The following is a 46,098-nucleotide window of genomic DNA, read 5'->3' on the forward strand; positions in this document are numbered from 1 at the left end:
CCGCCAACCACTGCGACCGGCTTGTTGCGGTAGAAGAAACCATCGCAGGTGGCGCAGGCCGATACGCCCTTGCCCATGAACGCTTCTTCCGACGGCAGGCCCAGGTAGCGAGCACTGGCGCCAGTGGCCACGATCAGGGCGTCGCAGGTGTAGGTGCCGCTGTCGCCGGTCAGGGTGAACGGCTTGTTGGCCAGGTCCACGGCGTTGATGTGATCGAAGACGATTTCAGTCTCGAAACGCTCGGCGTGCTCTTGCATGCGTTGCATCAGTGCCGGGCCGGTCAGGCCGTGCGGGTCGCCTGGCCAGTTGTCGACTTCGGTGGTGGTGGTCAATTGGCCACCGGCCTGCATGCCAGTGATCAGCAGCGGCTTGAGGTTGGCACGGGCCGCATAGACCGCTGCGCTGTAACCGGCAGGGCCGGAGCCCAGAATGATGACGCGCGAATGACGTGCTTCGGACATGTCGAACTCCTGTCGAGCGGGCTGAAAAGGCCAGCTGTGCAAATGAAGTAGGGCCTGCACCACGGGCAGGCCGGTGACGCTGGAATATGAGCGCACTGTAGCGAGGTGGCAAAGAGTAAGGAAATATCCTTAGACAATCCACCTCATAGCCATCGTCTATGCGCGTCGTTGCGTTGGCAGGGTCCGATCATTGGCTTTTGTTACCACCGGTTTCACCCAGATGGTGCAGCTTCCGCATCCCCCTGAAACTCGGTAATGTCTGCCAACCACCTTTTCTGCGGAGTGATACATGCAAGCCCCCGTTCTTTCCGGGCCGCAGTACCTGCGCGAAGGCCTGAAGCTGATCCTGAGCCCTGGCCTGCGCTTGTTCGTGCTGCTGCCGCTGACCATCAACCTGCTGCTGTTCGGTGGCCTCATCTATTTTGCCGGCCACCAGTTCAGCCAGTGGCTGGACGCGCTGGTGCCCACCCTGCCAAGCTGGCTCAGCTTTCTGACCTATATCCTCTGGCCCCTGTTCGTGGTGTTGCTGGTGCTGATGGTGTTCTTCACCTTTACCCTGGTGGCCAACATCATCGCCGCGCCGTTCAATGGCTTTCTGGCTGAAAAGGTGGAAGTGGTGGTGCGCGGCGACGATCACTTCCCGGCCTTCAGCTGGGCCGAGCTGCTGGCGATGATCCCCCGCACACTGGGCCGCGAAATGCGCAAGCTCGGCTACTTCCTGCCGCGCGCCACCGGCTTGTTCATCCTGTCGTTGATCCCGGTGGTCAACGTGGTCGCCGCGCCGCTTTGGCTGATTTTCGGCGTGTGGATGATGGCCATCCAATACATCGACTACCCGGCCGACAACAACAAGATGAGCTGGCAGGACATGCTCGCCTGGCTGCGGGAAAAACGCTGGCAGTCCCTGGGCTTTGGCGGGGTGACCTACCTGGCGTTGCTGATCCCGGGGGTGAACGTGGTGATGATGCCGGCGGCGGTGGCTGGGGCTACCTTGTTCTGGGTGCGCGAGAATGGCAATGCACGGGCCGTGAACACACCTGCGCATCGAGCCTGAGCCTGTCCCAGGCGTTACCCTACCTCATCTACAGGAGCAGACCATGAACCGCTTCAGTCCCGCCAAACTCAAGCTGTCGAAATGGACCGCGACGCAGCCGGTGAACCGTGAAAAGCACTTCCTGGTCATCGACCTGGAGCACGACGAAGCGGGCGTGCTGCTGCGTGTGGAACTGCAGGCGGTGCACAGCGGGCGCAGCGAGTGGCTGGATTGGCGGGTGCTGCGCGACGCCCAGGTATGGGCGATGGGTTGGCGATGAGCGAGTGACTGACCGAACCGGCCGCGTGCCCGTCAGGCAGCGGCCGATCTTAGGCGCGTCCAACGGGAGCGCCGCCGCGTCGCCTCACCATGGAACACAACCGGCCTGCACAACTGCCCAGCATCACTGCCCCAGGCGGCTGGAAAACTGCCCCACCACATCCACCACCCGCCTGGCCCCTTCCTGGATTTCCTCAATCACGTTTCCGGTCTGGTCCGCCAGCGCGCGGCCTTCTTCGGCCTGGCGCTTGCTGGTGTCGATGATCGACACTGCAGCCTGGGCCAACTGCTCGTTTTGCTGTACCACACGGGCTATTTCCTCGGTAGCCGTGCTGGTGCGCGAGGCCAGCTGACGCACCTCATCGGCCACCACCGCAAAGCCCCGCCCCTGCTCGCCAGCACGGGCGGCTTCGATGGCGGCGTTGAGCGCCAGCAAGTTGGTCTGCCCGGCGATATCGCTGATGGTCTTGATGATCGAACCGATGACCCGCGACTGGGTGTCCAGCGCCTGGATGCCTTCGGCAGCCTGAAGCATCGAGGCTTCGAGCCCACGCATGACGCTGACGCTCTGCCCGACCACCTCTGTGGCCCGACGGGCGCTGGTGTCCGTTTCCCGGGAGGTGTTGTAGGCGACGTCCGCCGCCTGGGCCACCGCTTGCTCCTGGTTCACCTGATCGGTGATGACCGTGGCGAACTTGACCACTTTGTACAGCTCATCGTGGGCGTTGAAGATCGGGTTGTAGGAAGCTTCCAGCCAGATCACCCGGCCATGGGCATCGATCCGACGGAAGCGTTCGGCAATGTACTCACCGCGGCGAAGCTTGTCCCAGAACGCTTGGTAGCCGGGTGAATTGACCTCGGCCGGTTCGCAGAACATGCGGTGGTGCTTGCCACGGATCTGATCCAGCCGGTACCCCACTGCCGACAAGAAGCGTTCGTTGGCGGTCAGGATCATGCCATCGAGATCGAACTCGATAACCGCCGTCGAGCGCATCAGCGCCTTGATCAGGCTCTCGTGCTCGCGGGAGGTGACGATGGTACGGGTCAGGTCGCTCGAATGCAGGGTGAAATACTTGATGCGCCCGTCGCTACCCTTCACAGGTTGCAGGATCGAACGTAGCCAAGCTTCCTGGCCGTCCCCGCGCAGCAGGCGAAACGCGCCATTGAAATGCTCGCCCCGGCTGATGGCATTTTTCATGCGCTGGTGAAAATCCAGTGACTTGACGTGGGCAGGCACAATGTCGTCGATGTTGCGCCCAAGCAATTGGTCAGCCCGATACAGCATCTCGGTTTCGAAATTGCCATTGACCAGTTCGATCCGACCGGCAGGGTCGAGTTGCAGCACCAGCATCTCGCTGTCCAGGCTGCTCTTGATCTGGTCGATGATCATCAGTTCTTCACGCAACTGCCGGATTTCTTGCTTGAGCTTGTTGTTGAACATCACCGCTCTCCTGGAGCGTGGGGGCGAATGCAACTGCATCGGCGGGCAACTGCGCCTCTTGAGTGCAGCCTTGATGAATATTCGTGCGCGTTACAGGCGTCATGCCCCCTCTGCATCATGCCGACGTCACTTCGCCGTCATGCCCCGGCAATGCAGCAGGTGGATAGTCAGTTCATGAATACACCTGCTCTGCACATCTGCCTCGTCAGCGATACCTTCGCCCCGCACGTCAACGGCGTGGCCTGCACACTGTTGAACCTGAGCGAAGGGCTGCGCCAGCGTGGCCATCACGTCAGGATCGTGCGCCCCAGACAGCCAGGGGAGCAGGCTTCGGGGCACAACCCTGGCGTGCGACTGTGGCGCGACTGGCCACTGCCCGGCTATCTGGGTTTGCAACGGGACAAGGTCTCCCTGCGCACGCTGGCAAGGCACTGGCGCCGGCGACGGCCTGACGTCATTTACATCGCCACTGAAGGCCCCCTGGGGCTGAGCGCATTACGCACTGCTCGGCGATTAGGAATCGCCGTTGTTAGCGGATTGCATACCCACGTTGCGCATCTTTCAGGGCAACACGGCATGGGCGTAGTGGGACGCCTGCTAAGCCTTTACCTGCGCTGGTTTCATCGCCGGGCCGTCTTGACGCTCGTGCCCAGCTTGAGCCAACGGCGTTGGCTGGAGCGCCGCGGCTTCGAGCGGCTGGTGCACATGCCGCACGGTGTGGACGCGGAGCTGTTCAACCCGGCCCGTCGCAGCCAGGCGCTGCGCGAACACTGGGGTCTGGGCCACGATGATATCGCCGTCCTGCATGTGGGACGGTTGGCACCGGAGAAAAACCTGGGGCTTTTGCAAAGCTGTTTCGAGGCTTTGCAACGGGCTTTGCCACAGCGAAGGGTACGCCTGATTCTGGTGGGGGACGGGCCACTGCGGGGGAAGCTACAGCAGCAGGTTCCTGGGGCTGTGCTATGCGGCGTCCAGCGAGGCGAACAACTGGCCGAGCACTATGCCAGCAGTGACCTGTTTCTGTTCCCCAGCCTGATCGAGACGTTTGGCCGTGTGGTGCTCGAAGCCATGGCGTCAGGGTTGGCGGTGGTCGCTTATGACCAGGCAACGGCTGCGCAGCACATCGGCCATGGCCACAATGGGGCGCTGGCCATGCCAAGGGATGCGGCAGCCTTCATCGATGCCGCTTGCTGGCTGTTGCAAGACAGCGAGACCCTGCGGCGGGTGAGGCTCAACGCTCGGCAGCATGCCAGCCATCAGGGGTGGTCGGAAATCGTCGACCAGTTCGAAGCGCACTTGCTCAGCGCTTCACTGAGCGCTCATGCGCGCCAAGCGAAGTCGATGCAGCCCATGCCGCCGCTGTGAAGCCGTCGCTGCGGCCAAGGCGAATACCCGGTACGTGATCAGCCCAGGGCTTTCTCGATGGCCTGGACCACCCCAGGATCATCCGGCGCCGTGCGCGGGGAGAAGCGCGCCAATACACGCCCGTCCTTGCCCACCAGGAATTTCTCGAAATTCCAGGTAATGTCACCAGGAAACTCCGCGCCCTCGCCCGCCAGAAGACGATACATCGAATGGCGCCGGGGCCCGTTCACATCGAGCTTGGCGCCGAGCGGAAAGCTCACGCCGTAGTTCATGCTGCAGAATTCCTGGATCTGCGCTTCGCTCCCCGGCTCCTGCCCTGCGAATTGATTGCAGGGTAGGCCAAGGACCGTGAAGCCTTTGTCCTTGTACGTCTGGTAGAGCTGCTCAAGCGCCGCGTACTGAGGTGTCAGGCCGCACTTGGAGGCCACGTTGACCACCAGCACTACCTGCCCCTTGTACGGTTTCAAGGACAGATCGCCACCGTCAAGCGCGTTCAACTTCAGGTCGTGAAATGCACTCATGCTGTAATCCCCTTTTCAGGTCGCCGACGGCACCTGGGCAAATTGCGCCCACTAAAAAGGCGTTCGTTCAAGCCGTCGCCTTCCTTGGGAAGGCAGGGCGGCTTGCCCGAACGCCTGGCGACTTTCTGAGCTTAGCGCAGAAAGATCAGTGGTGATGGCCACCTTCACCGTGGATGTGACGGTGAGCGATTTCTTCTTCGCTGGCGTCACGTACGTCAACGACCTTGACCTGGAAGTTCAGGCGCTGGCCGGCCAGTGGGTGGTTGCCATCGACGGTCACGTCGTCGCCGTCCACGTCACGGATGGTGACGATCTGCATCTGGCCATCGGGGGCCGAGGCGTGGAACTGCATGCCCACTTCCAGCTCGTCGACGCCTTCGAACAGGCTGCGGTTCAGGGTGCTGACCAGCTCGGCCAGGTATTCGCCGTAGGCCTCTTCAGGCTCGATGGAAACGGTCAGCTCGTCGCCGGCCTGTTTGCCTTCCAGGGCTTTTTCCAGGCCTGGGATGATGTTGCCGGCACCTTGCAGGTAAACCAGCGGCGCGCCACCGGCGGAGCTGTCGATGGTCTCCCCGGCGTCGTTAGTCAGGGTATAGTCGATGGAGACAGCCTTGTTGGCGGCGATCAGCATGGGGCAAGACCTTTTGCAAAAGAATGTAGAACGCACAAGTGTAACCAAGCCATCGCCCGATTGCGAACCTCGCCTGGATCCGCCCATGCCCATCAGTCGGATCATCGCTTTTTCCCAGGATGCCGAAGGCCACTGGGTCGCCCAGTTGAGCTGTGGCCACACCCAGCACCTGCGCCACGTGCCGCCCTGGCAGCTGCGCCCATGGGTGCTCGACCCCGAACAGCGAGCGCAGCGCATTGGCCAGGCGTTCCCGTGCGGTTGGTGCGCACAGGGTGCCGATAGCGCTACCCTTGATCGCTGATCCCTTGCACCGCTTATTTCGAGAAGCACGCATGCAGACTTTTTTCATCGCACCAACCGACTTTGGCGTCGGCCTTACGTCCATCAGCCTGGGCCTTGTGCGCACGCTGGAGCGCGCCGGCCTGAAAGTGGGCTTCTTCAAGCCTGTTGCCCAGCCCCACCCGGGCGACACCGGCCCGGAGCGCTCCACCGAGCTGATCGCTCGTACCCACGGCATCATGCCGCCGACGCCGCTGAGCCTGGCCCAGGTCGAACGGATGCTGGGCGATGGTCAGCTGGACGAGCTGCTCGAGTCGATCGTTCGCCTGTACCAGCAGGCTTGTGTCGGCAACGACGTGGTAGTGGTCGAGGGCATGGTCCCTACCCGTCACGCCAGCTACGCAGCCCGCGTGAACCTGCACCTTGCCAAGAGCCTGGATGCCGAAGTGATCCTGGTATCGGCCGCCGAACAGGAAGTGCTCAGTGAACTGTCCGGCAGGGTCGAGCTGCAGGCCCAGCTGTTCGGAGGCCCGCGCGACCCCAAGGTGCTGGGTGTGATCCTGAACAAGGTGCGCACCGACCAGAGCATGGAGCAATTCTCGACGCGTCTGCGTGAGCACTCGCCGCTGCTGCGCGGCAATGATTTCCGCCTGATCGGCTGCATTCCCTATCAGCCGGAGCTCAATGCCCCGCGCACGCGGGATGTGGCAGAGCTGCTCGGGGCCCAGGTCCTCAATGCCGGTGACTTTGAGCAGCGCCGCATGACCAAGATCATCATCTGCGCCCGCACGGTGGCCAATACCGTGCCGCTGCTGACATCTGGAACGTTGGTGGTGACGCCCGGCGATCGCGACGACATCATCCTCGCCGTGAGCCTGGCAGCGATCAACGGCGTGCCGTTGGCAGGCCTGCTGCTGACCAGCGACAGCAAGCCCGATGCGCGGATCCTGGGGCTATGCCGCGGAGCGCTGCAGGCAGGGTTGCCGATCCTGTCGGTCAGCACAGGGTCATATGACACCGCCAACCAGCTCAATGCCCTGAACAGGGAAATTCCGGTCGATGACCGCGAGCGCGCCGAGTTCATCACCGACTTCGTGGCCAGCCACCTTGACGGCGCCTGGTTGAGCCAGCGCTGCGGCGCTCCGCGCGAGATGCGCCTGTCACCTGCGGTATTTCGCTATCAACTGATCCAGCGCGCGCAGCAGGCCAACAAACGTATCGTCCTGCCCGAAGGGGCCGAGCCGCTGCTGGTGCAGGCGGCGGCCATCTGCCAGGCACGCGGCATTGCCCGCTGCGTGCTGCTCGCAAAGCCTGAAGCGGTCGATGCCGTGGCCCGAGCCCAGGGCATCACACTGCCCGAAGGGCTGGAGGTGTTGGACCCGGACCTGATCCGCGAGCGCTATGTCGAGCCCATGGTGGCGCTGCGCAAGAGCAAGAACCTCAACGCACCGATGGCCGAACAACAGCTTGAAGACCCGGTGGTCATCGGCACCATGATGCTGGCCCTGGACGAAGTCGATGGCCTGGTCTCGGGTCTGGTGCATTCGACGGCCAATACCATCCGTCCTGCATTACAGCTGATCAAGACCGCACCGGGCGCCAGCCTGGTCTCTTCGGTCTTCTTCATGCTGTTTCCGGACCAGGTGCTGGTCTACGGCGACTGCGTGATGAACCCTCACCCCAATGCCGCCGAACTCGCCGAGATCGCGCGCCAGAGTGCTGCATCGGCGCATACCTTCGGCATCACGCCACGGGTCGCGATGATCAGTTATTCAAGCGATTCGGCAAGCGACGAGGAGGTGGAAAAAGTGCGAGAGGCCACACGCATGGCCAGGGAGGGCGCCGAACAGCTGTTGATCGATGGGCCGCTGCAATACGATGCGGCTGTCAACCCGGCCGTTGCACGCGACCTGGCGCCGGGCAGTCAGGTGGCCGGTCGCGCCACGGTGTTCGTGTTCCCGGACCTGAACACCGGCAATACCACACACAAGGCCGTGCAGCGCAGTACCGACGGCGTGAGCCTCGGGCCCATGCTGCAGGGGCTGCGCAAACCGGTGAACGATCTACCGCGCGGGGCGCAGGTCGACGACATTGTGCACACCATTGCCCTGACCGCCATTCAGGCAAGCGAGGTGCGCTGAATGCGGGGGCCATCAAGTGGCCCCCACCTTTGGGTCAGGGATACTGCTGAACCTGGCCCTGCTGCTGGTCGTACTGCTGGCCAGGGATCGGCTTGAGGTTCACTTCCACGCGGCGGTTCTGCGCGCGGCCATTGGCATCGGCGTTGCTGGCGATCGGTTGATCCGGGCCCATGCCGCGCACGGTGACCCGCGAGGCATCCACACCCTGGGAAGTCAGGTAGCTGCTGACGGCCTGGGCACGACGCTGGGACAGGTCCATGTTGTGCTGACGGCTACCGGTGCTGTCAGTGAAACCCACCACTTCGATGTTGTTCTGGTTGAACTGCTTGAACGAGCCGGCCAGGTTGTTCAGCGGTGCGTAGAAGCTTGGCGAGATGTTGGCCGAATCGGTGGCGAAGGTGATGTTGCCGGGCATGATCAGTTTGATCTGGTCGCCCTGGCGCTGAACCTCGACCCCGGTGTTGGCCATTTTCGCGCGCAGTTCGGCTTCCTGCTTGTCGGCGTAGTAGCCGTAGCCGGCCGCCGCGGCGCCAATGGCCGCAGCGCCGATCAGTGCACCCTTGCCACGGTGATTGTGATCGATCGCGGCGCCGGCCACGGCACCGGCCAGGGCACCCAGGCCACCGTACTTGGCGGTCTTGCTCATGCCGCCGGCCTCTTGCCCCTGGTTCTCATAGGGGTTTTGCCCCGCACAGCCGGTCATCAGGGCAGCAGTGGTTGCGACGATAATCAGGCGACGCATGGTGAACATGGGCAAGCTCCTCGTGTTGGTCATGTATGCCGTAGGTCTGGAACGGCTCTATGTCAGGCTTGGAGTGTCTTGCCCGGTGAAAATTCCGCGCCCGCCTGCGCATTTGTGCACCGCTCTGTTCACCCTTCAGGGCAAATACAACCGGAACAGGCCGCCCCCGAGCGCGCCCCCGTTGGAGATATCAATGCGGCCCTGCACGCCGCCGCTTTCATGCAAGGCCGCAATGCGCGCAGCGAAATACAAGCCAAGGCCCGTGCTGCCACTGGTGGAGTCGATGCCCTGGATGTATTCCTGTTGCCGTTCGATCATGCGCGCCGGGTAGCCGGGCCCGTCATCGTTAATGCAGATGACCAGTTGGTTGTCGGCCTCCTCGATGGTGATCAACAGGGCCTTTTCGGCGAACCGCGTGGCATTGGTAATGACGTTGGTCACAACCGATGCCACCAGCTCGCGATCGAAAAAGCCCAGGGGATTATCGGTATCGATGCGCCACTTCGCCTCGATGGCATTGTGCTGCAAGACTTCTTCGTGGGCTGCCAACTGCGCCTCGATGAAGTCGTCGAGTTCGTGGTAGTCCGGGCATACCGGCAGTTGATTCACACCGAGCTTGTACAAGCCCAGCAACTGCACCAGCATGCCATTGAGGTGCCGGAACTCATGCTCCATCACCCCCTGTTCCGCGCCACCGCGCAGCTCTTCGGGCAAGCGCTGGACCCACTGGCCGTGGGATTGGATCAGTGCCGAGAGCGAATTCTTCAGGTCGTGCACGGTGGAGGCGATCACCGTGGAAAAATCCAGCCCCTGATTATCAAGATTCATGCGCCGAACACCCGGGTATGCAGTTTGCGGTAGCGGTCATAGCGGTTATCGCTGGCGGGGATACCGGCCACGCTGGTCAAGGCGTCGCGGCATTCCTGCATGATCGCAGGCTGAGGATTCTCTCCGCCAATGCGCAGCAGCGCCTGGGCGGTATTGAGGGCGATACTGATGTTCCTGGGCTGCAGGCCCAACGCTTTACGGAACAGCTGCAACGCCTCGCCGAGCTGACCTCCCTGGTAACTGCGCACGCCCTGACGATTGAGCGTAACGGCTTCGGTGATGGCGTTCAGCACACTGGGGTCATCCGTCAGCTGGCCTACTCTTTCCATGACCTTGGGGTCGTCGCCATAACTCTCCACACAACTTCTGAGCACGCCGATGGCCGCGGCATCCTGCCCCGACGCCTGCAATTGCCGGGCAACGGTCAGGGCCGCATCGACCGAGAAGAACTGGTTCATCTTTTCCAGGCGCTGGACGGCCTGGTCGGTCAGCTTGGCCGCGGTCTCCGGATCGCCGGCCTGCTGCAGGCTGGCGGCTTTCATCATGCGGGCACGCACCTGAAGGCCTTGGTCTTCCGGGTTTTCCTTGGCCACCTCGCTGAGCGTGGTGTTGATCTCGACCCGGGTGCGAGCGTCCAGACCGAAGCCTGCATTACGGCTCATCAAGGCCTGCACCAGGCCCAGGTTGTTCTCGGCATCCTTGTAGCGTGAGCTCTGCCCCTGATTCACGGCGTGCCGGAACGCCTTGGACGCGCTGTCGAAGTCTTCGTTGGCCAACGCCAGCTTGCCCAGCTTCGATTGGCGCCGAACCGATAACGGCGAAAGCCGCACGGCCTCCTCCAATAGCCCTTGGGCGCGCTTGGTTTCGCCTTGCGCCTCCAGCACATCGGCCATGCCATCGTAGAGACTGGGCATGATCGGGAAGGCCTTGAGCGCCTGCTCGTAGACGGCCTGGGCCTGGGCATGCTGGCCGCGCTTGTGCATCAGGCTGCCCAATGCCGCATAGACCCAGGGCTGCGGGCGGCTGGCGAGAATGGCCTTGAGAAACTTCTCGAGCTCTTCGAAGCGGTTGAGGTTGCGCAGCGCATCGGCCCGGTAGCGCAGGCACAGCGGCGCCAGGCGCGGGTCGCGCTTGCACAGCTCGGCACAGGCTGCCAGCACTTCGCCTGGGCGGTTGCGGTCCAGTGCCTGGAGAATCGGTTTCAACAGCGCCTTGCGCTGGTAGAGCTTTTCCACGCGCTGGGCAAGGCCTACCCGGTTAAAGGGCTTGGTCAGGTAGGCGTCGGGCTCGTGCTCGATGGCGCTCAGTACAATGGCCTGGCTGCTTTCGGCAGTGACCATGATGAACACGCATTCGTGGCTGATGTGCTTGTCGATGATCAGGTCTTCGAGCACCTGCTGGCCGTTTTTCTTGCCATCGCCCAAGTGAAAGTCTTGCAGGATGCAGTCATAACGCTTCTGGGCGCACATGCGTAGCGCCTGCTCGCCACTGTCGGCGGTGTCCACGTCGCGAACACCCAGCTCGCGCAGCATGGAGCGGGTCGACGTGCGAAAGTCGGTGAAGTCGTCAACGATCAGAAAACTCTTTTGCCCGAACTGCAGCATCAACACGACCTGCCCTGGAAGAAATGGAAAGATGGCACGAGGCGAACCACCGAACGCTGTATCGGCAGGCGGTCGGAAAAGATAAGCGTGGCGTACGCGCCACTTCAAAGGTGGCATCAGGCCAGCATTTTAGCCACCCGCCGCACCCCCTGCCAGTGTCACTCCAGCAAGCCAAGTGCCTTGGCCTTGGCTACGGCCTGGGTGCGGCGCTCGACCCCCAGCTTGCTGTTGATGTGGCTGGCGTGCGTCTTGACCGTGTGCAGCGAGATGAACAGCCGCTCGCTGATTTGCTGGTTCGACCAACCCTGGGCGATCAGCTCAAGCACAGCCCGTTCGCGGCTACTGAGTGCATCAGCACTGGCGGTAGTGCATGGCAAGCAGGGCAACCGTTCGAGCAGCTGGGCCCGAACCGAACTGTTGTCGCTGCCCTGGACCTGCTCGCGCAGCCACTGCGGGTAGCGTTGCAACAGCTCCTGGAACGGCTGCAGAACACCGCCACTGGCCGCCTGCAGCAGCGCCGGCAGCAACCGTGCTGCCTGTGCCTGATGCCCCTGGTCAAGGTGCAAGGCGATCAACGGGCACATAGCGCTCACTGTCAGCATCATGCCCCCACAGCCCTGGCCGCGCTCGGCAAGCTGTTCAAGGTTGCGTGCCGCCTGCGCCTCACGCCCCTGAATGCGGTCAAGTGCGGCTTGCTGCAACGCGACATGGCAGGGCAACAACGGGTGGAATTCGGGCGCCAGGGCCGCCTGCGCGCCGCCGTAAGTCTGCCCCAGGCGCGACAGCCAGGATTCGGCAAGGTCCATGCGCCCTTGCGCGAGCCAGAGCTCGCATTTGACCAAGGTGATCATCGCCAGGTAGTACACAGGTGGCACGTCCCAGATGTGCATCAGGCGCTCGGCTTCGGCGAGTTCAGTGAACGCTTCGGCGAAGCGCCCTTCCCGTCCGTCGAGCATGGCAATCACGCAATGACCGATAAGCACACTGATGTCACGGCAGGCACGTGCCTCGCCCAGGCCACCACGCAGCCGAGCCAGGCCCTGCTCCGGACACAGGCGCGCGACCAGCAGATAGCCTTCGTACAAGGTCAGCCGCGCCCGGATTGCATACAACCGCTGTGCAGACAACCCGTGCAAACGCTGTAGCCCTTCACGCACTTCGCCCAGTGCACGCACGACCTCGCCTCGGGCGTGCAATACCCGGGCCCTGTCGTAGTGGGCCAGGGCCTCGAACAGGGGGTTGCCGACGCGCTGCGCCAGCTCCAGCGCTTCCCGGTTCCAGCCCCGCGCACGCCAGAAGTCGCCCTCGGCGATTGCCAGGTTCGACAACGTCGACAGGCACACCAGGCGCTGGCCATACCGTTTGCAGGGCAGGCTCTGCAGTGCTTCGGTGCAGCAGGTCAGGGTGCGTTCACGATCGCCCCGGCCCCTGGCGATCACGCCGCTCAGTGCCAGCCACTGGGCGAGCATGGACTTCTGGGCAGTGGCAGAAGGCGCCGGCAGAAAGCGCCCCAGATGGCTTGCCAGTTCCTCGGCAGCGTCGAGCTGACACGCCAGGCCAAGGGCCCAGCTGTACAACACGATCAGGCGCGGTGTGCTGACCAACAGGCTGTCGGGCAGGTCCATTTTCCAACGTAGCAGCATCGCGACGTTCTGCTCGGCCAGCAGTTGCTCTTCGGACAGGCTTTGCACGAGATTGGCCGCCGCGTTCAGGTCGCCCCCGCGCAACGCCTGCTCCACCGCCTCGTCCAGCAAGCCCTGGGACTGGAACCAGCAAGAGGCGCGCAGGTGCCGCTCGGTCAAAGCCTCGCGTGCCTGGCGGCTGCGAAGCAGGTCGGAGAACAGATGGTGGTAGCGAAACCACCGGCCGTGCTCATCCAGTGGCACCAGAAACACCTGGTGCGATTGTAGAAAATTCAGGATGCCGCCGCTGTCCTGTTGCAGCCGTACCGCATCGCACAGGGGCGCGCAGAAGCGTTCCAGGCATGCCGTCTCGTCGAGAAAGCGCTGCACAGGCGCCGGCAGTATGTCGATCACCTCTTCGAGCAGGTAATCGCGGATCAGGCCTTCGCCACCGTGCAACGCCTGGGGCAGAACGTTTTCATCGCTGGACTCGCTAGCGGCCAGCTGCCAGAAACGCAGCCCGGCCACCCAGCCATCGCTGCGCTGGATGAGGTTGTCCAGCGCCTGGCCACGCAGCCCAGTGGGCCTGCGCCCCAGCACCGCCAGCGACTCTTCGGCGGTCAGGCGCAGGTCCTGCTCGCTCAGCTCGGCCAATTGCCGGGACAGGCGAAGGCGTGCCAGGTGCCAGTCCGGGCGCTGACGGCTGGTTACCAGCAGCACGAGGCCTGCGGGCAAGTGATTGAGGAAGAATTGCAGGCAGTGGTCCAGGACGGGACCTTGGGCAAGGTGGTAGTCGTCCAGCACCACCAGCAAGGGCGACTCGTTGCGCAAGTGCAGCGCCAACGCGTCGAGCACCGTGCCAAGCCACGGCTCGAAAGCAAACGGCTGGTGGCGCTGGCGCATCTTCAACAACCCCATCGCCTGCTCTCCCATGGCTGAGCAGTGCTGCTGCAACCCGTCGAGCAGACGCTCCAGAAAGCGCCCGGGATCGGCATCTCGCTGGCTCAAGCCCAACCACAGCGTGCGCCAGTGGGCAGGCAGCGTCTCGCAGAACTCGATGGCCAGTGAACTCTTGCCGAAGCCTGCTGGCGCACTGATCAGCAGCAACCGCCCACCCAGCCCGGCTTGCAGGCGCTGGCACAGGCGCTGACGCGGGACATGGCCATCGGGCAAGGGCGGTCGAAAGAAATGCTCGTCCATCAGGCCCACGGCCTGGCTGGTGCATCCATGCGTACGGGACAGATCTGTCATGGCCGGCTCGTTCTGGGTGGACAAATACGGCGTAGGGGTGGTTGCGAGACTAGCGGTTAACGCCTTCCATTTGAAGTTGGCCGGGAGACTGCGCCGGAAAAAGACTACGACAAAAAGCAACAGCGCCGATCGACGCGCGCTGGAATGGGGGTTTTGGCGGGGTATTCAGACGGTTTATCGCAATGGCCCGGCGCTTCTGCCGGGGGCTGGCACCCCCTGCATTGGCGCGATGGGGCCACCGAGGGTGGCCCTGTCACTTACTTCTTCGGTATCAGCGGATGCCTGACTGACGCAGGGCCGCAGGCTGGAAGTCGGCCTTGCTGGCAGTGAAGCCGAAGTCGTAGGCACGTTTTTCTTCGTTCTTCATGCCCAGGGCCAGGTAGCGCCCCGATTGCAGATCATAGATGGCTTCAAGGGTGATCCATGGCACCTCGACGTTGTAGTACGGCTGCGCATGGGCTTCAGACACACGCCAGAGCTGGTTGCGCCCGTCATACTGGTCGATCACGGCGGCTTGCCAGGTGTCTTCGTCGATGTAGAAGTCACGCTTGGCATAGATGTGTCGCTGGCCGGGCTTGAGCGTGGCCACCACATGCCAGACGCGACGCAACTCGTAACGTGCCAGGTCCTGGTTGATGTGCCCTGCCTTGATGATGTCGGCGTACTTGAGTTTCGGGTCGTCGAGCTTGAAGGCGTTGGAGGCGATGTACAGTTCCTTCTTGCCTTCGAGCTTCCAGTCATAGCGGTCCGGGGCGCCGTTGAACATGTCGAGGTTATCGGAGGTTCGCAGGCCGTCTGCAGCGGTCCCCGGGCCGTCGTACGACACCTGCGGCGCCTGGCGCACGCGGCGTTGACCGGCGTTGTAGATCCACGCCTTGCGCGGTTCCTTGACCTGGTCGAGGGTCTCGTGAACCAGCAGCACGGTGCCTGCAAGGCGAGCTGGCGCAGTCACTTCCTGCTTGAAGTAGAACAGGATGTTCCCTGGATTGTTGGGATCGTAGTCTTTCATTCGATCACGGAACACGAACTGATCGGAGAACGACACCGGGTTGAATGATCCATTCTGCTGCGGGGTCGCCTGGATGACCTGGCGGCTCACGCTGCCGCCACGGTAGCGGGTGATGTGGTTCCAGATCACTTCCAGACCGTTCTGCGGGATAGGGAACGGCACCGCCGTGCGGAAGTTGTTCAGGCCGTTACCCCCCTCCACCAGGGTGGCCTGAGTGGCGTTTTCCTTGATTGCAGCAAACACCTCGGCCGGTACCGTGGCCCCACGGTGCGTCTTGTAGACGGGAAGCTTATAGGTGTCCGGGTAGCGCTTGAGCATGGCCATCTGGCCTGGGGACAGCTTGTCCTTGTACTGCTCGGCGTTCTGCGCGGTGATGGTGAACAGCGGTTTCTCGGTACCGTAGGGGTCGGCGAGGAAACCTTTGCCATCGACGCTGCCGGCCGTCTTCGAGAGCGGCTGCCATGGCCCGATGGAGCCATCGGCATTACCGGCCTTTTCCGCGCCCATGGGGGTCAGGGTGGCACCCAACTTGGCTGCTTCGCCGGCCGGTACTGCTGCCATCACGCTGGTAGCCAGCAGGGACAGGCCCAGCACACCGGCTTGCAGCAGACTTCTGGTGTTGTTCATGTCGTGTCGTCCTGGATCCGTATGCTTAGAAGTTCACGCCGAAGCTGAGGGCGAGGAAGTCGCGGTCATCCACGGTGCTGTACTTGCCGTCGAAGAAATTGGTGTACGACAGGCTGGCGGTGTAGGTGTTCTGGTACTCGGCATCCAGCCCCAGGCTGACCGCCTTGCGTCCCTCCTCGAAGTTGCCGCCAGGGCCTGGCGAATAACCGGAGACGTCATGGGACCAAGCCACGCTCGGCTTGAGGTTGACGCCTGCGAACACATCGTTGTAGTCCCAGATGACCCGGGCGCGGTAGCCCCACGAAGTGCTGGTGGTATAGCCGTCGTTCTCGCACTTGCGGTTCAGGTTGGCTGTCGAGGCACCGGCGCCTGCGCCACCAATGGTGCTGGTGTTGAGCGCCTGGCAGGTATTGGCCCCACCGGTGGCGGGCAACGGGCCGGGGCCGAACACCGGGTCGCGGCCGTAGCGTGTGTCGTAGGCGCTTTCCAGGCCGCCGACATGGGTCACGCCCACCTCGCCCACCACGGTCATGCGGCTGGCACCCATCACCTGGTCGAAGAAGTGGGTCAGGGTGGTCTGGAACTGGGTGACTTCCTTGCGCCGGTAGCCATGCAGGTCCTGGCCAGGCACGCCATCGAGCAGCGAAGCGTTGCTCAAGGCGCCGCCCAGCGGGCGCACACCGGCGAACAGGATGTCGGTGGTGTTGAGCTGCACAGGTGCGTTGGGACGGTAGCTGATTTCACCGCTCCAGGCGGTGCCGGTGGGCAGTGTGGTGGAGAAGCTCAGGCCATACAGGCGGATGTCCTCGGGGTACTCGACGAAGTACTTGGAGTTGCCGGCCACGATCAACGGTGCCAATGCACGCAACTGCGCTGGAAGGGTCGGGATCGCGGCGAAGACCGAAGGCGAGGCGCCGGTTGCGCTGAAGATCGGCGCACGGCTGTGATAGTTCATGAAGTAGGCGCCAAACTCGGTGTCCAGCGGCTCGAACATGTAGCGCATGGCCACGCCGAACTGCCCGCTGTCACGGGCATCACGGTCGCCGCCACGGCGCACCATCACCCCTTCTTCGTTGAGGTTGACGCCGCGGGTGGCCAGGAACTGGCGAGCGGCGGCAGGCACGGTACGGCTGCTGTTGAGCACACGCAGGTTATCGGTGCAGCCGTCGGCAATGATGTCTGGTTGCGAGAAGAACGTGCCGCAGTTGTCGACGACGGTCTGGTCCCACTCGAGCTGGTAAAAGGCCTCGGCCGACAGGTTGTCGGTCAGGCTCTGGGAAACATAGAACATGTTGACCGGAATCAGGCCTTCCTTGATCTCGGCCCCTGGCCGGCGAAACGCCGACACGTCAATTGGGTTGACGGCATTGATGCCGCTGCCGATGAAGGTGCTCTCGCCCCAGCTGACCACTTGCTTGCCCAGGCGCACCGAGCCTGGCTGATCGCCGATGGAGTAGTTGTGGTAGACGAAGGCGTCGAGCAGCTCGGCACCCGAGGACTTGGCCCCTTCCTTGCGGTTGGAGTCGCTGATGTCCTTGAATTGACGGCCCTCGTCCTTGAGTTCGAAGTCGTACCAGTACTTGCCGCGCACGAAGATGCCGGTATCGCCGTACTTGAGCTCCAGGTCGTGGATGCCCTTGAAGATCTTGGAGAAGGTCTCGCCCTTCTTGAAGTTGAGGTGGCCATCGTCGGACGTTTGCGAAAGGCCCTTGCCGCCGTTGTTGACCCCGATCAGGTTGCGGTTGGGACTGGCTGTCGACCAACTGGCGCCGATGGAGAGCGACGAGTCGAACTGGCCTTCGATTTCACCGATGTTGAAACTGACCGCGAAAGCGGGACTGGCAAGGGTGGACGCCAGGCTTACAGCCATGGGCAACCTGGCCCTGCGCCAGAACGGGTTTGCAGATTTCATCGACGCTACTCCATGTTCTTTTTTGTTATGGCAGTGGTGCTTTCAGGAATGGCCCGAACGACCGGTGTGCAAGACAGCGCCTGCTCACCCTCCCCTCCCGAAAAGCCCCTGGCCCCGACTATAGCCACCAAGGCACAGGCGCTCGATCCCTCTAAAGTGTGATTTGCGCTCCGTGCCGCCTGGGCGGTGCTGTGTGCTCCGATTGCGCCCCGGCCGTGCTGAAGAATGGCGCATTTGCGCCATTTGGCAAGCACTGCTCCGCTCTGGCATGCGGGTTGGCCCAGGACAGATTGCCGCATGCCCGCTTTCACAGGGTGGACAGGAAGGCACTGTTACAGGCCTGCCACTCGATGATGTCCTGGCGGATGCGTTTCTTGTCGAGCTTGCCGACACTGGTCTTGGGAATTTCAGTAACAAGGGCGATCTGGCTGGGGATGGCCCACTTGTTGATGCGCCCCTGCTCTACGAACGGCTTGAGGTGTTCCTTGAGTGCCCTGGCGTCGATCACCTGGCCTTCGCGCACCACCACCAAGGCAAACGGGCGCTCGCCCCACTGGGGATCGGCCGCCCCTACCACAGCCACTTCCCGCACAGCCGGATGCCGGCTGATCATGTCTTCCAGGTCCAGCGAGGACAGCCACTCACCACCGGTCTTGATCACATCCTTGATGCGATCGCGGATGTCGATAAAACCCATGCTGTCGAGCGTGGCGACGTCGCCGGTGTGCAGCCAGCCGTTCTCCCACAGCGCCTGGCTCTTTTCCGGCTCCTTGAAATAGCCCTGCGTCAGCCACGGCGCACGTAGCACCAGTTCACCCTGGGTCTCACCGTCGGCGGGCAGGAAACGCCCTTCTGCATCGATGATGGCCGTTTCGACCAGCGGCACGGGTACACCGGCCTTGATGCGATAACTGATGCGCTCGTCTTCGGTGCCGGCCTGCAATTCGTCGTTGAGGTGCGCGGCACTGATTAATGGGCACGTCTCGGACATGCCGTAGGCCGCTGTCAGCTGAATGCCGCGGGCAAAGGCCGCATCGTAGAGCGAACGGTTCAGCGCACTGCCGCCGATGATGATTTTCCAGCCGGCGAAATCCACACCTGTGCCGTGGGGGCAGTTGAGCAGCATCTGCAGGATGGTCGGTACGCAGTGGGAGAAGGTGACCTGCTCTTCGCGCCACAGCTTGAGCAGCATCTCGGGCTCGTAGCGGCCCGGGTACACCTGCTTGATGCCCAACATGGTCGCAACGTACGGAATACCCCAGGCGTGCACGTGGAACATGGGGGTGATGGGCATGTACACGTCATTGCTGCCCAGCAGCCGCACGCTGTCGATGCTGCCCATGACCGAGGCTTCGGCCAGGGTATGCAGGACCAGTTGCCGATGGGTGAAATACACCCCCTTGGGGTTGCCCGTGGTGCCTGTGGTGTAGAAGGTGGTGGCGACCGAATGTTCGTCGAAGTCGGGGAAATCGTACTGCGTGCTCGCCCCAGCCAGCAGCTGCTCATACTCGCCGACCAGGTTGGGCAAGGCCGCATGGGTATCCACCCCGTCGGTCAACAGCACAGTGCGCTCGACAGTGGTCAACTGGCCGGCAATGGACTGGTACAGCTCGATGAAGTCACTGTTGACCAGCACCAGGCGGTCTTCGGCGTGATTCATGGTGTAGAGAATCTGGTCGGGCGAGAGGCGCACGTTGATGGTATGCACCACTGCACCGATCATCGGGATGGCGAACATGCACTCAAGATAGCGGTGGCTGTCCCAGTCCATCACTGCCACGGTGTCGCCGGCCTTCACGCCGGCTTCGCTCAGCACGTTGGCCAACTGCGCGATGCGCTGGCTCAACTGTGCATAGGTCAGTCGCACCTGGTCCCGGTAGACGATCTCACGGGTCTTTTCGTAGCGGCTGGCCGACATCAGCAGGCGCTTGATCAGCAGGGGGTAGGCGTAGGCGTCGTCGGCGGGCTTGAGGAGACGGGTCTGCAGCATAAATATCCCTTTTATTGAGGCGCGGGCTTGCAAGGCGTGGCGTCACTGTAGTGCGCGACTGCGCCGGTCAAATCAGCCGAAGGAATGATTTGGCCGGTGCAGCCTGCGGCGCCAGGCGTTGACGGGCGGCAAGCAAGGGCTGGACACTGATCCACAGGCGTCAACCAGACCTTCATCCCCTTTTGTTGAACCGGAGCCCCCTATGCCCAGCTCGCGCCACGCCGTTTTTCTCGACCACGACTCCCTGGACCTGGGCGACCTGGACCTGACGCCGCTGCACCGGTCGTTCGATTCACTGGCGCTGTTCGCCGCCACGACGCCCGAGCAGGTGGCCGAACGTCTTCAAGGCGCTGTTGCGGTGATCAGCAACAAGGTGGTGCTCGACGCCGCCTGCCTCCAAGCCAACCCACAGCTCAAGCTGATTCTGGTGGCTGCTACCGGCACCAACAACGTCGACCTGGCCGCCGCCCGGGCGCAAGGCATCACGGTCTGCAACTGTCAGGGCTACGGCACACCTTCGGTTGCCCAGCACACCTTGGGCCTGCTGCTGGCACTGGCCACGCGCCTGTGTGATTACAACAAGGCGGTGGCCGAGGGACGATGGGCCAAGGCCAGCCAGTTCTGCCTGCTGGACTATCCGATCGTCGAGCTGGAGGGCAAGACCCTCGGCCTGCTCGGCCATGGTGAACTGGGCGGTGCGGTGGCACGCTTGGCCGAAGCCTTCGGCATGCGCGTGCTGAGCGGGCAGATTCCAGGCCGGCCGAGCCGTGCCGACCGCCTGCCACTGGATGAACTGCTGCCACAGGTCGACGCCCTCACCCTGCATTGCCCCCTGAATGAGCACACTCGGCACATGATCGGCGAGCGCGAACTGGCCCTGCTCAAGCCCGGTGCACTGGTGGTCAATACCGCACGTGGCGGGTTGATCGACGAGCAGGCGCTGGCCGATGCATTGCGCAGTGGTCATTTGGGCGGGGCTGCAACCGACGTGTTGAGCGTCGAGCCTCCGGCAGACGGCAACCCCCTGCTCGAACCTGGCATCGAGCGCCTGATCATTACCCCTCACAGCGCTTGGGGGGCTGTCGAGGCGCGCCAGCGGATCGTGGGCCAACTGGCGGAAAACGCCCAGGCGTATTTTGCCGGGCAGGCACGCCGCGTGGTCGGCTGAGGCACAGTCGCGGCTCTGCTACACTGCGCGATTTTTCGGAGGCGTCGTCCATGGACCCGCGCAGTGAAGTGTTGCTCCGCCAGGCAGAGCTGTTCCAGGGCCCGCTCCTGATTGCCGGGGCCCCGCCCGATGGCCTGTTGGCCCAACTGCCCCAGGCCCATGCCTGGACCTGGCACGCAGGCGATCACGCCCTGCTCGAAAGCCGCTTTGTCGGCCGCTGCCACTGCGCGGTGGAGCCCCCGGCGGTGGACGTGCCCACTGCCGTGCTGTTTCTTCCCAAGTCGCGCGAGCTGGCGGCTTACCTGCTCACTACCCTGGCCGCACGCCTGCAAGGCGGCACGTTGTACGTGGTGGGTGAAAAACGCGGAGGGATCGAAAGCGTCGCGCGGCACCTCCAGGCTTTTGGCAAGCCGCGCAAACTCGACAGCGCCCGGCACTGCCAACTGTGGCAGGTCAGCGTTGAACAGGCGCCGCAGGCAGCCGCGCTGCACACACTGGCCAAGCAGTTCGAGCTGTCACTGCCAGACGGCCCCTTGCAGGTGGTGAGCTTGCCTGGCGTCTTCAGCCACGGCCGCCTTGACCGAGGTACGGCGGTGCTGCTGCGCCACCTGGAGGCGCTCCCAGAGGGCCACGTGCTGGACTTCGGCTGCGGCGCTGGCGTGCTGGGGGCGGCAGTGAAACGGCGCTACCCTGGCAGCCACGTGACGATGCTGGATGTGGATGCCTTCGCCGTGGCAGCCAGCCGCCTCACCCTGGCGGCCAACGGCCTGGAGGCCGAGGTCGTGCAAGGTGACGGTATCGATGCGGCCCCTTTGGACCTGGAGGTGATACTGAGCAACCCGCCATTTCACACCGGGGTCCATACCGATTACCAAGCATCGGAGAATCTTCTGCAAAAATCGGCTATTCACCTGCGAAAAGGCGGCCAAATACGCTTGGTAGCCAATACTTTCCTGCGCTACAAACCGATCATCGAAGCGGCGTTGGGCAACTGCCAGGTCCTGGAGGAAGCCGACGGGTTCAGGATCTACCAGGCAACACGCTGATAAAAACAGCGCTTGCCGAAACCGTTTCGCCTAGGCAGAATCCGCACCGTCCTAGGGGAGTAGTCTCCCGCGAGCGCCACGCTCGCCCGGTACGCGTCAACATACTTGGTCCACAGACCATGGCGCGTGCGACCCACCATGCAAACGTGCATGGCCAGGCCTGCGCAGACAGGTCCCGGGTTTGACAAGACCTATGACACGCACACCTTACCCGGGGCGGGGAGGTCGTACGTGTCATAGCCGTGTCGACCCGCCCCCGTAGGAATCCTGATGCTGGAATCTCTGCTGGTACCCACCGCAATCGTTGCCCTGGCCGAAATCGGCGACAAGACGCAGCTGCTCGCGCTCATCCTCGCTGCCCGCTTTCGCAAGCCCTGGCCCATCATTGCCGGTATCGTCGCCGCCACGCTGGCCAACCATGCCGCAGCAGGTGCCGTGGGCGCCTGGTTCGGCAGTTTCTTCAGCGACGCTGCGCTGCATTGGATCCTGGCCGCCAGCTTCACCGCCACGGCCCTGTGGACGCTGGTGCCGGACAAGATGGACGACGACGAAAACCCTGCGCGCCGCTTCGGACCGTTCCTGACCACGCTGATCGCCTTCTTCCTGGCCGAGATCGGAGACAAGACTCAGGTCGCCACGGTCATGCTGGCTGCGCAGTACCCTCACCTGATCATGGTCATCGTCGGGACCACGCTGGGCATGCTGATCGCCAACGTGCCCGTGGTGCTGGCGGGTAATTTCGCCGCGGACAAACTGCCGCTGACGCTGATTCGCCGCCTGGCGGCCGCCGCGTTCTTCGTGCTCGCGATCGTTGCGGTCTACACGGCCATGAAGGCCAGCGGCTGGGTGGGTTGAGGCACGGGCGGGCAGAGCGGAGCCTTCATGGCACTTGCTTGCCCGCCTGCAGCGGGCCTCAGGGCTTGGCCGCTGCCTGATACAGCGGCATGACTTTGGGGATGGCTGCCTGCAAGGCGGCAATACGGCTGGCCGAGGCCGGGTGCGTGCTCATGAACTCCGGTGGTGCCCCTTCTGAAGTTTTGCTCATCTTGTTCCACAGCGTGATGGCCGCGTTCGGGTCGTAGCCTGCACGCGCCGAGAGCTCGAGACCGATCAGGTCTGCTTCGTTCTCATTGGCCCGGCTGTTGGGCAAGGTCATGGCGTAGTTCACCACGGTGTCGGCCAGCGCCATGCTGTCCTGACCCAGGCCGAAGATGGCGCCTGCACCCTGGCGCGCCATTTCCACGCCGTAGGCTTTGGACATCGCTTCACGGCTGTGCTCGCGCAAGGCGTGAGCGATTTCGTGACCGACGACGGCCGCGATCTCGGCGTCGTTGAGCTTGAGCTGATCGATCAGGCCGGTGTAGACGATGATCTTGCCGCCTGGCCCGCAGTTGGCATTGAGCTCATCGCTCTTGATCACGTTGACTTCCCATTTCCACTGCGCAGCGTCCGGCCGGAACTGGGGCGCCTGGGCGATCAAACGGTTGGCGATGGCCTGTACGCGCCTGGCATCTGCACTGGATTTGTCGAGTAAGCCCTTGCTGGACGCTTCGCCCAGGGTCTGCTGGTACGACTGGGCGTACATGGTGTTGACCTCGTCGGGCGAGAGCATGCTGAACATGTACTGCTTGCGCTCAACGCCCACCGCACCGCCGCTGGTGGTGTTCACCCCTTGGCAGCCAGCGAGCAGGATGCCAGCGCTCATTAGGCTGATGACAAAAGACTTACGCATGGAAACACTCCTTTTTACATGCGCCGTATCCTAGGATGACTCATGGGTGGGCCGCCATAGCCGCAGGGAAGATTTTGCACACCCTCCCGCTGTGCGCGGCGAGCAACCGAGCATGCACTGGCACTCAGGCCGGGGTGAGGCACTCGGGCGCGTCCAGTTTCGGGTCGTTGACGAAAGGTGCCAGGGCCCGCTCGCGCAAGGGCACCGAGGGGCTTGCCAGCAATTCCTGCAAACGGATCAGCGGCGTCTGCGGGTCCAGCCAGGCAGCCTGCCCTGCTTCGTCCAGAATCAGGGGCCTACGTTGATTCATCGCCGCCTGGGTGACCACGGCGCAGCTGAGCCAGACTTGTTCCTGTACGGCATAAGCCTCCCACACAGCGGCGAAATACAGCGACGCCCCCTCGCCCGGTGTCAGCCAAAAGGGCCGTTTGCGCACGCTGCCTCGCCACTCATAGAAACCATTGGCCGGTATCAGGCAGCGTCGTTGGCCAAAGGCTTCGCGGAACATCGGCTGCTCGGCCAGCGTTTCGGCGCGGGCATGGGCGGGGGTGCGGGAAAGGTCGGTGAGCCACGGCGGCGTCAGGCCCCAGCGCGCCTTGGCCACTTGCAGCTGCCCGTCCAGCTGGCGCTGGATGAGGACGGTATTGCCGGGCGAAATATTCCACTGGGCGGGCTGCCCGGCGGGAAAGCCAGGCAGGCTGGCCAATGCTTGGGGCCAGCGGAACAGGGCGTAACGTCCACACATGAGGTAATTCTAAACCTAGCAGATCAAGGTACCGGGGAAGCTCTCCGGCTCGTCGCCAATCAGCGGCTGGGCGCCATTGTACGCATCGATCAACTGCCGTGCGTATTCGGCCTGTTCATCGGCCACCGACAAGCCCAGCAGCCCGTGCAGGGGCAATTCGCCGGTCGCCCCGACCAGGTCGCGGCCCACCAGGTGCGCCTGCACCCCTTCGCTGGCGAGCATACCGGCCAGCATTTCTGCTTCGAGCAGGCTTTCGGGTTCGTAGATACGCCTCATCACGCATCGTCCTCACGTCTGACATCGAGCATCCATTCGTCGTCATGCACCTGCAGCACGAACACGATCGGCTGACAGCACACCTGACAGTCTTCGGTGTACACCTGGTCGCCGCCAGACAGATCGACGGAGGTTTCCACCCGCTCGCCACAATAAGGGCAATCGTAGAACTCTGTTTCCAGCATCAGGGCCTCCACGACGAGTTATGCGTATAATTGCCGCTCTGTTTACAGGGCCACGTGCGTCCGAGCCGTTTTTCGGAGCCTGCCCGTACTTCATTATTACCCTAGCCGTTTCCAACAAGAGAGCATGATGGGCGAATTCGATGCCATCCGACCATACGACGACGCTGAGGTCCCTGGAGTTCTGGCACGCCTGCTCAGCGACCCGGCATTCCTCGATATCCTGACTCATTTTCGCTTCCCGCGTGCGGCCGGTGCCCTTGGCTGGCTGCTTAAACCGCTGATCGCCCGGCGCCTGCGCAAGGAGTTCGCTGGTGTGACCTGTGTATCGACCCTGCAGGACAAGGTCGAGCACTACGTTGATCGCACCATCGACCGCGCCACCGATGGCGTGACCTATTCGGGCGTGGAACAGCTCAAGGCCGGCACGGCTTATCTGTTCCTGGCCAACCACCGTGACATCGTCATGGACCCGGCATTCGTCAACTACGCGGTGTACCACGCCGGCCTGCCCACCCCGCGCATCGCCATTGGCGACAACCTGCTGCAAAAACCGTTTGTCAGCGACCTCATGCGGCTCAACAAGAGCTTCATCGTGCACCGCTCGATCGCCGGCCGCCGCGAGAAGCTGGCCGCCTACCAGCTGCTGTCGGCCTATATCAATCACTCCATCGTCAACGACGCGACCTCCATCTGGATCGCCCAGGCCGAAGGCCGCGCCAAGGATGGCGACGACCGGACCGATTCGGCCATCCTCAAGATGTTCCACATGAGTCGAAAGGACGAGGCGTTCGGCGCGGTCATCCAGAGCCTGAACCTGACGCCGGTATCGATCAGCTACGAATACGACCCCTGCGACCAGGCCAAGGCCCGTGAGTTGTACATCCGCGCCACCACGGGTACCTACCAGAAGGCACCTGGCGAGGACGACCACAGCATCGCCAAGGGCATCACCGGCTACAAAGGTCGCGTGCATATCAACTTTGCACCGCCAGTGACCCAGTATTACGAGGACACCAAGCAGCTGGCCGCGGAAATCGACCGGCAGATACTCGGCGGTTATCGACTGTTCCCGGTGCATTACCTGGCCTACGCCATGTGGGCCGAGCAGGATGACACGCTGCAGGTGCCAAGCGCCGAGCAGGTGTTCCCTGCCGACGAACTGGCCAAGGCCAAGGAAGAATGGCAGCGCCGGCTGGATGCCTGCCCCGAAGAGCAACGGCCTTACTTGGTGTTGCAGTACGCGACGCCGGTGCGCAATCAGTATCAGGTCAGGCAGCAGGCACCGCTTGCTTGAGCAGTGAGGGGGTGCTGTTGAACGCGAGCGTCCCGATCAGCATGAGCCCCGATTGTGCTCAGGCCCAGGTGCTGACCCACGACAGCACCAGCGCACTGGCCAGGCAGGCGAAGCCCAGGCCGTAGCGCTGCCTGGGCACCCACCCTGCGAATCGCGCATACGGCCTTTGCAGCTCTCCCGGCCCTGGCTGTGCATCGGCCGCGCTACGCCTGGCACTGTGCAACAGCAGCCCGCCCGGACACGTCAGCAGCAAGGCCAGCACATTGATGAGCTTGGTGGGATGGGCGGCAATCAGCCCCCAGAGCATGTGCATGGACATCGCGTCACCTCGGCGTAGACCAGAACAAAAGCCAGCATTCTACCCAACCCACCTGGCGCTGCCTGCACGGCAGCGACCGCGTGTCATTTAATTTCATCTGTCATCGGTTCGTCATCAGAACAGGCCACCCTGTCGTCCTTTCTCGAACCGGAGCTTGTCATGCTGCATGCCGAAAACCAGGACCGCCTCTACCTCGTTGCCCAGAGTGATGAGCAACAGGCGCTCGTCGATGGCCTGGCCATTAATGTGCAAGACCGTCAATGGCTGGTCTACTGCGCCCTGGGCGGGCATGCCCATGAGCACTGGCCCGAGGTGGATGTCCAGACCGGGATCAGCCTGCTGGACCTGCGTATAGCCACGGCCTGATGCCGGTACGCGGCATAAAAAAACCGCTGGCCGTCACCGGGCAGCGGTTCGGGTGAACCCTTGAGCGTTACTGCGCCAGCACCTGACCGATGCTCGGGTCCTTGAACAATCGGGTCAGCGCGTCGCTCAGCACATCGCTGACCAACTGGGTGTTGGTGTCCTGGTTCGGCGCCATGCCAAAGCGCTGGTCCAGCGAAGCGCCATAGCGACCGGTGTAGCGGCGACCATTGTTGGCGACGTCAGCACGGAAGGTGGCGCCGATGGTGGCTTCGGTCACGTACAGTTTGTCCTTGGGCGACTGGTACTTGAGCTCGGCCAGGGTAACGGTCAATTGGGGCGCGTTGCCTGCAGTGGTGGGCGTAAAGCCCAGCAAGCGCACGGCAGCCTCGGCCTGGGCCTGCAGCTTGGGCACCACCTGGTTGCCGCTGACACTGATGGTACTGGTTTCCGGGTACATGCCACCGCGAGTGCCCAGCGACGGTGAAGGCCTGCCGTCTACCACTCGCACCACCACCGGCTGCCCCTGCCCCACCGGGGTGAGTTGCGCCGTGAGCTTGGGCTGCGGATTGAGTTGTTGCGGGCTGTGGGCACAACCGACCAGGCTGAGGCTGGCTACGGTGATCAAACCGAACAACAGTCGTTGCAACATGCGCGATTCTCCAGAAAATGCGGCGATGGCGCACAGTATACCTAGCGGCAAGGGCCTGGCTACAAGCGGCGTGCACCGCTTGCACCCGGTACGTCCGAGGTTGTCACAAACGCTTAACCGGCAACGCTTAATGTGGCTGCACGCTCACCTGCACAGGACATCTGCCATGGTCTCGCTTTTGCACCTGCTGTTGCCTGCTCCTCGCCACACCGCCTACGCCCTGCTCGACATGAATGGCACGTGCCTGGCCTTCAAGCACTGCTCGCAAGTACCTGAGGGCGATGGCTGGGTGCAGATGCACGAGGTGCAGCTTGCCTGGCTGGGTCATGCACTGCCGGACGGTGCCCGGGTTTGCAAGCCGACAAGTCGCCGCTGGCATCAACGCAACCTGGCTGCCTGAAAAACCCTGCAATAAAACCGCGAAATGGCGACATTTCTGGCTGCGACCTCGCTATAATCTCCCCCCGATTATAAGGACGTCTCCTGATCGGGCCCCGCATCCGCCGTCTGAACACGGCAAATCTACCCGCCTCGCCCACAGAGAGCCTTCCACTCAGGTCTTGCATCGGCTGTCGTGCCTGCTTCCATGGCCGTCACACTGCATAGAACCTGCGGGTTGCCATCGCGCAGTCCCCTTTTGAGGTTCACGTCTCCAAAAGAGCGTGAAAAAACGGTTTTCACTACTTCACAAGAGTGTGGCGAGCAAATGAACAATCTGGCATGTGCAAAAGCGGCAGGTGTGTCCCCTTCAGCCCTGAACAGGCAGCAAATGGCCCCAACCTGGATGCGTGTCTGAGCGGCTTGCATAGCGTATCCGACGGTCGTTGACCATAAGTCGAATTGCCGCACCTGGGGCAAACAGGGTTCAATAGGCAAACCCAAAGACTGGTTGGCGGTGTCCGCGGACGTTGCATGAACTGCGAAAAGTCGGACATGGCGATCCTGGAGAACCCGGTGATCCTGTGCTGTCAATTAGGTAGCTGTAGATTGTGGAGACGCGTTAAATGGCGCAGAACGAATCGGTTGATGTAGTACTGGTAGGCGCAGGCATCATGAGTGCCACCCTGGCCGTACTGCTCAAGGAGCTCGACCCGACCCTGAAACTCGAAGTGGTCGAGGCGATGGACTCCGGGGCCGCAGAGAGTTCCAACCCCTGGAACAACGCAGGCACCGGCCACGCCGGCTTGTGCGAGCTGAACTACACGCCCCAGGCCGCTGATGGCAGCATCGACATCAAGAAGGCCGTGCACATCAATACCCAGTTCGAGGTGTCTCGCCAGTTCTGGGCCTACCTGAGCAAGAAAGGCAACTTCGGCCCGGCGCGGGCGTTCATCAACCCGGTACCGCACCTGAGCTACGTCGAGGGTGACAAGGGTATTGCCTTCCTCAAGAAGCGCTATGAACTGCTCAAGCAGCATCACGCCTTTGCCGAGATGGAGTACACCGAAGACAAGGCCGTGATGAACGAGTGGATGCCGCTGATGATGCCGGGCCGCCCGGCTGATCAGCACATTGCCGCCACTCGCGTGCTCAAGGGTACCGACGTCAATTTCGGGGCCCTGACCAACAAGCTGCTCAAGCTACTGGGCGAGGCGCCCGACGCGCAGGTCAAGTATTGCAAGAAGGTCGTGGGCCTGCGTCGCAACGGCGCCGGCTGGACGGTCAGCATCAAGGACGTCAACAGCGGCGGCAGCCGCGAAGTGGACGCCCGTTTCGTGTTCCTCGGCGCCGGTGGCGCTGCCCTGCCGCTGTTGCAGGCCTCCGGCATCCCCGAAAGCAAGGGCTTCGGTGGCTTCCCGGTCAGTGGCCAGTGGCTGCGTTGCGACAATCCGGAAATCGTCAGCCAGCATCAGGCCAAGGTCTACAGCCAGGCCGCCGTCGGCGCGCCGCCCATGTCCGTGCCGCACCTTGATACGCGCGTGGTCGACGGCAAGAAATCCTTGCTGTTCGGGCCGTACGCTGGCTTTACCACCAAGTTCCTCAAGCACGGTTCGCTGCTGGACCTGCCCCTGTCGGTACGCCTGGGCAACCTGGGCCCGATGCTGGCGGTGGCCCGTGACAACATGGACCTGACCAAGTACCTGGTCAGTGAGGTGATGCAGTCGATGGAGCAGCGCCTGGAATCGCTACGTCGCTTCTATCCCGAAGCCAAGGCCGAAGACTGGCGTCTGGAAGTGGCTGGCCAGCGTGTGCAGATCATCAAGAAAGACCCGAAAAAAGGCGGCGTTCTGCAGTTTGGTACCGAGTTGGTGTCTGCCCAGGACGGCAGCCTGGCGGCGCTGCTGGGCGCATCGCCCGGTGCTTCGGTGACGGTCTCGATCATGCTGGAGCTGATCGAGCGCTGCTTCCCGGAGCAGGCGAAAGGTGCCTGGGCAGCCAAGCTCAAGGAGATCTTCCCGGCACGCGAGAAGACCCTGGCCACCGACGCTGCGCTTTACAAGAAAATCAGCGCCGATAACGATGCGGCACTGGACCTGGTGCAAAGCAGCCCGGCAGCCAAGCATTACGCCTGAACCGCCCGGCCAGTGAAAAACGCCCCTCGGGGCGTTTTTTTATGCCCCTGAGCGGGCGTTTTCGATGATTTCGATGTACTCGTCGCCATTGCGCTGATCGGCAATCTGCTCGGCGAACGTCTTGCCATGCTCGTCCTTGCCATCGAGGTCGAAGCCTGCTTCGACGAAGAAGCCGACGAAACGCCGGAAGTCATCTACGCGCAAGCCGCGGTACGCCTTTACCAGTTTGTGCAGCGAGGGCGACGTGACCCCATCGGCGGGCTCGAACTGGAGAAACGCCTTGATGTAGTCGTCACTGATTTCGTCACCGATTACCTGTTTCTTGTCTTTACGCATTGCCGACTCCAACTGGACCATCACGATGTTCAAAGGGCGGCAGTGTACCTTCCGCCGCGCGCGAGCCTCAACGCGTACGTACGGTGCCAGTGTGCAGGTCCGCCCAGATGTGCCCGTTGGCATAGGTGAGAAACTGCACATACAGGGTCTCGTTGCGCAGCAGGTCCATGATGACCCGGTAATCACTGAGCGGATAATTCAAGTTCAGCGTGCGAGTCTTTTCGTCGTAGACCGGCTTTTTCAGGCTCTTGGCCGCTTCGCCGTCGAAGGTCAGCAGCACCTGGGTCATGGTGGCCGCCTTGCTCAAGGGCCTGCCTTTGAGGCGCACCTGCAAGGATGAGGTGATCGGAATGGGTTGCTGGTCCGACTGGCGCTGGGCGCCGACTACCACGGTGTAGTCGGTGACTTGAAGCAGTTGCTGAGCGGTGGGCGCTGCCTGACGCAGGGATTGGTCATCGGGCGGCAGGAATTGGCTGTGCATCGGCGCGGCAGCCAGGGGCAAGCTGACTGCCAGTAGGAACGGGATGAACGCACGCATGTGAGGCTCCTTGGCTTGAAGGAGCACTCTAGCATGCTGCACCTGAGCGGCAGGTAGGCTGCGCTCAGAGCCCCTTGACGGCGAAGATGCCGTTGGCGTTGCGCCAGTAGCCCTTGTAGTCCATGCCGTAGCCGAAGATGTAGCGATCGATGCACGGCAAGCCCACGTAGTTGGCCTTGAGGTCCGGGCTGGCCTTGCGGTCGTGGTCCTTGTCGATCAACACGGCCGTGTGCACGGCGCGGGCGCCGGCGTGCTTGCAGAAATCGATGATGGCGCTGAGGGTGTGGCCCTCGTCGAGAATGTCATCGACGATCAGCACATCGCGGTCGATGAACGAGACTTCCGGCTTGGCCTTCCAGAACAGCTCGCCGCCGCTGGTCTGGTTGCGGTAACGGGTGGCGTGCAGGTACGAGGCTTCCAGCGGGAACTGCAGGTGGGTCAACAGCTTGCCGGCGAAGATCAGGCCGCCGTTCATCACGCAGAACACCACGGGGTTCTTGTCGTGCAGTTCTTGGCAGATCTGCTCGCCGACCTTGGCGATGGCCGCTTCGACTTCGGCTTCGGTGTACAGGCAGTCTGCTTCACGCATGACTTGACGGATATGCTCGAGATCGGCGGACATGGCGCTCTCCAGGAGGTGCATTTTGGAAAAGCGGGCAAAGGTACGCATCCGCTCGTCACAGATCAAGCGTTTATGGACTAACGTGCAAAATGATCAGACGACAGCACAGGCTGAATAGATTAATCTAGCGCGGTTTTTTTGCCCGCCTTTCGGAGCCCCCCCCTATGCCCACTCGTGAGATCCGCCATCCGCTGATCCGCCACAAGCTCGGCCTGATGCGCCGTGCTGATATCAGCACCAAGAATTTTCGCGAACTCGCCCAGGAAGTCGGCGCCCTGTTGACGTATGAGGCCACCCAGGACCTGCCGCTGGAAACCTATGAAATCGACGGCTGGTGCGGCAAGGTTGCCGTGGAAAAGATCGCCGGCAAGAAGATCACCGTCGTGCCGATCCTGCGCGCAGGCATCGGCATGCTAGACGGCGTGCTCAGCCTGGTGCCGGGTGCCAAGGTCAGCGCGGTGGGCGTGGCCCGCAACGAAGAGACGCTTGAGGCCCACACCTACCTGGAAAAGCTCGCGCCGGACATCAATCAACGCCTGGCCCTGATCATCGACCCGATGCTGGCCACCGGCGCCTCGATGGTCGCCACCATCGACCTGCTGAAAAAGGCCGGTTGCCGGGAAATCCGCGCCATGGTCCTGGTAGCTGCCCCAGAGGGCATCGACGTGGTGCACAAGGCCCACCCGGATGTACAGATCTACACGGCCTCGATCGACCAGCGCCTGAACGAACATGGCTACATCGTTCCAGGCCTGGGTGATGCCGGCGACAAGATCTTCGGCACCAAGCAAAAGGACGCCTGACCATGCAGGACGGCTACAACGACCCGCTATGGCGTCAGGTCGTTTCAGGCGCGCAGATGCTCTTCGTGGCATTTGGCGCGCTGGTGCTGATGCCCCTGATTACCGGCCTGGACCCTAACGTCGCGCTGTTCACGGCCGGCCTTGGCACCTTGCTGTTTCAACTGGTCACCGGGCGTCAGGTGCCGGTTTTCCTGGCATCGAGCTTCGCCTTCATCACCCCGATCATTCTCGCCAAGGGTCAGTTCGGCCTGGCAGAAACCATGGGCGGTGTCATGGCTGCCGGGTTCGTCTACACCTTCATGGGCCTGATGGTGAAGATCAAGGGCACAGGCTTCATCGACCGCATGCTGCCCCCGGTGGTGATCGGCCCGGTGATCATCTCCATCGGCCTGGCCATGGCACCGATCGCGGCCAACATGGCGATGGGCAAGGCTGGCGATGGGAGCGTGCTGCTGCCCTACAGCACCGCCATGCTCATTTCCATGCCGGCCCTGCTGACGACGCTGATCGTGGCCGTGTTCGGCAAAGGCATCTTCCGCCTGGTGCCAATCATCGCCGGCGTGCTGGTGGGTTTTGCCCTGTCGTTCGCTTTCGGGGTGGTCGACACGGCAAAAATTGCAGCCGCCCCTTGGCTGGAATTGCCCAACTTCACCGCCCCTGCCTTCAACTGGCAGGCCATCCTGTTCATCGTGCCCGTGGCCTTGGCGCCGGCGATCGAGCATATCGGCGGGGTCATCGCGGTGGGCAGCGTGACGGGTCGGGACTACCTGAAAACCCCGGGCCTGCACCGCACGTTGCTGGGTGACGGCATCGCTACCACGGCAGCCGGCCTGTTCGGCGGGCCGCCCAACACCACCTATGCCGAGGTGACCGGCGCGGTCATGCTGACCAAGAACTACAACCCGAAGATCATGACCTGGGCTGCGGTGTTCGCCATCACCCTGGCCTTCATCGGCAAGTTCGGCGCCCTGCTGCAGAGCATTCCGGTGCCAGTGATGGGCGGCATCCTCTGCCTGCTGTTCGGCTCGATCGCAGCCGTGGGGCTCAACACCATGATCCGCCACAAGGTCGACCTCGCCGAAGCGCGGAACCTGGTGATCGTGTCGGTGACCCTGGTGTTCGGTATCGGCGGGGTGCTGGTCGGCAGCGGTGACGGCCCTGACGATTGGGGCCTCAAGGGCATCGCGCTGTGCGCCATCGTGGCGATCGCGCTCAACCTGATCCTGCCAGGCAACGATGCCTGGAAACACAAGCAACAGGATGACCCGTTGGCTTGACGCCTGAGCCGCCTGGCTTGACCCAGTCCTCGACGGGGTCAGACCAGGCGGGCCATTACGCGTTTTCGCAGAGCTTGGCCAACACCTTCACCCATTCGGGGTGTTCGTTCATGCAAGGCACCAGCACCAGCTCCTGACCACCGGCCTCGACGAATTGCTCGCTGCCGCGCATGCCGATTTCCTCGAGCGTCTCGATGCAGTCGGCCACGAAGGCCGGACACATCACCAGCAACTTCTTCACCCCGGCCTGGGCAAGCTCGTCCAGCCGCGTCTCCGTATAGGGTTCGATCCACTTGTCCCGCCCCAGCCGCGACTGGAACGACACCGACCATTTGCCCGCCGGTATGCCCAGCCTCGTCGCGAACGCCCTGGCCGTGGCCAGGCACTGCCCGCGGTAACACACGGCACGCACCTCGGCGCTGGCGCCTTCGCAGCATTCGGCTGCACGCAGGTCATGTTTCGTACCGCTGGGGAAGAGCTTCTTCAAATGGCGTTCGGGCAGGCCATGGAAGCTGAGCAGCAGGTGATCATAGTCCTGCTCCAGGTAGGGTCGGGCACTGGCGACCAACGCGTCGATGTAATCCGGATCATCGTAGAACGGTTGCAGCACGCGCATCTGCAGCGGCAGTTGCTGCTCGGTGATGGTCTGCCGGGCGAGTTCGACGACGGTGGTCACCGTGCTGTCGGCAAATTGCGGGTACAGGGGGGCCAAGGTGACCTTGCGTATGCCCTGCGCCGCGAGCCGCTCCAGTACCTGGGGCAAGGCTGGCTGACCGTAGCGCATGGCAATTTCAACCGGCCCATGGGGCCAGTGGTCGACCATGGCCGCTTGTAGGCGACGGGTAAGCACCACCAGCGGCGAGCCCTCGTCCCACCAGATCGAGGCATAGGCGTGGGCTGACTGCTCAGGGCGCTTGATCAGGATCAACGACACCAGCAGGCGCCGGATGGGCCAGGGCAAATCGACCACATAGGGGTCCATGAGAAACTGATTGAGGTAGCGGCGAACATCGGCTACCGACGTGGAGGCCGGTGAACCCAGGTTGACCAGCAGCAAAGCGTGATCGGTCATGCAGCATCCTATGTCAGAGGCGACTGGACAAATTGCCCAGCGCCGATTGCAGATCGTTGAAGCGGAACGTGAACCCGGCCGCCAGCAACCGCGCGGGGTAGGCACGCTGGCCACCGAGCAGCAGGTTAGACATCTCGCCCAGGCCGGCTTTTAGCAGCAACCCAGGCAGGGGTATCACGGCAGGCCGGTGCAGCGCCCTGCCCAGCTGCTTGGCAAATTCACGATTACGCACAGGTTCAGGTGCACAGGCATTGTAAGGGCCGCTGGCGTCGGTGCGCTGCAAGAGAAAATCAATCAGGGCGACCTGATCGTCTATATGGATCCAAGGCATCCACTGCCGACCGTTGCCTACCGGCCCTCCTAGTCCCAACTTGAAGGGCAAACGGAGCCGGGACAGGAAGCCGCCGTCGCTGGCCAGCACCAACCCTGTACGTACCAGCACCACCCGAATGCCCTGCGCTTGCGCACGACACGCCGTTTCTTCCCAGGCAATACACAGCTGGCTGGCGAAATCTTCGACCACGGGAGGCAGGTCTTCGGTCAACTCGCGTTCGCCGCCGTCACCATACCATCCCACGGCCGAACCTGAGATCAGCACCCCAGGACGCTGCTCACGCCTGCCCAGCCATGCCAGCAATTGCTCCGTAAGGGCGATGCGGCTTGACCAGAGCAGGTTGCGCCGAGACGCCGTCCAGGGTCGATCGGCAATAGGCGCACCGGCCAGGTTGACCACCGCATCGAGGTGGTCGACCGCCTCCAGCTCATCAAGCTCAGTAATGCCCCTGACGCCTTCGCCGCAAAGCATCGCCACTGCCTCTGGACGTCGACTCCACACGGTGAGCCGATGCCCTTGAGCAAGCCAGTGACGGCACAAGTGCCGGCCAATCAACCCGGTGCCGCCTGTCAGCAGGATGTGCATGGCAGTGTCCTCATGGAATAAGGCAGTGGTCTATTTTTAACATCAAGGCACTTTCTAGCGCCCGTGCTCTCCCATAAACATAGGCCAACCAATCATTACTTGCGGAATATACTTATACACATTCGAATGATTGTACAGGTTTGCCTGACAGCGTAGTCTGCGCATAGCAAGGTTTGAAGAGGCCATCATGACCATACCTATTGCCATCATCGGGGCAGGCATTGCCGGCCTCTCAGCCGCCCAGGCACTGCAGAGCGCCGGGCAGATCGTGCACCTTTTCGACAAGGGCCACGGCAGCGGCGGGCGCATGGCCAGCAAACGCAGCGAAGCCGGCGCCCTGGACCTGGGGGCGCAATATTTCACCGCCCGCGACCGCCGTTTCGTCGAAGAACTGCAGCACTGGGTAGCCGCCGGCTGGGCGGCGCAGTGGAAACCGCAGCTGTACCACTACCGTGACGGGGCGCTCACCCCCTCCCCCGACGAACAGACGCGCTGGGTGGGCGTACCACGCATGAGCGCCATCACCCGCGGCCTGCTCAAGGACATGACCGTGAACTTCGCCTGCCGTATCACCGAAGTCTTTCGCGGCAAGGACTACTGGCACCTGCAGGACACCGACGGGTGCAGCCACGGTCCGTTCAGCCGGGTGGTGGTTGCCGTGCCAGCGCCACAGGCAACGCCCCTGCTGGCGGCCACGCCAAAGCTCGCAGCCGTGGCCGCCGGGGTGCAGATGGAGCCGACGTGGGCGGTGGCGCTAGGCTTTCAGGCCCCTTTGGATACGCCCATGCAAGGCTGCTTCGTCCAGGAAAGCCCGCTTGACTGGCTGGCCCGCAACCGCAGCAAGCCAGAGCGCGACGAGACCTTGGACACGTGGGTGTTGCACGCCACTTCCAGTTGGAGCCGACAACACATCGACTTGTCCAAGGAGGAAGTTGTCGAGCACCTGCGCGGCGAGTTCGCCGAACTGGTCGGTTGCGTCGTGCCTGAGCCCACGTTCGCCCTGGCCCACCGCTGGTTGTATGCACGCCCTGGCAGTCATCACGAATTTGGCGCCTTGGCCGACGCCGACCAAGGGCTATATGCCTGCGGGGACTGGTGCCTGTCCGGGCGGGTGGAGGGTGCATGGTTAAGTGGCCAAGAGGCAGCGCGCCGTTTACTTGAACACTTGGACTGATCGGCTATCTACACACTAAGGGTTCGCATCGGGCCCGCTATGTGCTGGAATATTCCTGTACATAATTTGTGATCTGTACAGGTTTATGGAGGCAGCTATGCACGACCCCGCTGTTCACAACAAGCCGCGCATCGCTATCAGTGCCTGCCTGACCGGGCACAACGTGCGTTACAACGGTGGCCACAAGTCCTCGGACCTATGCCGCACCCAGCTGGAAGAACATTTCGAATGGACGACGGTGTGTCCAGAAATGGCGATTGGTTTGGGGGTACCCCGTGATCCCATCCGTCTGGTGGGCGACCCTGAACATCCTGAAGTCGTAGGCACGCGCAATCCTGGGCTGGACTATACGAGCCCCTTGCGTGAATACGGCAAGCAAATGGCCGCCGAACTCGATGATATTTGCGGATACATCTTCATGCAGAAGTCGCCCTCTTGCGGACTTGAGCGTGTGAAGGTCTACCAGGACAACGGTCACCCAGCCATCAACGGCGGTCGTGGCGCCTATGCGCAGGCTTTTTGCGAGCTAAGGCCAGACCTGCCGGTCGAAGAGGAAGGCCGCCTGCACGACCCTGTGCTGCGCGAAAACTTCATCAGCCGCGTGTACGCGTACGCCGATTGGCAGCATCTACTTGAAGAAGGCGTGAGTCGCCACGCATTGCTGGCTTTCCACGCCCGCTACAAGTACCTGCTGATGGCGAACAACCCGCAGGCGTATCGCACCTTGGGACGCATGCTCGGCACCATGAGCAAAGACGACGACCCTGACGTTATTGCCCCCCGTTATTTCTCCGAGCTGATGCAGGCCTTGCGCCGCCGCGCCAGCCGTGGCACACACAGTAATGTGCTGCAGCACCTGAGCGGCTATTTCAAAAATGCCCTGACCCCTGCCGATAAAGCCGAGCTGCAAACGTTGATCGGGCAGTATCAGCAAGGGATCGTGCCTTTGATCGTGCCGCTGACCCTGCTCAAGCATCATCTGCGCAACCACCCCGACCCCTACTTGCTGCAACAAGCCTACTTGCAGCCTCATCCTGAACGCCTGGGGCTACGTAATGCGGTCTGAGATTCTTTTACCAATTGGTGAGCTGGCCCGACGCACGGGCGTCAACCCGGTCACCCTGCGCGCATGGGAGCGGCGCTACGGTTTGCTCAAGCCACAGCGCACGCCCAAAGGGCATCGACTGTACCCGGTCGAACAGATCGAGAGGGTGGAAGCGATTCTGGCCTGGTTGCAGCGAGGCGCATCGGTCAGCCAGGTGGGAGAGTTGCTGGACAAGCCACTCAGCACACCACCGACTGGGGACTGGCAAACCCGTCAGTTCCAGATGCTCGAAGCCATCGCCAACCTGTCGCAACGGGCGCTCGATCATCAGCTGAACCAGGCCATGGCGCTCTACCCCGCCGTCACGTTGTGCGAGCAGTTGCTGCTGCCTTTACTGGACCTGCTGGAACTGCGCTGGCGCAACTACTTCAACGCACGGCTTGAGCAGGTGTTCTTCCACACCTGGTTGCGCAGCAAACTGGGCGCGCGGGTGTACCACGACAATCAGTTGCTACAGGGCCCACCGGTTCTGCTTGCCGAAGACAGTGACCGGGGCTTCGACCCTGGCCTGTGGCTGTGCGCATGGCTGTTCACCAGCAATGGCTTTGCGGTGGAAATCCTCGAGCAGGCCGTGGCCGGTGCGCAGTTGCAGAGTGCAGCCGCGGCCTTGAAGCCACGCGCAGTGCTCTTGAACCTCGGCCCGCGCATCGATACCCGCGCGTTGCAGCGCACGCTTCAGAACCTGCAATTGCCCACCCTTGCCGGGGGTGCCTTGCTCGCGCTGCACCAGACCCAACTGGGCTCGCTCGACCTGCCTCACCTGCACACCTTCGATACCCCTCAAGCGGCCTTGCGACTACTGCAAGGCCTGTGACTGCCAGCCTGGAGAGATTCCGATTTCATGCACTTGACTTGGCTTCGCAGTGACTTGCGCGTTACCGACAACACGGCCCTTAGCGCCGCCAGTGAACGTGGCCCAACCCTGGCCCTGTGGCTTATCAGCCCTGGCCAATGGCAGGCCCATGACGATGCGGCCTGTAAAGTGGATTTCTGGCTACGCAACCTGCGCGAAGTGCGGCAGTCGCTTGACGCGCTCAACATCCCACTGCTCATACGCAAGATAGACACCTGGGATGATGCGCCTGAGGCTGTGCTCGATGTCTGCCGAAAGCACAATGTCCAGAGCGTTCACTGGAACGAGGAATACGGCATCAACGAGGCCCGCCGCGACGCAGCCACATGCAAATTGCTCAAAGCTTCAAAGGTTGAGGTTCACACCCATCTCGACCAACTCCTGTTCCGTCCGGGGACGGTGCTGACCCGTAGTGGCGGCTACTTCCAGGTGTTCGGCCAATTCAAGAAAAATTGCCTTGAACACTTGCACCGCAGCCTGCCCTCAATGGCCGCACCGGTTAAACGCCAAGCCCCGACATCGATCAAGAGCGACCCGATTGCGCAACATGTCGAACCCTTCGAAAAGCCGGCAGACGCGCTGCGCAAACGTTGGCCCGCTGGCGAGAAGGAGGCTCAGGCAAGGCTTGCCCGGTTCACCGATGAAATCATCGACGACTACGAGACGCTGCGTGACCTTCCTGCTCGCGAGGGCACCAGCCAGCTGTCAGCCTATCTTGCAGCGGGGGTCATCTCACCCCGCCAATGCCTGCATGCCGCGCTGGCCCATAACCGGGGCGAGTTCGACAGCGGCAGCAGCGGCGTCCAGACCTGGGTCAACGAATTGCTCTGGCGCGAATTCTACAAGCACATCCTAACGGGGTATCCCCAGGTGTCCCGGCATCGTGCCTTCCGTGCGCACACCGAGGCGTTGCCCTGGCGTAAGGCACCCAAGGAGTTCGAAGCCTGGCAGCAGGGCCGAACCGGCTTCCCGATCATTGATGCGGCCATGCGCCAGATGCTGGCCACCGGCTGGATGCACAACCGGCTGCGCATGCTGACTGCCATGTTCCTGAGCAAGAATCTGTTGATCGACTGGCGGCTGGGGGAACGTCACTTCATGCGCCATCTGATCGACGGGGATCTGGCAGCCAACAACGGTGGCTGGCAGTGGAGCGCATCCACCGGTACCGACTCGGTCCCCTACTTCCGGATCTTCAACCCCGTGTCGCAGTCACAACGCTTCGATCCAAAGGGCCGCTTCATTCGCGAGTGGCTGCCTGAATTGCAGGACATCGACGATAAAAATATCCACGACCCTGGAAAATGTCGCGGCTTGATTGATGCTAACCTCTATCCCAGTCCTATCGTCGATCTTCACAGTAGTCGACAGCGGGCGCTCCAGGCTTTCAAGGAGTTGCCCCGCTAGTCGTGTATAGAGGGCAATGCCGTGAGTGGCTCACGCAGTTTTTGGGTTACAGGCGCAACGAATGGGCTGGGCCTGGCACTGGTCCGCGATCTTTTGACAAAGGGGCATCGGGTCGCTGCCAGTGCAGGTGCAAGCGAGGAGCTCGATCGCTTGTGCATGCATCATGGCGATCGTTTGCTGCGGCTTCCTGGCCAGTTACAACAGCAACCCGATGCTGACGAGGCAGGCCGCATGATCGACCATGCCTGGGGGTCGTTGGATGGCTTGATCCTGAATGCCGCCACCTGTGATTACCTCCTTCCAGGCACCTCGGACAGCGAGTTGTTCGAGCAGCTGATCATCACCAACCTTCAGGCGGCACAGCACTGCCTGGAGTACGCCACGCCCCTGCTGGCCAAGGGCGATATGCCCCAGATAATGGCTGTTTTCAGCCGGTACTCCGCCGCGCAGCTTTACGCGCCGACGCAGTTTCCTGCCGGCTGGAACAATGCCGTGCAGTGGGTGAGGGAGCAGCGCCCGTCGTTGCTTGCCAATGGCATAGCGTTGACGGTGGTAGCACCGCAGTCCCTGAAAAACCCCGTGACGGCCGCCAGCGCCGTGCCTGAGGATTGGACTGCCGACACCGCCGCGCTAGAGCTTCTGACGCGCTTGCGTGCACGTGAACCTGAGCTGGTGCTCGAGACGCTGAACCCGTCGAACCTCTGGCCGCTGCCGCAGCACTAGGTGGTACTGCGAGGGTAGAAACGCCAGTCATGCAGGGCACTGCTCAGGACGTGAAACGTTCTACGTCCTGAGATGGGTGCCACAGCACCGGAAGGATATCCATCAACGCACGTGGTTCGGCGCTGGTCCAGAAGCGGGTCGACCGAGCTGGGCCGCGTGCAAGCAGATCAGCCCCTGCGAGCAGGCGTTCGAGTTGACGGGCCACGGCAGCGCCCGTATCGATGACGGCCACGTGTGGGGGCACCGTTTCAGCCAGCAAGGGTTTCAAGAACGGATAATGCGTGCAGCCCAGTATCAAGGTATCGCAGCCTGCCGCCAGAAGCGGTTCAACGTAATTGCCCAGCAAAGTGCGTAACACCGGGCTGGTCAGGTCCCCCGTTTCGATCAGTTCGACAAGCCCAGGGCAAGGCTGGGTGACTACCCGCACGTTACTGGCAAAGCGATCGAGCAAGGCGGCGAACTTGGCGCTCTGCAAGGTCCCGGTCGTGGCCAGCACGCCGACTATCCCTGAACGGGTAGCCGCTGCGGCAGGCTTGACCGCCGGTTCCATGCCCACGATCAGCCAGTCAGGATAGTGCGCACGCAGGTCGGCCACCGCAGCCACGGTGGCCGTGTTGCAGGCCAGTACCATGGCCTTGGCACCTTGCTGATAAAAGAAGGCGGCGATGTGGCGACAGCGTTCGCGAATGTAGTCCGGCGATTTTTCCCCGTACGGTACATGGCCACAATCGGCGAGGTAGTGAAGCGTTTCGTTGGGCAAGCGCTGACGAATCTCGGCAAGCACTGACAGCCCCCCCACCCCGGAGTCCATCACCGCGACTGGCCCCTCGCGCTTAGCCATCGCGCTTGCCACACACCGCGCAGCCAGGGTCGCGTTTGACCCGCAATTCACGGATACGCGTGTCCAAAGCGTCGATCAGCAACAGTCGCCCTACCAAGGGTTCGCCGAAGCCGGCCAGCAGCTTCATGGCCTCCAGCGCCTGCAAGCTGCCCACCAAACCTACCAGGGGGCCGATCACGCCCGCCTCGCTGCAGGTCAGCTCAGCCTCGCTGCCGTGACCATACAGGCAGTGATAACAGGGGCTGTAATCGCGGCGCGGATCGAAAACCGAGAGCTGGCCTTCCAGGCGGATCGCGGCGCCACTGACCAGGGGCTTGGCAGCCGCCACGCAGGCCGCATTGACCGCCTCGCGCGTCCCGAAGTTATCCGAGCAGTCGAGGACCAGGTCCACGGCCGCTACGGCAGCGGCCAGCGAGTCCTCATCCAGCGCCTGCCGGTGGGCAACCAGGTCGATTTCCGGGTTTATTGCCTGCAGACGCTGCAAGGCCGAGTCGACCTTGCTCATGCCCACGCTGGTACTGTCATGGATGACCTGGCGCTGCAGGTTCGTCAGGTCGACCGTATCGAAATCTGCCAGGTGCAACTCGCCAACGCCAGCAGCCGCCAGGTACAGCGCCACGGGCGAGCCCAGGCCGCCGAGTCCGACGATCAGGGCCTTGCTGTGCTTAAGGCGCAGCTGGCCGTCGACGTCGATCTGGGACAGCAATACCTGCCGACTGTAGCGCAGCAGCTCCTGGTCGCTCAGCATGGCAGGTGCCCCAAGGTGATGCGCGGATGGCCGCCTAGGTCGGTGCGGCTGCTCACCTCGACAAAGCCGTTTTCCCGCAGCAGCACCTGTACGGCATCAGCCTGGTCATAACCATGCTCGAGCAGGAGCCAGCCGCCTGGGGTGAGGTGGCTCGGCGCCTGCGCGGCGATGACCCGCAGGTCATCCAGACCGTCGACCCCGGCTACCAGCGCGCTGCTGGGCTCGAAGCGTACGTCACCGTCGATCAGGTGCGGGTCTGAAGCCGCGATATAGGGCGGGTTACTGACGATCAGGTCGAAGCGTTCGCTGGAAAGGCCGTCGAACCAGTGGCTGACCTGGATGCGGGCGTTGGCCAGGCCAAGCCGCTGGCGGTTGCGCTCGGCCAACGCGGCGGCCTCGGGCACGCGATCGACCGCCGTTACCTGCCACGCCGGTCGCTCGCTGGCCAGCGCCAGGGCAATTGCACCGGTGCCGGTACCCAGGTCGAGCACCTTGGCCGGCAGCGCAGGCAGCAGCTCCAGCGCCGTCTCGACCAGCAGTTCGGTGTCCGGGCGCGGGATGAGCGTATGCGGGGCCACTTCCAGGTCGATCTTCCAGAAGCCCTGCTGGCCGAGGATATAGGCCACGGGCTCTCCGTCCCTGCGCCGCTGCAGATAGCCGTCGTAAGTCTGGGCAGCGTCGCTGCTGACGATGCGTTCTGGCCAGGTGTGCAAATAACTGCGCGATTTGCCAAGCGCCGCCGCCAGCAGCAACTCGGCATCCAGGCGCTCGGTAGGCGAATCGGGTAACTGCGCGTTGCGCAGCAGGCTGGCGATGATGGTCATCAGTCCCCCAGAGCAGCCAGTTGGTCGGCCTGGTATTCGGCCAGCAAAGGCTCGATCACCGCATCGACTCCACCGGCCAGCACGTCGTCCAGCGAGTACAAGGTCAGGTTGATGCGATGATCCGTGACCCGACCCTGTGGGTAATTGTAGGTGCGAATGCGCTCGGAGCGATCCCCGGAGCCCACCAGCAGCTTGCGCTCACTGGCGATGGCGTTCTGAGCGGCACTGGTCTGCATGTCGTTCAACTTCGCCGATAGCCAGGACAAGGCGCGCGCACGGTTCTTGTGCTGGGAACGCTCTTCCTGGCATTCGACGACAATGCCCGTGGGCAAGTGCGTGATGCGGATGGCCGAGTCGGTCTTGTTCACATGCTGACCGCCTGCGCCGGACGCGCGGTAGGTGTCCACGCGCAAGTCGGCTGGGTTGATCTCGATGGCCGCTTGCTCATCCGGCTCCGGCAAGACCGCCACGGTGCAGGCCGAGGTGTGAATGCGGCCCTGGGATTCGGTTTCGGGCACGCGCTGTACACGGTGCGCGCCGGACTCGAACTTGAGCTTGCCGTACACGTTCTCGCCCTCGACGCGGGCGATGATTTCCTTGTACCCGCCGTGCTCGCCTTCATTCTCGGAGAGGATTTCCAGCCGCCAGCCGCGCTTTTCCGCGTAGCGCGAATACATGCGAAACAGATCGCCCGAAAAGATCGCCGCCTCGTCGCCACCGGTACCGGCGCGAATCTCGAGAAACACGTTGCGCCCGTCGTTGGGGTCCTTGGGCAGCAACATGCGCTGCAGCTGAGCCTCCAACGCCACCAACCGGTCCTTGGCCTCGCGCACCTCCTCCACGGCCATATCACGCATGTCCGGGTCGCTGTCCTTGAGCAGCGCCTGGGCGCTTTCAAGATCGTCCTGGACTTTGCGCCATTGCTGATAGGCCGTGTGCACCGGTTCGACTTCGGCGTACTCGCGGGAATAGGCGCGAAAACGTGTCTGGTCGGAAATGACCTCGGCATCACCAAGCAAAGCGGTGAGTTCTTCGAAGCGGTCCTGGAGAATGTCCAGTTTATTGAGCAGCGACGCTTTCATTACAGGGATTTGTCCGTGGAGCCCTCTTGGAGGGCAAAGAGTTCCTGGGCCATGGCCAGCGCATCGAGGCGGCCCTCGGCCGAGAGCTTTTTGAGCTGCACGCTGGGCGCATGCAGGAGCTTGTTGGTCAGGCCGCGCGCCAATTGGGCCAATACGTCTTCAGGGTTGCCACCGTTGGCCAGCAAGCGCTGGGCCTTTTGCAGTTCTTCATCACGCAGCCGTTCGCTTTGCTGGCGGTAGGCCCGCAGCACATCGACAGCAGCCAGCTCACGCAGGCGTGCCATGAAATCCTCGGCCCCCACCGCCACCAGTTCTTCGGCGGCCTGGGCGGCGCCTTGGCGGCTCTTGAGGTTTTCGGCAACCACGTCATGCAGGTCGTCGACGGTGTAGAGGTACACATCGTCGAGCTCGCCCACTTCGGTCTCGATGTCGCGCGGGACAGCGATATCGACCATGAAGATGGGTTTGTGCCGGCGCTGCTTGAGGGCGCTTTCGACGGCGCCCTTGCCTAGAATCGGCAATTGGCTGGCGGTGGAACTGATGACGATATCGCTGTTGGCGAGCTCTTGGGGGATATCGGCGAGCAGCACGGCGTGTGCACCAAACTGCTCGGCCAGGGTGCTGGCGCGCTCGAGTGTACGGTTGGCCACCACGATGCGGCGCACGCCCTGCTCGTGCAGGTGGCGGGCGACCAGGGTGATGGTTTCACCGGCGCCGATCAGCAGGGCCTGGCTGCGGGCCAGGTCGCTGAAGATCTGCTTGGCCAGACTGACCGCCGCGAAGGCGACCGACACGGGGTTTTCGCCGATGGCGGTGTCGGTACGGACCTGCTTGGCGGCGCTGAACGTGGCCTGGAACAGGCGCCCGAGCAGCGGCCCCACGGTGCCGGCTTCGCGGGCAACGGCATAGGCGGACTTCATCTGGCCGAGGATCTGCGGTTCGCCGAGCACCAGAGAGTCGAGGCCGGAGGCAACGCGCATCATGTGCCGGACGGCATCGTGCTCTTCGTGCACGTAGGCGCTGGCACGCAATTCGTCGAGGCTGAGGCGGTGATAGTCGGCCAGCCATTGGAGCACGGCATCGGCCGACAGCTGGTCCTGCTCGATGTAGAGCTCGCTGCGGTTGCAGGTGGACAGGATCGCTGCCTCGCGACTGGTGGTGAGGCGGCAGAGCTGCTGCAGGGCATCCACCAGCTGCTCCGGGGTAAACGCCACGCGCTCGCGTACGTCTACCGAGGCAGTCTTATGGTTAATACCAAGTGCAAGAAAGGCCATGCAAGATCGCTGGTTGTGACAGGAAGCCGATAATTGTCCTCTTTCGCAGGTTAGAGGACAACCACCGTTCGCTATCGAGGTGATAGTGTGGCGGCGCGAAGGTGTTCTTGAGGATACGCTGTGGACTTCAGGCGCTGGCATCCAAGGGTGCAGTCGTTTGGCTATTAACTGACGCATGATGGAGCGCTCAATGCAATAATCCGCACGCCTTACTTACACGTAGTTACAACTTCGCTACGTTCAAGTTCGCTATCGAGTCAAACGCCACACACGTATTCCCAGCACAGCGTCTCATGACTATCGAATTCAACACTGATTCACACTTACTTTGATCTTGATCTTGATCTTGATTTTGATCTTGACCTTGATCTTGATCTTGATCTTGATCTTGATCTTGATCTTGATCTTGATCTTGATCTTCGCGACTTCAGAAGGCCGAACGCAGGTCTTGCGGAGGGAGGTGACAGGCAT

45 protein-coding genes, 1 pseudogene and 1 riboswitch (1 of these 47 cut by a window edge) are annotated in these 46,098 nt (G+C 62.6%); of the genes and pseudogenes, 19 read left to right on the forward strand and 27 right to left on the reverse strand.

From position 1 onward, the window contains the following. Positions 1-461 carry the start of a thioredoxin-disulfide reductase gene (trxB, locus tag FS777_RS19240; RefSeq protein WP_058639474.1) on the reverse strand. Its footprint begins 502 nt before the window's first position, so only the first 461 of its 963 coding nucleotides appear in the window; the start codon lies at positions 459-461; its stop codon lies off the left edge, out of view. Positions 462-750: 289 nt separating this feature from the next. On the opposite strand from trxB, the gene cysZ reads away from it, so the two are divergent. Together cysZ and FS777_RS19250 are read left to right on the forward strand one after the other, a co-directional pair. After that, positions 751-1,515, forward strand: coding sequence for a sulfate transporter CysZ (cysZ, locus tag FS777_RS19245; RefSeq protein ID WP_058605855.1), 765 nt, complete (start codon positions 751-753; stop codon positions 1,513-1,515). 43 nt (positions 1,516-1,558) lie between these two features. After that, positions 1,559-1,774, forward strand: a complete 216-nt coding sequence (locus tag FS777_RS19250) for a TIGR02450 family Trp-rich protein (RefSeq protein ID WP_058639444.1) — start codon at positions 1,559-1,561, stop codon at positions 1,772-1,774. Between the two features lie 123 nt (positions 1,775-1,897). On the opposite strand, the gene FS777_RS19255 is transcribed toward FS777_RS19250, so the two are convergent. Continuing rightward, positions 1,898-3,214 carry a PAS domain-containing methyl-accepting chemotaxis protein gene (locus FS777_RS19255; RefSeq protein ID WP_058605856.1) on the reverse strand — a complete coding sequence of 439 codons (1,317 nt, stop codon included), beginning with the start codon at positions 3,212-3,214 and terminating at the stop codon, positions 1,898-1,900. Between the two features lie 174 nt (positions 3,215-3,388). Between FS777_RS19255 and FS777_RS19260 the strand changes: the two genes are divergently transcribed. Next, positions 3,389-4,579: a glycosyltransferase family 1 protein gene (locus FS777_RS19260; protein ID WP_145257174.1), complete on the forward strand. Its 1,191-nt coding sequence runs from the start codon at positions 3,389-3,391 to the stop codon at positions 4,577-4,579. Between the two features lie 38 nt (positions 4,580-4,617). Here FS777_RS19260 and FS777_RS19265 read toward each other — a convergent pair whose 3' ends face one another. Beyond that, entirely contained in the window at positions 4,618-5,100 is a 483-nt protein-coding gene (locus FS777_RS19265; protein ID WP_058639446.1) for a glutathione peroxidase, read from the reverse strand. A gap of 145 nt (positions 5,101-5,245) precedes the next feature. After that, the gene (locus tag FS777_RS19270) at positions 5,246-5,731 is read right to left on the reverse strand and encodes a peptidylprolyl isomerase (RefSeq protein WP_058605858.1); all 486 of its coding nucleotides are present in this window, start codon (positions 5,729-5,731) and stop codon (positions 5,246-5,248) included. Between FS777_RS19270 and FS777_RS19275 the strand changes: the two genes are divergently transcribed. After that, positions 5,730-6,032 carry a DUF3565 domain-containing protein gene (locus tag FS777_RS19275; RefSeq protein ID WP_058639476.1) on the forward strand — a complete coding sequence of 101 codons (303 nt, stop codon included), beginning with the start codon at positions 5,730-5,732 and terminating at the stop codon, positions 6,030-6,032. The two genes, FS777_RS19270 and FS777_RS19275, sit on opposite strands and share 2 nt — an antisense overlap. A gap of 31 nt (positions 6,033-6,063) precedes the next feature. Next, a complete protein-coding gene (pta, locus tag FS777_RS19280; RefSeq protein ID WP_058639447.1) occupies positions 6,064-8,151 on the forward strand; it encodes a phosphate acetyltransferase in 2,088 nt (695 codons plus the stop codon). A gap of 34 nt (positions 8,152-8,185) precedes the next feature. Here pta and FS777_RS19285 read toward each other — a convergent pair whose 3' ends face one another. The 7 genes from FS777_RS19285 to FS777_RS19315 all read right to left on the reverse strand — a co-directional run bounded on the left by FS777_RS19285 (position 8,186) and on the right by FS777_RS19315 (position 19,736). Continuing rightward, positions 8,186-8,902, reverse strand: coding sequence for an OmpA family protein (locus tag FS777_RS19285; protein ID WP_023534691.1), 717 nt, complete (start codon positions 8,900-8,902; stop codon positions 8,186-8,188). Between the two features lie 126 nt (positions 8,903-9,028). After that, the gene (locus FS777_RS19290; protein WP_058639448.1) at positions 9,029-9,721 is read right to left on the reverse strand and encodes a sensor histidine kinase KdpD; all 693 of its coding nucleotides are present in this window, start codon (positions 9,719-9,721) and stop codon (positions 9,029-9,031) included. Beyond that, positions 9,718-11,325: a tetratricopeptide repeat-containing response regulator gene (locus FS777_RS19295; RefSeq protein WP_058605873.1), complete on the reverse strand. Its 1,608-nt coding sequence runs from the start codon at positions 11,323-11,325 to the stop codon at positions 9,718-9,720. Before FS777_RS19295 ends, FS777_RS19290 begins: the two co-directional genes overlap by 4 nt. A gap of 158 nt (positions 11,326-11,483) precedes the next feature. Next, positions 11,484-14,198: a LuxR C-terminal-related transcriptional regulator gene (locus FS777_RS19300; protein ID WP_145257177.1), complete on the reverse strand. Its 2,715-nt coding sequence runs from the start codon at positions 14,196-14,198 to the stop codon at positions 11,484-11,486. A gap of 271 nt (positions 14,199-14,469) precedes the next feature. Further along, entirely contained in the window at positions 14,470-15,834 is a 1,365-nt protein-coding gene (locus FS777_RS19305; RefSeq protein WP_058605862.1) for a DUF1329 domain-containing protein, read from the reverse strand. 25 nt (positions 15,835-15,859) lie between these two features. Beyond that, complete coding sequence (locus FS777_RS19310) at positions 15,860-17,746, reverse strand: DUF1302 domain-containing protein (protein ID WP_078479098.1); 1,887 nt, start codon at positions 17,744-17,746, stop codon at positions 15,860-15,862. Between the two features lie 307 nt (positions 17,747-18,053). Further along, positions 18,054-19,736 (reverse strand): fatty acid--CoA ligase, encoded by a 1,683-nt coding sequence (locus FS777_RS19315; protein WP_058639451.1) that lies wholly within the window; start codon positions 19,734-19,736, stop codon positions 18,054-18,056. A gap of 202 nt (positions 19,737-19,938) precedes the next feature. Here FS777_RS19315 and FS777_RS19320 point away from each other — a divergent pair, with 202 nt between their 5' ends. From FS777_RS19320 to FS777_RS19330, 3 genes are all read left to right on the forward strand, one after another. After that, complete coding sequence (locus FS777_RS19320; RefSeq protein ID WP_078479099.1) at positions 19,939-20,904, forward strand: 2-hydroxyacid dehydrogenase; 966 nt, start codon at positions 19,939-19,941, stop codon at positions 20,902-20,904. A 50-nt stretch (positions 20,905-20,954) separates the two neighbouring features. After that, the gene (locus tag FS777_RS19325) at positions 20,955-21,950 is read left to right on the forward strand and encodes a class I SAM-dependent methyltransferase (RefSeq protein ID WP_058639453.1); all 996 of its coding nucleotides are present in this window, start codon (positions 20,955-20,957) and stop codon (positions 21,948-21,950) included. Positions 21,951-21,992: 42 nt separating this feature from the next. Further along, positions 21,993-22,132, forward strand: a riboswitch (yybP-ykoY riboswitch). An 88-nt stretch (positions 22,133-22,220) separates the two neighbouring features. Beyond that, entirely contained in the window at positions 22,221-22,805 is a 585-nt protein-coding gene (locus tag FS777_RS19330) for a TMEM165/GDT1 family protein (protein ID WP_023534668.1), read from the forward strand. Between the two features lie 58 nt (positions 22,806-22,863). On the opposite strand, the gene FS777_RS19335 is transcribed toward FS777_RS19330, so the two are convergent. The 4 genes from FS777_RS19335 to FS777_RS19350 form a co-directional block, all read right to left on the reverse strand. Beyond that, positions 22,864-23,682 (reverse strand): M48 family metallopeptidase, encoded by an 819-nt coding sequence (locus tag FS777_RS19335; RefSeq protein WP_145257180.1) that lies wholly within the window; start codon positions 23,680-23,682, stop codon positions 22,864-22,866. A 124-nt stretch (positions 23,683-23,806) separates the two neighbouring features. After that, positions 23,807-24,427 carry an SOS response-associated peptidase gene (locus FS777_RS19340; protein ID WP_078479101.1) on the reverse strand — a complete coding sequence of 207 codons (621 nt, stop codon included), beginning with the start codon at positions 24,425-24,427 and terminating at the stop codon, positions 23,807-23,809. Between the two features lie 15 nt (positions 24,428-24,442). Beyond that, positions 24,443-24,703: a putative signal transducing protein gene (locus FS777_RS19345; protein WP_058605736.1), complete on the reverse strand. Its 261-nt coding sequence runs from the start codon at positions 24,701-24,703 to the stop codon at positions 24,443-24,445. Continuing rightward, complete coding sequence (locus FS777_RS19350) at positions 24,703-24,888, reverse strand: CPXCG motif-containing cysteine-rich protein (RefSeq protein WP_058605735.1); 186 nt, start codon at positions 24,886-24,888, stop codon at positions 24,703-24,705. The genes FS777_RS19345 and FS777_RS19350 overlap by 1 nt, the downstream gene beginning before the upstream one ends. A 127-nt stretch (positions 24,889-25,015) precedes the next feature. On the opposite strand from FS777_RS19350, the gene FS777_RS19355 reads away from it, so the two are divergent. Next, a complete protein-coding gene (locus tag FS777_RS19355) occupies positions 25,016-26,182 on the forward strand; it encodes a 1-acyl-sn-glycerol-3-phosphate acyltransferase (protein ID WP_058639455.1) in 1,167 nt (388 codons plus the stop codon). Positions 26,183-26,240: 58 nt separating this feature from the next. Here FS777_RS19355 and FS777_RS19360 read toward each other — a convergent pair whose 3' ends face one another. Beyond that, the gene (locus tag FS777_RS19360; protein ID WP_058639456.1) at positions 26,241-26,501 is read right to left on the reverse strand and encodes a hypothetical protein; all 261 of its coding nucleotides are present in this window, start codon (positions 26,499-26,501) and stop codon (positions 26,241-26,243) included. Positions 26,502-26,660: 159 nt separating this feature from the next. On the opposite strand from FS777_RS19360, the gene FS777_RS19365 reads away from it, so the two are divergent. Beyond that, positions 26,661-26,867: a hypothetical protein gene (locus FS777_RS19365; RefSeq protein WP_058639457.1), complete on the forward strand. Its 207-nt coding sequence runs from the start codon at positions 26,661-26,663 to the stop codon at positions 26,865-26,867. A gap of 67 nt (positions 26,868-26,934) precedes the next feature. Here FS777_RS19365 and FS777_RS19370 read toward each other — a convergent pair whose 3' ends face one another. Further along, on the reverse strand, positions 26,935-27,516 hold the full coding sequence (locus FS777_RS19370) for a YajG family lipoprotein (RefSeq protein WP_023534676.1): 582 nt from the start codon (positions 27,514-27,516) through the stop codon (positions 26,935-26,937). Between the two features lie 166 nt (positions 27,517-27,682). On the opposite strand from FS777_RS19370, the gene FS777_RS19375 reads away from it, so the two are divergent. Further along, positions 27,683-27,916: a hypothetical protein gene (locus tag FS777_RS19375; RefSeq protein WP_078479102.1), complete on the forward strand. Its 234-nt coding sequence runs from the start codon at positions 27,683-27,685 to the stop codon at positions 27,914-27,916. 604 nt (positions 27,917-28,520) lie between these two features. Next, positions 28,521-30,029, forward strand: a complete 1,509-nt coding sequence (gene mqo, locus FS777_RS19380; protein WP_058639459.1) for a malate dehydrogenase (quinone) — start codon at positions 28,521-28,523, stop codon at positions 30,027-30,029. A gap of 39 nt (positions 30,030-30,068) precedes the next feature. Here mqo and FS777_RS19385 read toward each other — a convergent pair whose 3' ends face one another. The 3 genes from FS777_RS19385 to FS777_RS19395 form a co-directional block, all read right to left on the reverse strand. After that, positions 30,069-30,365, reverse strand: a complete 297-nt coding sequence (locus FS777_RS19385) for a PA4642 family protein (protein WP_058639460.1) — start codon at positions 30,363-30,365, stop codon at positions 30,069-30,071. 67 nt (positions 30,366-30,432) lie between these two features. Next, the gene (locus FS777_RS19390) at positions 30,433-30,903 is read right to left on the reverse strand and encodes a hypothetical protein (RefSeq protein WP_145257183.1); all 471 of its coding nucleotides are present in this window, start codon (positions 30,901-30,903) and stop codon (positions 30,433-30,435) included. 64 nt (positions 30,904-30,967) lie between these two features. Further along, complete coding sequence (locus FS777_RS19395; RefSeq protein WP_027916613.1) at positions 30,968-31,525, reverse strand: hypoxanthine-guanine phosphoribosyltransferase; 558 nt, start codon at positions 31,523-31,525, stop codon at positions 30,968-30,970. A gap of 164 nt (positions 31,526-31,689) precedes the next feature. Here FS777_RS19395 and upp point away from each other — a divergent pair, with 164 nt between their 5' ends. Both upp and FS777_RS19405 read left to right on the forward strand, forming a co-directional pair. Beyond that, positions 31,690-32,328, forward strand: a complete 639-nt coding sequence (gene upp / locus FS777_RS19400; protein ID WP_027916614.1) for a uracil phosphoribosyltransferase — start codon at positions 31,690-31,692, stop codon at positions 32,326-32,328. A 2-nt stretch (positions 32,329-32,330) separates the two neighbouring features. Beyond that, complete coding sequence (locus FS777_RS19405) at positions 32,331-33,605, forward strand: uracil-xanthine permease family protein (RefSeq protein WP_058639461.1); 1,275 nt, start codon at positions 32,331-32,333, stop codon at positions 33,603-33,605. 55 nt (positions 33,606-33,660) lie between these two features. On the opposite strand, the gene hemH is transcribed toward FS777_RS19405, so the two are convergent. Together hemH and FS777_RS19415 are read right to left on the reverse strand one after the other, a co-directional pair. Then, on the reverse strand, positions 33,661-34,677 hold the full coding sequence (gene hemH, locus FS777_RS19410) for a ferrochelatase (protein WP_058605726.1): 1,017 nt from the start codon (positions 34,675-34,677) through the stop codon (positions 33,661-33,663). A gap of 13 nt (positions 34,678-34,690) precedes the next feature. After that, positions 34,691-35,596, reverse strand: a complete 906-nt coding sequence (locus FS777_RS19415; RefSeq protein ID WP_058639463.1) for a TIGR01777 family oxidoreductase — start codon at positions 35,594-35,596, stop codon at positions 34,691-34,693. A gap of 187 nt (positions 35,597-35,783) precedes the next feature. Between FS777_RS19415 and FS777_RS19420 the strand changes: the two genes are divergently transcribed. The 5 genes and pseudogenes from FS777_RS19420 to FS777_RS19440 all read left to right on the forward strand — a co-directional run bounded on the left by FS777_RS19420 (position 35,784) and on the right by FS777_RS19440 (position 40,858). Further along, positions 35,784-36,770, forward strand: coding sequence for an NAD(P)/FAD-dependent oxidoreductase (locus FS777_RS19420; RefSeq protein ID WP_145257186.1), 987 nt, complete (start codon positions 35,784-35,786; stop codon positions 36,768-36,770). 97 nt (positions 36,771-36,867) lie between these two features. Next, the gene (locus tag FS777_RS19425; RefSeq protein ID WP_058639465.1) at positions 36,868-37,836 is read left to right on the forward strand and encodes a DUF523 and DUF1722 domain-containing protein; all 969 of its coding nucleotides are present in this window, start codon (positions 36,868-36,870) and stop codon (positions 37,834-37,836) included. Beyond that, positions 37,826-38,726 (forward strand): annotated as a pseudogene (locus tag FS777_RS19430) (MerR family transcriptional regulator). The gene FS777_RS19425 and the pseudogene FS777_RS19430 overlap by 11 nt, the downstream one beginning before the upstream one ends. Beyond that, a complete protein-coding gene (gene phrB / locus FS777_RS19435) occupies positions 38,717-40,135 on the forward strand; it encodes a deoxyribodipyrimidine photo-lyase (protein WP_145257189.1) in 1,419 nt (472 codons plus the stop codon). Before FS777_RS19430 ends, phrB begins: the two are co-directional and overlap by 10 nt. A 21-nt stretch (positions 40,136-40,156) precedes the next feature. Beyond that, positions 40,157-40,858 (forward strand): SDR family oxidoreductase, encoded by a 702-nt coding sequence (locus FS777_RS19440; RefSeq protein ID WP_145257192.1) that lies wholly within the window; start codon positions 40,157-40,159, stop codon positions 40,856-40,858. Positions 40,859-40,901: 43 nt separating this feature from the next. Here FS777_RS19440 and murI read toward each other — a convergent pair whose 3' ends face one another. From murI to hemA, 5 genes are read right to left on the reverse strand one after another with little or no spacing between them, the layout of a single operon-like run. Then, positions 40,902-41,699, reverse strand: a complete 798-nt coding sequence (murI, locus tag FS777_RS19445; protein ID WP_145257195.1) for a glutamate racemase — start codon at positions 41,697-41,699, stop codon at positions 40,902-40,904. Next, the gene (locus tag FS777_RS19450; protein WP_058639470.1) at positions 41,692-42,447 is read right to left on the reverse strand and encodes a molybdopterin-synthase adenylyltransferase MoeB; all 756 of its coding nucleotides are present in this window, start codon (positions 42,445-42,447) and stop codon (positions 41,692-41,694) included. Before FS777_RS19450 ends, murI begins: the two co-directional genes overlap by 8 nt. Beyond that, positions 42,441-43,271, reverse strand: a complete 831-nt coding sequence (gene prmC / locus FS777_RS19455) for a peptide chain release factor N(5)-glutamine methyltransferase (RefSeq protein WP_058605369.1) — start codon at positions 43,269-43,271, stop codon at positions 42,441-42,443. The genes FS777_RS19450 and prmC overlap by 7 nt, the downstream gene beginning before the upstream one ends. Beyond that, positions 43,271-44,353 (reverse strand): peptide chain release factor 1, encoded by a 1,083-nt coding sequence (prfA, locus tag FS777_RS19460; protein WP_058605370.1) that lies wholly within the window; start codon positions 44,351-44,353, stop codon positions 43,271-43,273. The genes prmC and prfA overlap by 1 nt, the downstream gene beginning before the upstream one ends. Further along, on the reverse strand, positions 44,353-45,627 hold the full coding sequence (gene hemA / locus FS777_RS19465) for a glutamyl-tRNA reductase (RefSeq protein WP_058639472.1): 1,275 nt from the start codon (positions 45,625-45,627) through the stop codon (positions 44,353-44,355). Before hemA ends, prfA begins: the two co-directional genes overlap by 1 nt. Positions 45,628-46,098 lie beyond the last annotated feature (471 nt).

Origin of the sequence: Pseudomonas sp. DE0157, assembly GCF_007678615.1 — a bacterium.
Taxonomy (GTDB): Bacteria; Pseudomonadota; Gammaproteobacteria; order Pseudomonadales; family Pseudomonadaceae; genus Aquipseudomonas; species Aquipseudomonas parafulva_B.

Coding starts and splice junctions, on each gene's coding strand:
- phrB (WP_145257189.1), top strand. CDS start 38,717: ATGCACTTGACTTGGCTTCGCAGTGACTTGCGCGTTACCGACAACACG.
- cysZ (WP_058605855.1), top strand. CDS start 751: ATGCAAGCCCCCGTTCTTTCCGGGCCGCAGTACCTGCGCGAAGGCCTG.
- FS777_RS19270 (WP_058605858.1), bottom strand. CDS start 5,731: ATGCTGATCGCCGCCAACAAGGCTGTCTCCATCGACTATACCCTGACT.
- FS777_RS19320 (WP_078479099.1), top strand. CDS start 19,939: ATGCCCAGCTCGCGCCACGCCGTTTTTCTCGACCACGACTCCCTGGAC.
- FS777_RS19355 (WP_058639455.1), top strand. CDS start 25,016: ATGGGCGAATTCGATGCCATCCGACCATACGACGACGCTGAGGTCCCT.
- FS777_RS19250 (WP_058639444.1), top strand. CDS start 1,559: ATGAACCGCTTCAGTCCCGCCAAACTCAAGCTGTCGAAATGGACCGCG.
- FS777_RS19265 (WP_058639446.1), bottom strand. CDS start 5,100: ATGAGTGCATTTCACGACCTGAAGTTGAACGCGCTTGACGGTGGCGAT.
- FS777_RS19275 (WP_058639476.1), top strand. CDS start 5,730: ATGGGGCAAGACCTTTTGCAAAAGAATGTAGAACGCACAAGTGTAACC.
- FS777_RS19390 (WP_145257183.1), bottom strand. CDS start 30,903: ATGCGTGCGTTCATCCCGTTCCTACTGGCAGTCAGCTTGCCCCTGGCT.
- FS777_RS19375 (WP_078479102.1), top strand. CDS start 27,683: ATGGTCTCGCTTTTGCACCTGCTGTTGCCTGCTCCTCGCCACACCGCC.
- FS777_RS19340 (WP_078479101.1), bottom strand. CDS start 24,427: ATGTGTGGACGTTACGCCCTGTTCCGCTGGCCCCAAGCATTGGCCAGC.
- FS777_RS19345 (WP_058605736.1), bottom strand. CDS start 24,703: ATGAGGCGTATCTACGAACCCGAAAGCCTGCTCGAAGCAGAAATGCTG.
- FS777_RS19315 (WP_058639451.1), bottom strand. CDS start 19,736: ATGCTGCAGACCCGTCTCCTCAAGCCCGCCGACGACGCCTACGCCTAC.
- FS777_RS19365 (WP_058639457.1), top strand. CDS start 26,661: ATGCTGCATGCCGAAAACCAGGACCGCCTCTACCTCGTTGCCCAGAGT.
- murI (WP_145257195.1), bottom strand. CDS start 41,699: ATGGCTAAGCGCGAGGGGCCAGTCGCGGTGATGGACTCCGGGGTGGGG.
- upp (WP_027916614.1), top strand. CDS start 31,690: ATGCCCACTCGTGAGATCCGCCATCCGCTGATCCGCCACAAGCTCGGC.
- FS777_RS19395 (WP_027916613.1), bottom strand. CDS start 31,525: ATGTCCGCCGATCTCGAGCATATCCGTCAAGTCATGCGTGAAGCAGAC.
- mqo (WP_058639459.1), top strand. CDS start 28,521: ATGGCGCAGAACGAATCGGTTGATGTAGTACTGGTAGGCGCAGGCATC.
- hemH (WP_058605726.1), bottom strand. CDS start 34,677: ATGACCGATCACGCTTTGCTGCTGGTCAACCTGGGTTCACCGGCCTCC.
- FS777_RS19290 (WP_058639448.1), bottom strand. CDS start 9,721: ATGAATCTTGATAATCAGGGGCTGGATTTTTCCACGGTGATCGCCTCC.
- prfA (WP_058605370.1), bottom strand. CDS start 44,353: ATGAAAGCGTCGCTGCTCAATAAACTGGACATTCTCCAGGACCGCTTC.
- hemA (WP_058639472.1), bottom strand. CDS start 45,627: ATGGCCTTTCTTGCACTTGGTATTAACCATAAGACTGCCTCGGTAGAC.
- FS777_RS19335 (WP_145257180.1), bottom strand. CDS start 23,682: ATGCGTAAGTCTTTTGTCATCAGCCTAATGAGCGCTGGCATCCTGCTC.
- FS777_RS19350 (WP_058605735.1), bottom strand. CDS start 24,888: ATGCTGGAAACAGAGTTCTACGATTGCCCTTATTGTGGCGAGCGGGTG.
- FS777_RS19295 (WP_058605873.1), bottom strand. CDS start 11,325: ATGCTGCAGTTCGGGCAAAAGAGTTTTCTGATCGTTGACGACTTCACC.
- FS777_RS19450 (WP_058639470.1), bottom strand. CDS start 42,447: ATGCTGAGCGACCAGGAGCTGCTGCGCTACAGTCGGCAGGTATTGCTG.
- FS777_RS19260 (WP_145257174.1), top strand. CDS start 3,389: ATGAATACACCTGCTCTGCACATCTGCCTCGTCAGCGATACCTTCGCC.
- FS777_RS19425 (WP_058639465.1), top strand. CDS start 36,868: ATGCACGACCCCGCTGTTCACAACAAGCCGCGCATCGCTATCAGTGCC.
- FS777_RS19385 (WP_058639460.1), bottom strand. CDS start 30,365: ATGCGTAAAGACAAGAAACAGGTAATCGGTGACGAAATCAGTGACGAC.
- FS777_RS19255 (WP_058605856.1), bottom strand. CDS start 3,214: ATGTTCAACAACAAGCTCAAGCAAGAAATCCGGCAGTTGCGTGAAGAA.
- FS777_RS19370 (WP_023534676.1), bottom strand. CDS start 27,516: ATGTTGCAACGACTGTTGTTCGGTTTGATCACCGTAGCCAGCCTCAGC.
- FS777_RS19415 (WP_058639463.1), bottom strand. CDS start 35,596: ATGCACATCCTGCTGACAGGCGGCACCGGGTTGATTGGCCGGCACTTG.
- pta (WP_058639447.1), top strand. CDS start 6,064: ATGCAGACTTTTTTCATCGCACCAACCGACTTTGGCGTCGGCCTTACG.
- FS777_RS19420 (WP_145257186.1), top strand. CDS start 35,784: ATGACCATACCTATTGCCATCATCGGGGCAGGCATTGCCGGCCTCTCA.
- FS777_RS19405 (WP_058639461.1), top strand. CDS start 32,331: ATGCAGGACGGCTACAACGACCCGCTATGGCGTCAGGTCGTTTCAGGC.
- FS777_RS19300 (WP_145257177.1), bottom strand. CDS start 14,198: ATGACAGATCTGTCCCGTACGCATGGATGCACCAGCCAGGCCGTGGGC.
- FS777_RS19330 (WP_023534668.1), top strand. CDS start 22,221: ATGCTGGAATCTCTGCTGGTACCCACCGCAATCGTTGCCCTGGCCGAA.
- FS777_RS19285 (WP_023534691.1), bottom strand. CDS start 8,902: ATGTTCACCATGCGTCGCCTGATTATCGTCGCAACCACTGCTGCCCTG.
- FS777_RS19325 (WP_058639453.1), top strand. CDS start 20,955: ATGGACCCGCGCAGTGAAGTGTTGCTCCGCCAGGCAGAGCTGTTCCAG.
- FS777_RS19310 (WP_078479098.1), bottom strand. CDS start 17,746: ATGAAATCTGCAAACCCGTTCTGGCGCAGGGCCAGGTTGCCCATGGCT.
- FS777_RS19305 (WP_058605862.1), bottom strand. CDS start 15,834: ATGAACAACACCAGAAGTCTGCTGCAAGCCGGTGTGCTGGGCCTGTCC.
- FS777_RS19360 (WP_058639456.1), bottom strand. CDS start 26,501: ATGTCCATGCACATGCTCTGGGGGCTGATTGCCGCCCATCCCACCAAG.
- prmC (WP_058605369.1), bottom strand. CDS start 43,271: ATGACCATCATCGCCAGCCTGCTGCGCAACGCGCAGTTACCCGATTCG.